The 57,671-nt window shown below is 59.6% G+C and carries 53 protein-coding genes (2 of these 53 cut by a window edge); 22 read left to right on the top strand and 31 right to left on the bottom strand.

Translation table 11 applies throughout. The annotated features are described in order from the left end of the window. Positions 1 to 1,517, bottom strand: partial view of a GGDEF domain-containing protein gene (locus CENROD_RS11800; RefSeq protein ID WP_022776608.1) — the 5' portion only. Its footprint begins 64 nt before the window's first position; the window shows 1,517 of its 1,581 coding nt (coding positions 1-1,517); it begins with the start codon at positions 1,515 to 1,517; its stop codon lies off the left edge, out of view. A gap of 209 nt (positions 1,518 to 1,726) precedes the next feature. Between CENROD_RS11800 and CENROD_RS12745 the strand changes: the two genes are divergently transcribed. The 6 genes from CENROD_RS12745 to murJ all read left to right on the top strand — a co-directional run bounded on the left by CENROD_RS12745 (position 1,727) and on the right by murJ (position 8,370). Beyond that, a complete protein-coding gene (locus CENROD_RS12745) occupies positions 1,727 to 2,719 on the top strand; it encodes an EAL and HDOD domain-containing protein (protein ID WP_022776607.1) in 993 nt (330 codons plus the stop codon). 5 nt (positions 2,720 to 2,724) lie between these two features. Next, positions 2,725 to 4,788, top strand: coding sequence for a putative bifunctional diguanylate cyclase/phosphodiesterase (locus CENROD_RS11790; RefSeq protein WP_022776606.1), 2,064 nt, complete (start codon positions 2,725 to 2,727; stop codon positions 4,786 to 4,788). Between the two features lie 50 nt (positions 4,789 to 4,838). Next, the gene (locus CENROD_RS11785) at positions 4,839 to 5,771 is read left to right on the top strand and encodes a LysR substrate-binding domain-containing protein (protein ID WP_041194794.1); all 933 of its coding nucleotides are present in this window, start codon (positions 4,839 to 4,841) and stop codon (positions 5,769 to 5,771) included. 153 nt (positions 5,772 to 5,924) lie between these two features. Next, on the top strand, positions 5,925 to 6,131 hold the full coding sequence (locus CENROD_RS11780) for a hypothetical protein (protein WP_022776604.1): 207 nt from the start codon (positions 5,925 to 5,927) through the stop codon (positions 6,129 to 6,131). A 154-nt stretch (positions 6,132 to 6,285) separates the two neighbouring features. Beyond that, complete coding sequence (locus tag CENROD_RS11775) at positions 6,286 to 6,717, top strand: hypothetical protein (protein WP_022776603.1); 432 nt, start codon at positions 6,286 to 6,288, stop codon at positions 6,715 to 6,717. Between the two features lie 72 nt (positions 6,718 to 6,789). Beyond that, positions 6,790 to 8,370: a murein biosynthesis integral membrane protein MurJ gene (murJ, locus tag CENROD_RS11770; protein WP_022776602.1), complete on the top strand. Its 1,581-nt coding sequence runs from the start codon at positions 6,790 to 6,792 to the stop codon at positions 8,368 to 8,370. 79 nt (positions 8,371 to 8,449) lie between these two features. Here the strand turns inward: murJ and ppk1 are convergent, their stop codons facing one another. Next, positions 8,450 to 10,528: a polyphosphate kinase 1 gene (gene ppk1 / locus CENROD_RS11765; protein ID WP_022776601.1), complete on the bottom strand. Its 2,079-nt coding sequence runs from the start codon at positions 10,526 to 10,528 to the stop codon at positions 8,450 to 8,452. A gap of 130 nt (positions 10,529 to 10,658) precedes the next feature. On the opposite strand from ppk1, the gene CENROD_RS11760 reads away from it, so the two are divergent. Further along, entirely contained in the window at positions 10,659 to 11,150 is a 492-nt protein-coding gene (locus tag CENROD_RS11760) for a hemerythrin domain-containing protein (RefSeq protein ID WP_022776600.1), read from the top strand. Between the two features lie 258 nt (positions 11,151 to 11,408). Here the strand turns inward: CENROD_RS11760 and dxs are convergent, their stop codons facing one another. The 3 genes from dxs to xseB are packed head-to-tail and all read right to left on the bottom strand — an operon-like array spanning position 11,409 to position 14,640. Further along, positions 11,409 to 13,280 carry a 1-deoxy-D-xylulose-5-phosphate synthase gene (dxs, locus tag CENROD_RS11755; RefSeq protein WP_022776599.1) on the bottom strand — a complete coding sequence of 624 codons (1,872 nt, stop codon included), beginning with the start codon at positions 13,278 to 13,280 and terminating at the stop codon, positions 11,409 to 11,411. Between the two features lie 47 nt (positions 13,281 to 13,327). After that, positions 13,328 to 14,341, bottom strand: a complete 1,014-nt coding sequence (locus tag CENROD_RS11750; RefSeq protein ID WP_041194790.1) for a polyprenyl synthetase family protein — start codon at positions 14,339 to 14,341, stop codon at positions 13,328 to 13,330. Between the two features lie 41 nt (positions 14,342 to 14,382). Further along, complete coding sequence (xseB, locus tag CENROD_RS11745; RefSeq protein ID WP_022776597.1) at positions 14,383 to 14,640, bottom strand: exodeoxyribonuclease VII small subunit; 258 nt, start codon at positions 14,638 to 14,640, stop codon at positions 14,383 to 14,385. A 314-nt stretch (positions 14,641 to 14,954) separates the two neighbouring features. On the opposite strand from xseB, the gene CENROD_RS11740 reads away from it, so the two are divergent. The 4 genes from CENROD_RS11740 (at position 14,955) to gmd (ending at position 19,273) form a co-directional block, all read left to right on the top strand. Beyond that, positions 14,955 to 15,620 carry a protein-L-isoaspartate O-methyltransferase family protein gene (locus CENROD_RS11740; protein ID WP_022776595.1) on the top strand — a complete coding sequence of 222 codons (666 nt, stop codon included), beginning with the start codon at positions 14,955 to 14,957 and terminating at the stop codon, positions 15,618 to 15,620. Positions 15,621 to 15,741: 121 nt separating this feature from the next. Further along, on the top strand, positions 15,742 to 17,055 hold the full coding sequence (locus CENROD_RS11735; protein ID WP_022776594.1) for a TolC family outer membrane protein: 1,314 nt from the start codon (positions 15,742 to 15,744) through the stop codon (positions 17,053 to 17,055). A gap of 10 nt (positions 17,056 to 17,065) precedes the next feature. Next, positions 17,066 to 18,055 (top strand): GDP-L-fucose synthase family protein, encoded by a 990-nt coding sequence (locus CENROD_RS11730; protein ID WP_022776593.1) that lies wholly within the window; start codon positions 17,066 to 17,068, stop codon positions 18,053 to 18,055. A 117-nt stretch (positions 18,056 to 18,172) separates the two neighbouring features. Then, complete coding sequence (gene gmd, locus CENROD_RS11725; protein WP_022776592.1) at positions 18,173 to 19,273, top strand: GDP-mannose 4,6-dehydratase; 1,101 nt, start codon at positions 18,173 to 18,175, stop codon at positions 19,271 to 19,273. Here gmd and aroB read toward each other — a convergent pair whose 3' ends face one another. The 9 genes from aroB to CENROD_RS11690 all read right to left on the bottom strand — a co-directional run bounded on the left by aroB (position 19,274) and on the right by CENROD_RS11690 (position 24,486). Continuing rightward, complete coding sequence (gene aroB, locus CENROD_RS11720) at positions 19,274 to 20,368, bottom strand: 3-dehydroquinate synthase (protein ID WP_022776591.1); 1,095 nt, start codon at positions 20,366 to 20,368, stop codon at positions 19,274 to 19,276. A 58-nt stretch (positions 20,369 to 20,426) separates the two neighbouring features. After that, positions 20,427 to 20,648: a hypothetical protein gene (locus CENROD_RS13750; protein ID WP_022776590.1), complete on the bottom strand. Its 222-nt coding sequence runs from the start codon at positions 20,646 to 20,648 to the stop codon at positions 20,427 to 20,429. Positions 20,649 to 20,652: 4 nt separating this feature from the next. After that, positions 20,653 to 20,955, bottom strand: a complete 303-nt coding sequence (locus CENROD_RS11715; RefSeq protein WP_022776589.1) for a HigA family addiction module antitoxin — start codon at positions 20,953 to 20,955, stop codon at positions 20,653 to 20,655. A 12-nt stretch (positions 20,956 to 20,967) separates the two neighbouring features. Beyond that, on the bottom strand, positions 20,968 to 21,183 hold the full coding sequence (locus CENROD_RS11710) for a type II toxin-antitoxin system RelE/ParE family toxin (protein WP_022776588.1): 216 nt from the start codon (positions 21,181 to 21,183) through the stop codon (positions 20,968 to 20,970). Between the two features lie 66 nt (positions 21,184 to 21,249). After that, the gene (locus CENROD_RS14435) at positions 21,250 to 21,468 is read right to left on the bottom strand and encodes a DNA adenine methylase (RefSeq protein ID WP_151194632.1); all 219 of its coding nucleotides are present in this window, start codon (positions 21,466 to 21,468) and stop codon (positions 21,250 to 21,252) included. A gap of 177 nt (positions 21,469 to 21,645) precedes the next feature. Continuing rightward, entirely contained in the window at positions 21,646 to 21,873 is a 228-nt protein-coding gene (locus CENROD_RS14430) for a DUF1156 domain-containing protein (RefSeq protein ID WP_022776586.1), read from the bottom strand. Positions 21,874 to 21,875: 2 nt separating this feature from the next. Next, positions 21,876 to 22,688 carry a retron system putative HNH endonuclease gene (locus tag CENROD_RS11700; protein WP_022776585.1) on the bottom strand — a complete coding sequence of 271 codons (813 nt, stop codon included), beginning with the start codon at positions 22,686 to 22,688 and terminating at the stop codon, positions 21,876 to 21,878. Then, complete coding sequence (locus CENROD_RS11695) at positions 22,685 to 24,046, bottom strand: AAA family ATPase (RefSeq protein WP_022776584.1); 1,362 nt, start codon at positions 24,044 to 24,046, stop codon at positions 22,685 to 22,687. The genes CENROD_RS11700 and CENROD_RS11695 overlap by 4 nt, the downstream gene beginning before the upstream one ends. Continuing rightward, complete coding sequence (locus tag CENROD_RS11690) at positions 24,043 to 24,486, bottom strand: protein NO VEIN domain-containing protein (protein ID WP_022776583.1); 444 nt, start codon at positions 24,484 to 24,486, stop codon at positions 24,043 to 24,045. The genes CENROD_RS11695 and CENROD_RS11690 overlap by 4 nt, the downstream gene beginning before the upstream one ends. Before the next feature lie 122 nt (positions 24,487 to 24,608). Between CENROD_RS11690 and CENROD_RS11685 the strand changes: the two genes are divergently transcribed. Then, the gene (locus CENROD_RS11685; RefSeq protein ID WP_022776582.1) at positions 24,609 to 25,649 is read left to right on the top strand and encodes a homocysteine S-methyltransferase family protein; all 1,041 of its coding nucleotides are present in this window, start codon (positions 24,609 to 24,611) and stop codon (positions 25,647 to 25,649) included. On the opposite strand, the gene pgeF is transcribed toward CENROD_RS11685, so the two are convergent. Beyond that, a complete protein-coding gene (pgeF, locus tag CENROD_RS11680) occupies positions 25,610 to 26,437 on the bottom strand; it encodes a peptidoglycan editing factor PgeF (protein ID WP_022776581.1) in 828 nt (275 codons plus the stop codon). The two genes, CENROD_RS11685 and pgeF, sit on opposite strands and share 40 nt — an antisense overlap. Positions 26,438 to 26,565: 128 nt before the next feature. Here pgeF and CENROD_RS11675 point away from each other — a divergent pair, with 128 nt between their 5' ends. Both CENROD_RS11675 and CENROD_RS11670 read left to right on the top strand, forming a co-directional pair. Next, positions 26,566 to 27,126: a YceD family protein gene (locus CENROD_RS11675; RefSeq protein ID WP_022776580.1), complete on the top strand. Its 561-nt coding sequence runs from the start codon at positions 26,566 to 26,568 to the stop codon at positions 27,124 to 27,126. Positions 27,127 to 27,260: 134 nt separating this feature from the next. After that, positions 27,261 to 27,569 carry a hypothetical protein gene (locus CENROD_RS11670; protein ID WP_022776579.1) on the top strand — a complete coding sequence of 103 codons (309 nt, stop codon included), beginning with the start codon at positions 27,261 to 27,263 and terminating at the stop codon, positions 27,567 to 27,569. A gap of 277 nt (positions 27,570 to 27,846) precedes the next feature. Here the strand turns inward: CENROD_RS11670 and CENROD_RS11665 are convergent, their stop codons facing one another. From CENROD_RS11665 to guaB, 10 genes are all read right to left on the bottom strand, one after another. Then, entirely contained in the window at positions 27,847 to 28,284 is a 438-nt protein-coding gene (locus CENROD_RS11665) for a hypothetical protein (protein ID WP_022776578.1), read from the bottom strand. A gap of 5 nt (positions 28,285 to 28,289) precedes the next feature. Then, on the bottom strand, positions 28,290 to 29,669 hold the full coding sequence (locus CENROD_RS11660) for a hypothetical protein (RefSeq protein WP_022776577.1): 1,380 nt from the start codon (positions 29,667 to 29,669) through the stop codon (positions 28,290 to 28,292). After that, positions 29,657 to 30,754 (bottom strand): HD domain-containing phosphohydrolase, encoded by a 1,098-nt coding sequence (locus tag CENROD_RS11655; RefSeq protein ID WP_022776576.1) that lies wholly within the window; start codon positions 30,752 to 30,754, stop codon positions 29,657 to 29,659. The genes CENROD_RS11660 and CENROD_RS11655 overlap by 13 nt, the downstream gene beginning before the upstream one ends. Then, a complete protein-coding gene (locus CENROD_RS11650) occupies positions 30,751 to 32,910 on the bottom strand; it encodes a hybrid sensor histidine kinase/response regulator (RefSeq protein ID WP_051360384.1) in 2,160 nt (719 codons plus the stop codon). Before CENROD_RS11650 ends, CENROD_RS11655 begins: the two co-directional genes overlap by 4 nt. Positions 32,911 to 32,988: 78 nt before the next feature. Beyond that, positions 32,989 to 33,420, bottom strand: a complete 432-nt coding sequence (gene tnpA / locus CENROD_RS11645) for an IS200/IS605 family transposase (protein WP_022776326.1) — start codon at positions 33,418 to 33,420, stop codon at positions 32,989 to 32,991. Positions 33,421 to 33,452: 32 nt separating this feature from the next. Then, entirely contained in the window at positions 33,453 to 34,694 is a 1,242-nt protein-coding gene (locus tag CENROD_RS11640) for a histidine kinase dimerization/phospho-acceptor domain-containing protein (RefSeq protein WP_202961159.1), read from the bottom strand. Between the two features lie 65 nt (positions 34,695 to 34,759). Then, a complete protein-coding gene (guaA, locus tag CENROD_RS11635) occupies positions 34,760 to 36,385 on the bottom strand; it encodes a glutamine-hydrolyzing GMP synthase (RefSeq protein ID WP_022776573.1) in 1,626 nt (541 codons plus the stop codon). A 231-nt stretch (positions 36,386 to 36,616) separates the two neighbouring features. Further along, positions 36,617 to 36,916 (bottom strand): helix-turn-helix domain-containing protein, encoded by a 300-nt coding sequence (locus CENROD_RS11630; protein ID WP_022776571.1) that lies wholly within the window; start codon positions 36,914 to 36,916, stop codon positions 36,617 to 36,619. Then, positions 36,913 to 37,281: a type II toxin-antitoxin system RelE/ParE family toxin gene (locus tag CENROD_RS11625; protein WP_022776570.1), complete on the bottom strand. Its 369-nt coding sequence runs from the start codon at positions 37,279 to 37,281 to the stop codon at positions 36,913 to 36,915. The genes CENROD_RS11630 and CENROD_RS11625 overlap by 4 nt, the downstream gene beginning before the upstream one ends. A gap of 219 nt (positions 37,282 to 37,500) precedes the next feature. Continuing rightward, a complete protein-coding gene (gene guaB, locus CENROD_RS11620) occupies positions 37,501 to 38,970 on the bottom strand; it encodes an IMP dehydrogenase (RefSeq protein ID WP_022776568.1) in 1,470 nt (489 codons plus the stop codon). A 199-nt stretch (positions 38,971 to 39,169) separates the two neighbouring features. Between guaB and CENROD_RS12740 the strand changes: the two genes are divergently transcribed. Both CENROD_RS12740 and CENROD_RS11610 read left to right on the top strand, forming a co-directional pair. Next, entirely contained in the window at positions 39,170 to 44,962 is a 5,793-nt protein-coding gene (locus CENROD_RS12740; protein ID WP_022776567.1) for a PAS domain S-box protein, read from the top strand. Positions 44,963 to 44,966: 4 nt separating this feature from the next. Then, the gene (locus CENROD_RS11610) at positions 44,967 to 45,632 is read left to right on the top strand and encodes a DUF4124 domain-containing protein (protein ID WP_022776566.1); all 666 of its coding nucleotides are present in this window, start codon (positions 44,967 to 44,969) and stop codon (positions 45,630 to 45,632) included. 25 nt (positions 45,633 to 45,657) lie between these two features. Here CENROD_RS11610 and CENROD_RS11605 read toward each other — a convergent pair whose 3' ends face one another. Continuing rightward, on the bottom strand, positions 45,658 to 46,098 hold the full coding sequence (locus CENROD_RS11605; protein ID WP_022776565.1) for a type II toxin-antitoxin system RatA family toxin: 441 nt from the start codon (positions 46,096 to 46,098) through the stop codon (positions 45,658 to 45,660). A gap of 58 nt (positions 46,099 to 46,156) precedes the next feature. On the opposite strand from CENROD_RS11605, the gene smpB reads away from it, so the two are divergent. Continuing rightward, on the top strand, positions 46,157 to 46,639 hold the full coding sequence (gene smpB, locus CENROD_RS11600; RefSeq protein ID WP_022776564.1) for an SsrA-binding protein SmpB: 483 nt from the start codon (positions 46,157 to 46,159) through the stop codon (positions 46,637 to 46,639). A gap of 111 nt (positions 46,640 to 46,750) precedes the next feature. Here smpB and CENROD_RS11595 read toward each other — a convergent pair whose 3' ends face one another. From CENROD_RS11595 to CENROD_RS12735, 3 genes are all read right to left on the bottom strand, one after another. Continuing rightward, on the bottom strand, positions 46,751 to 47,440 hold the full coding sequence (locus CENROD_RS11595) for a DUF484 family protein (protein ID WP_022776563.1): 690 nt from the start codon (positions 47,438 to 47,440) through the stop codon (positions 46,751 to 46,753). Positions 47,441 to 47,615: 175 nt separating this feature from the next. Continuing rightward, positions 47,616 to 48,557 carry a diaminopimelate epimerase gene (gene dapF / locus CENROD_RS11590; RefSeq protein ID WP_041194775.1) on the bottom strand — a complete coding sequence of 314 codons (942 nt, stop codon included), beginning with the start codon at positions 48,555 to 48,557 and terminating at the stop codon, positions 47,616 to 47,618. A gap of 160 nt (positions 48,558 to 48,717) precedes the next feature. Next, positions 48,718 to 49,356, bottom strand: coding sequence for a PEP-CTERM sorting domain-containing protein (locus CENROD_RS12735; RefSeq protein WP_022776561.1), 639 nt, complete (start codon positions 49,354 to 49,356; stop codon positions 48,718 to 48,720). Positions 49,357 to 50,077: 721 nt separating this feature from the next. Between CENROD_RS12735 and CENROD_RS12730 the strand changes: the two genes are divergently transcribed. Beyond that, a complete protein-coding gene (locus CENROD_RS12730; RefSeq protein WP_187292306.1) occupies positions 50,078 to 51,178 on the top strand; it encodes a carbonic anhydrase in 1,101 nt (366 codons plus the stop codon). Here the strand turns inward: CENROD_RS12730 and CENROD_RS11575 are convergent, their stop codons facing one another. Next, on the bottom strand, positions 51,179 to 52,534 hold the full coding sequence (locus tag CENROD_RS11575) for a sensor histidine kinase (protein ID WP_022776559.1): 1,356 nt from the start codon (positions 52,532 to 52,534) through the stop codon (positions 51,179 to 51,181). A 3-nt stretch (positions 52,535 to 52,537) separates the two neighbouring features. Next, positions 52,538 to 53,641: a cobalamin B12-binding domain-containing protein gene (locus tag CENROD_RS11570; protein ID WP_022776558.1), complete on the bottom strand. Its 1,104-nt coding sequence runs from the start codon at positions 53,639 to 53,641 to the stop codon at positions 52,538 to 52,540. A gap of 60 nt (positions 53,642 to 53,701) precedes the next feature. On the opposite strand from CENROD_RS11570, the gene CENROD_RS11565 reads away from it, so the two are divergent. From CENROD_RS11565 to CENROD_RS11550, 4 genes are all read left to right on the top strand, one after another. Next, positions 53,702 to 53,893, top strand: a complete 192-nt coding sequence (locus CENROD_RS11565; protein WP_151194630.1) for a hypothetical protein — start codon at positions 53,702 to 53,704, stop codon at positions 53,891 to 53,893. After that, complete coding sequence (locus CENROD_RS11560; RefSeq protein ID WP_022776556.1) at positions 53,886 to 55,055, top strand: NAD(P)/FAD-dependent oxidoreductase; 1,170 nt, start codon at positions 53,886 to 53,888, stop codon at positions 55,053 to 55,055. The genes CENROD_RS11565 and CENROD_RS11560 overlap by 8 nt, the downstream gene beginning before the upstream one ends. An 89-nt stretch (positions 55,056 to 55,144) precedes the next feature. Next, on the top strand, positions 55,145 to 55,669 hold the full coding sequence (locus CENROD_RS11555; protein WP_041193595.1) for a DUF4184 family protein: 525 nt from the start codon (positions 55,145 to 55,147) through the stop codon (positions 55,667 to 55,669). 230 nt (positions 55,670 to 55,899) lie between these two features. Next, positions 55,900 to 57,671: the 5' portion of a type I restriction-modification system subunit M gene (locus CENROD_RS11550; RefSeq protein WP_022776554.1), read on the top strand. 667 nt of this gene lie beyond the right edge of the window; 1,772 of the gene's 2,439 nt are visible here — the first part of the coding sequence; its start codon is at positions 55,900 to 55,902; its stop codon lies beyond the right edge, outside the window.

The raw sequence follows: 57,671 nt of genomic DNA, 5'->3' as shown, positions 1-57,671 counted from the left end.
CGGATGGCTTCCGGCACTTCCTCATCGGCGGCCACCTGTGCCACACCGGCGCTGAAGGTGATGAGTACTTTCTCCGTTCCTGCAAGGAAAAAGCGCTTGGTCAGCTCCCGCTGCAGGCGGGTCATCGCTTCGATGCCCTGTTCCAGGTTCGTGTCCGGCAACAAGATCACAAATTCCTCCCCACCATAGCGCGCCAGGGTGTCTTGCGGGCGCATTACTTCCCGCGCAACGCTGGCCAAGTGCGCCAGCGCCTCGTCCCCGGCTGCATGGCCGAGCGAATCGTTCAGTTTCTTGAAGTTGTCGATGTCGAGCAGGGAAACGCTCAACGGAGCTTCCTTGCGGCGCAGGTTGGCCACTTCCCGGTTGATCGCCTCATCCAGTCCCTGGCGGTTGAGCGCGCCAGTCAGGGGATCGTGGCGGGCCTGGGCGCTGATTCGATCCAGCTCTTGGTGCAGCTTAGCCAGTTCTGCTTCCGTGGCCTCGACCTTGCGGCGCATGCCCTGAAGCTCGTCGCGCGCAGACAGGGTTTCGTGCGCAATATCGCGCGTGGCGCTGACCACCCGCTTGAGCACCGGAGCAATATCCGTCAGGCTTTTGGCCTGCTCAATGAGTTTGGCGTTTTCTTCCATCTGCGAGTGGAAAACACCCGTAGAGGTAGACATAGCGCCCAGACGTTCGACGAAGGCGCCGAGCATGCGGCGCATGTCTTCCTGCACCTGGGTGGCGCGCTCCTTGGCCTGGGCTTGCTTGAAGATCACGTCCTTGAGGCGGCGCTCCAGGTCATCAAGCCTGCGTAGCGTCAGCGGTGGGGCACACACCGTCTTGAGCGCTTCGACTTGGCCCAGCAACCAACTGTCGTCGATGCTGAGCTGGCCAATGTTGTCGATGATCAGGTGCAGCAGTCGCAACAGCATGGATTTGATCTCTGCCTGATCTTCGGCAGCAAAAGACAGACGATTGGTGTAATTCGCCAACGACAGCTTGACCGAAGTCGGGTCGGGGCTGGGTTCACGCAGCGCGGCAATCAACGCCTGCGTCTGCGACAAAAAGCGTTCGTCGTCGCTAGTCAAGGCCGGCAGGGTGTACTCGATCAAGCGAGCGATCAGGGCAAAAAACTCCCCCGTCAGCGCATAAGTACCTGCGCTGGGACTGGCTGCGGTAACGGCAACCTTAGATTCGACCAAGGGCTTGGTCTCCGCCTCCCCCGGCGCACTCCCCGGTGCGGAAGTCGCTGGCGTGAACCCCCCATACGCCATCAGCGCACTCTTGACACCATTCCAATTGAGATTGCCAATGGCAGATTCGAGCAAAGCCTTTTGCTTTTGCTGCCCCGGTGTCTTGGCCGGCAACGACAAGGCGATGTCCCGTAGTCGATCCAGTGGGAACGGGGGTTCGATCGGCAACCCGGCAATCTCGCTGTAGACACGCTGATAGTTCGTCGGCGTGGGGGGCAACTTGCGAACCGTGAGTTGCTTGAGGGTGTCACGGGCAATTTCGAACGGTTTTTTGGCAGTCATCGCAGCGGTAAGGAATTCGATGATCGACGCGCAACCATGGGGCGATCTTGTCGCCATTCTCCCAAAGTTTGGGAATGCAAAACCCTGCCACCTAGGTAAAAAAATCGGGGCTTCCTACCTACTTGTATGAATAGGCCTACCATTTTCTTCCCAAAATCGTTCGAGTAACATCCGCGCAGAAGATCCCTTCACCCTGCGCAGGAGCGCTCATGAGTCCTCCCCATGTTTTGGTGTTCGTGCGCCTGCTTGCCGACCGCTCGCTACGCCCTACAGCAATGTTGCTGGAAGTGCCAGAACCTGGCGACGCTATCGAGACCTCCCTGCTCGAATGGGTGCATCACCCGGCTTTTGCCGGCGTTGCACAGCGTGTGCAGTGGGCCATATTGGCATCCCAGGCTGCCCAGCTTTCCGAATCCACCCAGCAGTTCCTTGCGCAGGCTGGATGCAAAACACTCGATGCATCCTCGGTCTATCGAACGGATGGTCCCGCCAAACCGGAATTGCCGCCGACGGCAACGTGGCTCGATGGGGAATGGTACTTGGCGCCTCCCCCGCAACCTGGAAACACACGCAGCGCCTCCCGCAGCCAGGCGCTACGGCTGGTGCAGTTGGTCGTTGCCGACGCAGACACCCGCGACATCGAAGACGTCTTTCGCCAGGATCCCGCCCTCTCGTACCACCTCCTGCGGCTCGTTAATTCGGTGGGGATGGGGGCAGGTCGGCAGATCACGAGCTTCTCGCAAGCGATTCTGATGCTGGGCAGACAGCAGCTTCGCAGATGGCTCAACCTGATGCTCTTTTCTGCCAGCCATGAGGATCATCGCTCGGCCATGCTCCCCACGCGGGTGACATGGCGTTCCCGGTTGATGGAACTGCTCGCACGCGAAGCTGGCATGGATCGATCCGACCAAGACTTGGCGTTCATGACCGGGATGTTTTCGATGCTCGGCTTCCTGTTCGGTTCCCCGCTCCCGGACGTGCTGGCTACCCTTCCGCTGCATGAAACGCTCGTCGCGGCAGTGCTGCGACAGGAGGGGGAGCTGGGCCAATTGCTCGCGCTCGTGCAGTCCTACGAACGGCAGGACGCTGCGGGAGTGCTCGAAGGGTTGGATCGCTTGTCGATCTCCGGCAGCGACTTCCATCAGCTTTGTCTGGAATCCAGCCAGTGGATGCTCGAACTCCTCCATGGAATGCAGGAGTAAGGCCCATGGGTAGCTCGGCCATCGACACCGTGCGCATTCTCGAACTGCTCCCTGCGCCTGTCTTCACGATGGATGAGCTAGGCTACCTCGGTAGCTGGAATCGTTCCGCAGAACAACTCTACGGGTATACCGCCAACGAGGCCATTGGCCAGCACGTGCTCTTTCTCTATGCCACGGGCACGGAGGACGGGCAGTTCGTCGGCATGGAAGAGTTTTTCCAGATTGACGGTCACGCTGTGTTCCGCGTGTTGCACCGCAACAAATCCGGTGCAACCTTCCCGGCGGAACTCACCCTCGCGATCCTGCGCCATGGCGACCGCGACGGGGTGCAATTCGTTGCCACCGTAACGGTACTGCCGCTGCTACAGACTGCAGAATCGGACTTGCTCAAGCTGCACGCCAGCATCATCGCCAACAGCGACCAAGGCATCCTGATCACCGACGGCAACGAGCGCATCGTCTCGGTCAACGCTGCGTTCAGCCGGATCACCGGCTACACCCAGCAAGAAGCCGTCGGCCAATCCACGGACATCCTGCGCTCCGGCGTGCATGACGCCAACTTTCGCGAGCAGGTGCGCAAAGCCCTGCTGGGTTCAGGCCCCTGGCAGGGGGAAATCATTGGCAAGCGCAAGAACGGGGAACTGTTTCCGCAGTCGGTATCGATCAGCGTGGTGCGCGGGGAATCCGGCACCATCACGCACGCTTTTTCGATCTTTTCAGACATCTCCGTGCTGCGCGCCAGCGAGCAACGCATGCAACAGCTTGTGAACTACGACAGCCTGACCGGGTTGCCCAACCGCACGCTGCTGGCACAACTGCTGGGCCAAGCGTTGGCCACTGCCCGGCGCAACAACGCTTGCTGCGTCGTGCTGGCGCTCGAACTCAGCCGTTTTTCCTCGATCAAGGAAACGCTGGGCAATGACGTGGCCGACGAGCTGCTGCGCCAAGTCGGCCAACGCTGGCGCACCGCGCTGCGGGACGAAGACGTGCTCGCCCGCGTGGGGGACACCGAATTCATCGTCGCGCTATTGAGCATCCAGAAGCGCGAGCACAGCGGCATCGTTTCGCAAAAACTGCTCAACGTCCTCGACCCTCCCTTCGTGATCGACGGCAACCCCATCCATATCAGCGCCCGCATTGGCATCGCCGTCTATCCCGACGATGGGCAAGACACCGCTTCGCTGCTGCATTGCGCCGATGTCGCCGTCAAGCGCCTGCAAGCCGAAGCGATCTCTTCGTATCTGTTCTACAGCCCGGAGATGAACCAACGCGCCAAGGAGCAATGGCAACTCGAAGCCGAGCTGCGCCAGGCGCTCAGCTCCGGCGGGTTGATGCTGTACTACCAGCCCAAAGTCAGCCTGCGCAGCGGGCGCATCGTCGGCGCGGAAGCCTTGCTGCGTTGGCGCCACCCGCAACACGGGATGATCTCTCCCGCCAAATTTATCCCCGTTGCGGAACAAACGGGGCTGATCCTCGACTTGGGCAACTGGGTGCTGGATGAAGCCTGCCGCCAAATTCGAGACTGGATGGATCGTGGCGCGCACATGCCTCCCGTCGCCATCAACCTCTCGGCCCGCCAATTCGACAGACAGCTTCCGGCAAAAATTCAGAGCGTGCTCGACCATCACGGGGTGCCGACCGATCGCCTCAAGCTCGAAATCACCGAAAGCCTGCTGATGCGCGACCCCGATACCGTCATCCCCATCATGAACGAACTGGTGGCCATGGGGCTGGCGCTGGCGATGGATGATTTCGGAACGGGGTATTCGAGCTTGTCCAACCTCAAGCGCTTTCCGATCACCACGCTCAAGATCGACCGATCCTTTGTCGTGGGGGTGCCAAACGACATCAACGACTGCGCCATTGCCCGCGCCATCGTCACGATGGCGTTACAGCTTCGGCAGGAAATCGTCGCGGAAGGCATCGAAACGGCGGAACAGATGGTGTTCCTGCGCAACCTGGGATGCGATCAGCTCCAAGGCTTTTTCTTTAGCCCCGCCGTCGATGCGATACGGTTCGAAGAGATGGTGCGCAACGGCGAGCGGCTACAGGTACACGCCTATTCCTAGGTGCTGCTTGCTGAGTCCTCAGCGCATACCCAACCACCCCTAAGCAGATGGTGACCCTCACCGCGCTGCGCTATCTCGTTGCCGTCGCTGGCACCCGCCACTTTGGCAAAGCGGCCAAGGGGTGCCACGTCAGCCAGCCTGCCCTCTCCACCGCAGTGCGCAAGCTCGAAGAAGAACTGGGCATTCCCCTGTTCGAGCGCGGATCGACGGAAGCCACCGTCACCCCGATCGGGTTGGAAATCGTCCAGCAAGCCCGCGTGATACTCGACCAGGTGGCCCGGCTACGCGACATCGCCCGCCAGGGGCTTGATCCCCTCGACGGCCCGCTAACCTTGGGGGTCATCTACACCATCGGCCCCTACCTGCTCCCCGATTTGGTACGGCAGGCCTTGCGGCGGACTCCAACGATGCCGCTGGTGCTGCAAGAGCGCTTCACTGCCGACTTGCTCGACCTGCTGCGCGAAGGCAGCATCGACTGCGCCATCCTTGCCGAACCCTTTGCCGATGCGGGGTTGGCCGTGGCTGCGCTGTACGACGAACCTTTTGTCGCCGTCGTCCCTGCGGGCCATCCGCTGGCCAGGCAACCACACGTCACCAGCGAGCAACTCCAGCGCGAAAACATGCTGTTGCTGGGGCGCGGACATTGCTTCCGCGACCATGTACTGCAAGCCTGCCCGGAAACCGCCCCGTCCTACCACCCTGGGCTGCGCGGGCGCTTTGAAGGCTCTTCGCTCGACACTTTGCAACACATGGTGGCCGCTGGCATTGGCGTGACCCTGGTTCCCCGGTTGGGCGTGCCCCCCGGCGCCCTGGAACCCGGCTGGAACGACAACCCCCACGTTCGCTATCTGCCCTTTGGCGAAGCCCCGCCCACACGCAGGGTCGTGCTGTGTTGGCGGCACAGTTTTCCCCGCCATGCAGCCATCGCCGCACTGCGCAACGCCATCCATGCCTGTGCGCTACCGGGGGTGGCAAGGCTGTAGCGAAATGCCCGAGGCGCTCCGCAAACAGGTAACCAGGGAATCAACAGGGAATTGCATTCGACATATCCCACTCGTACACTTGCGTTATCCAAAATAACACAGTATTACCGCAAGTTATTCCCAGTTATTCCCAGTTATTCCAAGGAGACCACCATGAACGTTTCTTCTTCCACCACTCCCAGCGTCAACGCTGCAGCGCGCATACAACCCACGCAAGCCTTGCAGGCCAATGAATCCCGGCAAGACATGCGTACGCAACAAGATCGCCAGAACAGCGATACCCAGGCGGCCCGCAGCCAGGCTCCAGTCGTCAACGCCCAAGGGCAAACGACGGGCCGGATCGTGAACTTCACAGCTTGACGGCACAGCCTCACTGCACGGCATGGGAGCAACTGGGGGTTTTTCGCCAATTCGTTCTTGTGGTTCGTGCTTGTGGCTTGTGCCTATTGCATGGCTTATGCAAGCCGTGTAGGCCGATGGTTCTGCCACCGGGCTATTGCGGCGCCTTGTTGTCATGGCTGCCCTCACCTCCACCCAAGGTGCATCGACTTCGCTGCAAGTCAGCATGCTGCGTCAGCGGTTGGAAGCTGCGCGCCGCGAAGCTGCGCAAGCGCAGACGGAAGTCGATGATCTGCGCGAACGGGCCACCTCCGCAGAAAACCGGCTGCAGGAACGCAAAGAAACGGTCGGGTATCTGACCCGCCAACAGAGCGACCCCACCTATACCCCTCAGGGGTCGGCGCCTCGCAGTGCAGAGGGGGAAGCAGATTCCATGATGACTGCTTCAGCCCCCTCTGCCGCTTTTTCCTCCAGTACCCCCAAGGCTTCCACACTGTCTCCCAGTGAAACGGGAAAGCTTCTGGAAGGGGCCAATACCCTCCGGCGCACCAGTCTTTCCGCCCCAGGCAATGCGATGACTGGGCGACTGCTCGACACCACCGCCTGATTCGCATCCCTCGCCGTCGACGTGCGCGGCGCCTGCCACCGGCTGCGGTGGCATATTTTTTTCTGATCCAGGGTGAATCTGTTCCGTTCCGCCTCGCTGGTGTCCTTGTGGACGCTGTTGTCCCGCATCACCGGCTTGGCGCGGGAATTGTTGATTGCCTCGACTTTCGGCGCGTCGGCAATGACCGATGCTTTCAACGTCGCTTTCCGCATTCCCAATCTGTTTCGGCGCCTGTTTGGCGAAGGCGCTTTCAGCCAAGCTTTCGTTCCGGTGCTGGCCCGTTCCTGGGAGCAGGCCGGGGACGACGCAACGCAGGCCCTGACCGACCGTGTCGCTACCGTGCTGGCCTGGGCCTTGCTGGGGCTAAGTGTGGTTGGCGTATTGGCCGCTCCTGCACTGGTATGGCTCATGGCCAGCGGAATGCGCCCGCAGGGTTTCGATATGGCGGTGACGCTGACGCGATGGATGTTTCCCTACATCGCCTTTTTGTCGCTCGTCGCGTTGTGCGCAGGAATCCTCAACACCCGCAAACGCTTTGCCGTACCTGCGGCGACCCCCGTGCTACTGAACCTAAGCATGATCGCCGCCACCCTCTGGCTGGCGCCGTGGCTGGCCTTGCACCGCATCGAGCCGATCCACGCGCTGGCCGCCGGGGTGCTGCTAGGGGGAGTAGTACAACTCGTCATGCAAGCGATGGCGCTGGCACGGCTAGGGTTGTTGCCGCGCATCGCTTGGCGATGGACTGCGCTGCGCGGCGCATGGGCAGATACCTCGACCCAGGAGATTTTGCGGCTCATGGGCCCTTCGCTGCTGGGGGTGGGGGTGGCGCACCTGTCGATGTTGATTAACACACAAATCGCCTCGTACCTGCGTCCGGGCAGCGTGAGCTGGATCAGCTACGCAGACCGGTTGATGGAATTCCCGACAGCCCTGCTGGGGGTGGCGCTGGGTGTCGTGCTGTTGCCCCAGCTTTCCGCAGCGCACGCACGGGGCGATCGCGACGAGTATTCCGCCATGCTCGATTGGGGATTGCGCTGGGTGTTGCTGCTGGCCCTGCCCTGCGCCGTCGCGCTCGTCGTTTTTCCGTTGCCGCTGGCCGCAGTGCTGTACCACTACGGCGCGATGACGAATACCGATATCGAGCAGATCACCCGCGCGCTCGTCGGATGGGGGGTGGGGCTGGTCGGGCTGATTGCCATCAAAGTGCTCGCCCCCGCCTACTACGCTGGGCTGGATACGCGCACCCCGGTGCGTATCGCCATCATGGTGCTCGTGTTCACCCAGCTTTGCAACGCCCTGTTCGTTGGCTGGCTGGCCCACGCTGCGCTGACGCTCTCGATCGGACTGGGGGCGCTCGTCAACGCGGCCTTTTTGTTGGGTGGACTGGTTCGGCGCGGCGCGTACCGCCCCGCTGCGGGGTGGGCTGCGTTTGGGCTACGCATCCTCGTCGCCTGCGGGCTGTTGGCGGCGTTCCTGTACGGGGTTGCGGCGCATGTCGACTGGCTGGCGCTGCGCAGTGCGATGGGAATGCGGCTGGCCCTGCTCGCCGCCGCCATGCTTGCCAGCGGCGTGCTGTACTTTGGGGCGCTCCATCTGCTGGGGATGGATCTGCGGCCCCTGCTGCGCAGGTCGGTGCATGGCAAGGGCCAATGAGCGCTGCGCGGGTTGCGGGAATCGCGACTTCCGTCGCTTCTACAAAGACTGTGGCCGCCACCGGTTCTACCGATCCGCCTCAGGTGGCGCGGTACGTCGCCATGAGCTTGGCCTGGGCACCCTCGGCATCTGGAGCGGATGCCTGCACCGGCACGTAGCGCCCGTCGCCTTGCAGATCCCATGCATCGGCGCGGTCGTCCAAGTAGTATTGCAAGCACTCCTGCCGGATGCGCTCGCGCAAAGCGGGATCGTCGATGGGCCATGCGAGTTCGACCCTGCGCAACATATTGCGGTTCATCCAATCCGCGCTGGAAAGCAGCAGGACTTCTTCCTCCCCGGCAAGGAAAGAAAAGATGCGGGAATGCTCCAGGAATCGCCCGACGATCGAGCGCACACGAATGCGGTCGGTTTTGCCGGGAATCTGCGCGGGCAGCATGCACGCCCCGCGAACGAGAAGATCAATGCCCACCCCGGCCTGCCCAGCGCGCACCAGGGCGTCCATGAGCTTTTCGTCGGTAAGCGCATTGACCTTGACGATGATGCGGGCCGCCCGCCCAGACAGTGCAGCCTGCGCAGTGCGGTCGATCCATTCCAGCAGGTACCGTTGCAGGGAAAACGGCGCAAGGATCAGCTTGTTCAGTTTCGGGATGCGGCTTTGGTTCGAGAGCAAGGCGAACACGTTTTCCACGTCCGCCGTCACGTCGGGGCGGCTCGTGAGATAGCCCAGATCCGTGTACCCGGCAGCAGTGCGGGGGTTGTAATTCCCGGTCGACAGGTGCGCGTAACGGCGAATCCCCCGCGATTCCCGCCGAGACACCAGCAGCATCTTGGCGTGCGTCTTCAGCCCCACGACACCGTACACCACCAGCGCGCCGATCGATTCGAGTTGCTCCGCCCAGTGCAGGTTCGCTTCCTCATCGAAACGCGCCTTGATCTCGACGACGACCGTGACCTCCTTGCCCCGCTGCACCGCCTGCCGTAGCAGTTCCATCAGCGCCGAATCAGTGCCCGTGCGATAGATGGTCTGCTTGATGACGAGCACGTCGGGGTCGGAAACGGCCTCGCGCAAAAAAGCCAGCACTCCATCGAAGCTCTCGAAAGGATGGTGCAACAGCACATCACCAGCGCGCAGTCGCTCGAAGATCGAGGCATGCCCCAACAACCCACGAGGAAACGTCGGCTCGTAATGCGGAAACAGCCACCGTGGCTGCTGAACCAGCGCGATCAGCTCATGCATCCACACCAGGTTGAGCGGGCCTCGAATGGGGTATAGCGCCGAAGCTGGCAGCGCGAACTGACGCAGCAAGCCCTGGAGCAAGAACGGCGAACAGTCGGCAGACACCTCCAACCGCACGGACTGTCCGTAATTGCGGTGTTCCAGCCCCTGGCGCAGCGCGGTGCGCAGGTTCCTCGCGTCGGCCTCGTCAATCGAGAGATCCGAATGTCGCGTGACCCGAAACTGCGCGAACTCCACCACCGTGCGCCCGGTGAACAACTCCGGCAGATGGGCGCGAATCACGCTCGAAATCGTGACGGCAAGGATGCGCTTGCCACCGAGGCTCTTGGGCAGGCGGACGATCCGGGGCAAGTTTTTGGGCACCTTGAGGATGGCAACCTCGTTGACGCGCCCAAAAGCGTCCTTGCCCGCAAGACGGACGATGAAGTTGAGCGAACGGCTCGCCACCTGCGGAAAAGGATGCGCAGGATCCAGCCCGATGGGTAGCAGCAGGGGCCGCACCTCCCGGTCGAAATAGGCCTTGACCCAGCGTTTCTGCGCCGCAGAACGCTTGCGGTGCGGGATGATATGAATGCCTGCCTGCTCCAGCGCCGGAACGATGCGGTCGTGGTAGACGGCGTATTGCTCCTCGACAAGGCGGTGCGCCGCCGCAGACAAGGCGGCCTGCGCAGCGGGTTCGATCGCATCCAACGCAGCCTGGGGTTCGCAGAGCCGTACATACAACGCAGCGCGTACCTCGAAAAACTCATCGAGATTGCCTGCGACGATCGCCAGATACCGCACCCGCTCCAGCAGCGGAACATCGTCACGCTGCGCCCAATGCAACACCCGCGCATGGAAGTCGAGCAAGCTACGGTCGCGATCCACCCACTCCACAGGAACATGGGTGGGACGCTGTGGTGCGGGGACATTGGCAGCCATGGGGAAAGACCTTGAAGTACGTGATAGGGGGGGAATGGGACTACAAGGCTACAGGCTGATAATCCTTCATCGCTTCGCCCGCTTGCCATTCCAGCCAGCCGTTATTCCGTCTGCGCCCCAGGAGATTTTCATGCACTCTGTCGCCCCGCTCCAGCCTTTCGAAGCGCTTGATGCCTGCCATGTGCAGATTGCGCGGCATCTGGCAGCGCTCCATGACCTGCTCGACCACTTCGACGACATCCAGAACGACCCTGTCTGTCGCCAGCAAGTGGCCAACATCGAGGCTTTTTTCTCCGGCGTTAGCCGCGCGCACCACGCTGAAGAAGAGCGCAGCGTCTTCCCTACGCTGCTCACCAGCGAGAGCGCCGAACTGGTACATGCAGTACGGACCCTGCAACAAGACCATGGTTGGATCGAGCAAAACTGGCTGGAACTCGCGCCCATGCTGCGGGGCATTGCCCGTGACGAAGACTGGCCGGATCTGGAGCAGCTTCGGCATTACGTCGAAGTCTTCGTCACGCTGTGCCACGACCACATCACGCTGGAAGAAGCGCTGATTTACCCCGAAGCCAAATCCAGAATCGGGGAAGAACTGGCCCGGCGCAAGGCTCGCGCAGGCTGATCGTGCGGGCTAATCATGCAGGGTGCCTACCGCCGCCCGGCCGCCCGGCATAGGCCAAGGTACGCACGCATCTAGTCCGTAGAACCTATTCCAGTAGGGGCTGCGCCATCGCATTGCACGCGGCGGCGGTGCTCGGAATCCTCATGTACTGTCAGTACATTCCGGTTCCTGCGCTCCGGCGCCACGCACACTGCTTCGGCTCGCCTGCCTACTGAAATTGGTTCATAGTCGGAAAACCATCGCGACTTCTGTCCGCTCTTACACGAGCGCGCCGCGCCAGCGTCTTACGCTGGATTCGATCCCGGCCGCATCCAGCCCCTGTAACGCCAGCAGTTCCGCAGCGTTGCCATGCTCGATGAACTCGTCGCGCAGGCCCAGTTGCAGTACGGGGAGCATGGAACCAGGCTGCCCCATCGCCTGCAAGGCTTCGACCACCGCGCTGCCCGCGCCGCCCTGGATGCACCCTTCCTCGACGGTGACGAGAGCGTCGTGCTGGGCTGCCACCTCACGCAACAACTGCACATCCAGTGGCTTGACCCACCGCATGTTGACGACCGTGGCATCAAGCGCCTGCGCCGCCTGCATCGCGGGGTACAGCAGGGTGCCGAAAGCGAGGATGGCCACTGCCTTGCCTTGGCGCCGAATGTCGCCCCTGCCCATAGGCAAAGGTTCCAACCCTGGCTGGATCACCACCCCCGCCCCCACTCCACGCGGGTAGCGCACAGCCACGGGGCCGGACTGCGCAAAGGCCGTGCTCAAAAGCTGGCGGCACTCGTTCTCGTCTGCGGGGCACGCCAACGCGATGTTGGGAATGCAACGCAGAAAGGCGATGTCGTAGGCTCCGGCGTGCGTGGGGCCGTCCGCGCCAACGATCCCGGCGCGGTCGAGCGCAAATACCACGGGCAGATTCTGCAACGCCACGTCGTGGATGAGCTGGTCGTAGGCCCGCTGCAGAAAGGTCGAATACATCGCCACCACAGGCTTCAGCCCCTCGCAGGCCAAGCCTGCGGCAAAAGTCACCGCGTGCTGTTCGGCGATGCCCACATCGAAAAACCGCTGGGGAAAGCGCTGCTCGAACTCGACCATCCCCGAGCCTTCGCGCATCGCGGGGGTGATGGCCACCAGCCGGGAGTCGGCCTCGGCCATATCGCACAGCCAACGGCCAAACACCTGCGAAAACGTCGGAGGCGCAACAGACGCGGCGCGCTGCACCCCGACTGCGGGGTCGAAGCGCTCGGGGCCGTGGTAGGCCACGGGGTCTGCCTCGGCCAGCTTGTACCCCTGCCCTTTGCGGGTGACCACATGCAGCAACCGTGGGCCTTCGAGCTGTTTGATTTGCTCCAGCACGTCGATGAGCGCATCGACATCGTGCCCATCGATCGGGCCTACGTAGTCGAACCCGAATTTCTCGAAAAGCGTGACGGGCTTGACCATCCCCACGGCAGATTCTTCGAGCCTGCGCGCCAGCTCAAACAGGGGCGGCGCGCTTTTGAGAACTTGCTTTCCGGCCTGCTTGGCCGCCGCGTAGAACTGCCCGCACAGCAAGCGAGCCAGATACCGGTTGAGCGCCCCGACGGGGGGGCTGATTGACATGTCGTTGTCATTGAGTACGACCAACAAATTGCTGTTGGACACCCCCGCGTTGTTCAATGCCTCGAAGGCCATTCCGGCGGTCATCGCCCCGTCGCCGATCACTGCGACAGTGTGGCGTTGTTCCCCACGCAAGCGGCTGGCCAGAGCCATGCCCAGCGCCGCCGAAATCGACGTACTGGAATGCGCGGTGCCAAAGGCGTCGAACGGACTTTCAGCGCGCTGGGGAAACCCGCTCAGCCCCCCGCGCTGCCGAAGCGTGGCCATGCGCGCCTTTCTTCCGGTCAGGATCTTGTGGGTGTAGGTTTGGTGGCCCACATCCCACACCAGCCGGTCATGCGGGGTCTGGAACACATAGTGGAGCGCAATCGTCAGCTCGACGGTGCCGAGGTTGGAACTGAGGTGCCCGCCAGTGCGGGAAACGCTCTCGACCAAAAGATCCCGCAACTCCGCAGCCAAAGCCGGGAGCTGCGAACGCGGCAACTTGCGCAGATCGTCAGGGCTATCGATGCTGGTCAGAAGGGAACCGAAACTGGACATGGATGTTCACCAAAGCCGCCCCGCAGCGGCACCTCGCTGGCCTGTGGCTAACTCGCCCGATCGACCAGACGATGCGCCAACCCCTGCAAAAGACGGGTATCGGCCAATCCGCTGGAACCCAGCGCGGACAAGGCCTGGTCGCGCAAGGAATGCGCATACTGCGTGGCCACATCTACACCGAGGACAGACACGTAGGTCGGCTTCTGCTGCCGCGCATCCTTGCCGACGGTTTTGCCCAGAGTGGCTGTGTCCGAGGAGGTGTCGAGGATGTCATCGACCACCTGGAACGCCAAGCCTATGGCAGCGCCAAAGGACTCTAGCGCTGCAACGACGGCAGACGTCGTTTCCCCGCACGCGGCCCCCATTAGCACGCTGGCTTGCAACAAGGTGCCAGTCTTGCGCTCGTGCATGGCTCGCAAAGCAGGCTCGGCCAAAGGCTGCCCGATGCTGGCCAAATCGACGGCCTGCCCCCCCGCCATGCCCGCGCAGCCCACCGCACGCGCCAACAGCCTGCACAAGCGCGCTTGCCGCGCCACCGGAACGGTAGAACCCGTCGGAGTCAGCAGCTCGAAAGCCAGGGCCTGCAAGGCATCGCCAGCCAGCAAAGCCAGCGCTTGCCCAAATTGCACATGGACCGTAGGCTTGCCCCGGCGCAAAGTGTCATCGTCCATGCAAGGCATGTCGTCATGCACCAGCGAATAGGCATGTACCAATTCAACCGCACAGGCCGCACGCAAGGCAGACTGGGCGGGGTCTTCCTCCCGCTCCCAGCCCACTGCGGGAGCGCCGCGCCGCGCGACTTCATCCTCCCATTCCTCCGCAGGCAAATAGTCCTGCGCCAACCCACCGCGCACGGCATCGAAGGCAGCCAGCACCAACAGGGGGCGAATCCGCTTGCCTCCGTCGAGCACCGCGTAGCGCATCGCATCCACCAAAGCCACCAGCCCAGGATGATCCGCCGGGGCGCACACCCACTCGTACAACGCACGCTCCACCCGGTCACGCTGCTGCGCAATCCAGGCATCAAGGTCGCAAGGAGGCACCAGGGTTCCTGGAGTCACAGTCACGGGCACTGGAATGGGAGTCACTGGAATCACTGGGGTCACAGGGCTTCCGGAGTCCATGGCTTGGCCGTTCCCTGATCCAGCACGCGAAACTGTTCTTCGACTGCTTCCAGCCGCCCCCGGCAGTGGTGTACCAACGCACAAGCACGGCGGTATTCGTTGAGCAAGCGATCCAAAGGCAACTCGCCCGATTCCATCGACGCCACCAACCGCTCCAGCTCCCCTAGCGCGGCCTCATAAGGGGTACCGGGGGGTACGGGCTCGCACGCTGGGGACTGTGGGGGGGGAGCTTGCATGGGGAGGGATGTTCACATGCCGTTTCCAGCACATTGGTGGAATATGGATTCTGGAGTTCCGAAGCGTAGGGGATGTGGCATTCTACGAAGCTGAGGTTTCCGAGCCGTCACATACAAAAAACCTGCTGGGCTTGAGTCTTCCATGCTCTTCGGCAACAGACAAATCGCAGCTTCTGCTGCTCCTACAACCATGAAGACTTGCGCACAACCGTCAGCCGAACCCGAAAACCCAGGGATCGACTACCCTCCTACCTACAATCTCAAGGCTTTATTGGGGATTTTTCTCGCCCAATCCCCCCTTTTGGGAGTACCCGATGCCACTGCCCGATATTGAACGCGCACGCCACAACATGGTTGAACAGCAGGTACGCCCCTGGTCGGTGTCGCACCCGCAAGTGCTGCACTTGTTGGCGCACCTGAAGCGGGAAGACTTCGTTCCGGAGGCCTACCGCTCGCTGTCCTTTGCCGACATCGATATCCCCTTGCCATGCGGACAAACCATGCTGCGCCCCGGCGTACAGGCCCGTCTGCTGCAAGACGCCACGGTGCAGCCCGGCGACAAAGTGCTGGAAATCGGCGTGGGAACGGGCTTCATGACTGCCATGCTGGCGCGGATGGGCAGCAGTGTGCTGGGCCTGGAAATCCACCCCGAGCTGGCCGCCATCGCCGAAGCCAACTTGAGAAAAGCCTGCATTCACAACGTCACGATCCGCCAGACCGATGGCGCTCGGGGTGCCGAGCTGGACGCTCCCTTCGACCTGATCGTGCTGGGTGGTTCCGTTGCCGAAGTTCCCCAGGTTCTGCTGAACCAACTCAAGCCTCATGGCCGCTTGATCGCCATCGTGGGGGAAGAACCCGCCATGCAGGCGCAAACCATCACCCGCTCTGGCAATACGCGCTGGGACGCCATCACGCATTGGGAAACTTCCGTCCCCCGTCTGCTGCGCTTTCCCCAAGCCTCTCCGTTTCGTTTTGCATGATCCAGGGGCGCCGCGCCCAGTCTTCTGCCTGGGCAGATTCGGTGCGTTACCTTGGTCCTCGTCCTCGTCTCGGGTGTTCCGAGTCCTTGTTCTTTTTCGCCCCAACCGTGGGTGCCTTGCCATGAAATGGTTCTCTTCCCTGACCTTGGTGGCTACCGCCGCCTTCTCCGTGCATGCTGCCGACCTCACCACGGCATACAACCTTGCCAAGGCTCATGACCCCGCCTACCGCGCTGCGCGGGCCACGCACGATGCCAACGTGGCGCAAGGAGCACAAGCGCAATCGGCAGTGTTGCCCTCCGTGCAATTGACCTATGGCGCCAACCGGACGAATGTGTCGAGCGATGTCGCTGCCTTCGACCGGGGCGGGTATGGGGCACGCACCGCCACGCTCTCGGCATCCCAGCCGCTATACCGTCCCGCAAACGTCGCCACAGCGCGCCAAGGGGAATTGCAGCAGGAACTGGCGCAGACGCAGTGGCAGGCCGCGACGCAGGATCTACTCGTTCGCGTCAGCCAGGCCTATTTCGACGTGCTTGCCGCGCAGGATAGCCTAGCGCTGGTGCAAGCGCAGAAGAAAGCCGTTGCCGAGCAACTGTCCAGCGCGCAGCGCAATTTCGACGTCGGCACCGCGACGATCACCGACACACGGGAAGCGCAGGCGCGTTTCGACCTCGTCATCGCCCAGGAAATTGCCGCAGAAAACGCATTGCGCATACGCCAGATTGCGCTCGACAAGCTGACGGGTACGGCAGACACCACCGTACAGCCGCTATCCCCACAAGCTACCCTGCCCGCCATCGCGCCAGCCGACATGGGCGTGTGGGTCGACACCGCCCGCTCTACCCACCCGACGGTGCGCCAAGCCCAATGGGGGCTGGAGATCGCCCAACTCGAACACCGCAAGGCAACAGCCGCTGACTTGCCTACCTTGGACTTGACCGGAAGCTATTCCGTGACACGCAACGATGGTTCCACGCAGACCGCGCAGGACTACCGCAACAACGTGACCTATGTGGGACTGCAAGCCCAATGGCCGGTATTCGCCGGGTTTTCGATCCGCAACCGGATACAGGAAACCGTCTCACTCGAAGAAAAAGCGCAGGCAGACTTGCAGTCCGCCTTGATCGGGGTCGAACAGGCCACGCGCACGGCCTACCTCGGCTTGCAAGCTGGCATGAGCCAGGTACGTGCGCTCGAAGCCGCGCAAACATCGGGCCAAAGCGCCCTGGATGCCACGCGCACCGGGTACGAAGTCGGCGTGCGCGTCAATGTCGATGTGCTCAACGCCCAAAGCGTGTTGTTCGACACGCAAACCAAGCTCTCCCAAGCGCGCTATGACGTGCTGCTGGGGCACCTGCGGCTGCGCCAGGCTAATGGTTCGCTGCAAGAAAGCGACCTCGACGCCATCAACGCGCTGCTGGCCAAGCCCTGAGCCTTCCCCCATGACTGCGACACATCACCCCAAAATCTATGTCGCCGGCCACCGGGGCATGGCGGGTAGCGCCATCGTCCGCGCACTGTTGGCGCAGGGCACGCCGCAACAGTCGATCCTGACCCGCACCCACGCCGAACTCGACCTATGCAACCAACAGGCCGTCGGGGACTTCTTTCGTACAGCAAAGCCAGACGTGGTGTACCTGGCCGCTGCCCGGGTGGGGGGGATCTGGGCCAACAGCCACTACCCCGCAGACTTTCTTTACCAGAATTTGATGATTGAGGCCAACGTCCTCGACGCAGCACACCGGAACGGGGTGCAGCAGCTTCTGTTTCTGGGGTCGAGCTGCATCTACCCCCGCATGGCCCCGCAACCAATGGCGGAGGGCGCGCTGCTCACCGGAACGCTGGAACCGACCAATGAACCGTACGCCATCGCCAAGATTGCCGGGATCAAGCTCTGCGAAAGCTACCAACGCCAGTATGGGCGTGACTACCGCAGCGTGATGCCGACGAACCTCTACGGCCCGGGGGACAACTACCACCCCGTCCATAGCCACGTCATCCCGGCCTTGATTCGGCGCTTTCACGAAGCCAAGATCGCAAGCAGCGCACAGGTTGTCATCTGGGGTACCGGCACTCCCCGGCGCGAGTTTCTGTATGTCGACGACATGGCCGCAGCCTGCGTCTTCGTCATGCAGCTCGACCTGGCCACGTACCGGCAACACACCACGCCGATGTGCAGCCACCTGAACGTGGGCTTTGGCAGCGACTTGCCGATTGCAGAGTTGGCGCAGACGATTGCTGAAGTCGTGGGCTACAACGGAAACATCGTCTTTGACCCCACCCAGCCCGACGGAGCGCCGCGCAAATGGATGGACAGCAGCGTGCTGCACAACCTGGGCTGGCGCCCCCGCGTGGGCCTGCGCGAAGGGCTGGCGCTGGCGTATGCAGACTTCGTTCGCAGCCATTGCGGTGAACCTGCGCACACGGTGTAATAAACCTGCTTGCGTGCTGCTGCACCCTGCCCTCACCCCCTGCCCCTCTCCCGGTGGGAGAGGGGAATGTTAGAACCGCCCTTTCCCGCTCGGAAAGGAGAGTCACGGAGAAGCCCCATGCCCCAACCCAAAGTCGCGCTCGTCACGGGCATCACCGGCCAAGACGGCAGCTATCTGGCCGAATTCCTGCTTGAAAAGGGCTACATCGTCCACGGTATCAAGCGCCGCTCCAGCCTGTTCAACACGCAGCGCGTCGATCATGTCTACCAAGACAGCCACCACGGGAACGGTCGCTTCACCCTGCACTACGGCGATCTGAGCGACAGCAGCAACCTGACCCGCATCGTCCAGCTCACCCAGCCCGACGAAATCTACAACCTCGGTGCGCAGAGCCACGTTGCCGTCAGTTTTGAAAGCCCCGAGTACACGGCAGACGTGGATGCGCTAGGCACCCTGCGCCTGCTGGAGGCCATCCGCTTCCTGGGGTTGGGCGCCAAAACCCGCTTTTACCAGGCCAGCACCAGCGAGCTGTACGGTCTGGTGCAGGAGACGCCCCAACGCGAAACCACCCCCTTCTACCCCCGCAGCCCCTACGCCGTAGCCAAGCTCTATGCGTACTGGATCACCGTCAACTACCGCGAGGCGTATGGGATGTACGCCTGCAACGGCATCCTGTTCAACCACGAAAGCCCCCGGCGCGGGGAGACTTTCGTCACCCGCAAAATCACCCGCGCCCTGGCCAATATTTATGAGGGGTTGGAAGACTGCCTGTACCTGGGCAACCTCGACGCCCTGCGCGACTGGGGCCATGCCCGCGATTACGTGCGGATGCAATGGCTGATGCTTCAGCAGGAACAACCCGAGGACTTCGTCATCGCCACCGGGGTGCAATACAGCGTGCGGCAATTTGTCGAGATGGCCGCGCAGGCGCTGGGCATGTCGCTGCGGTGGGAAGGCAACGGCGTAGACGAAGTGGGGTACTGGAACGACCGCCCCGTCGTGCGCGTAGACACCCGCTACTACCGCCCCACCGAGGTAGAAACCCTGCTGGGCGACCCCACCCTCGCCCGCGAAAAACTCGGGTGGACGCCGGACATTCCCATTGAGGTACTGATCCAGGAAATGGTCGACAACGACTTGGCAGAAGCCCGCAAAAACGCCTTGTTGCGGCGTAGCGGCTACACCGTCAACCTCAGTTCGGAACGGCAAGCGCCGTAATCACGAGCCCCCAAGCACCGCACGCACCGCTGCGTCCGGCGCTTGCCGCACCACAGCACAGCCGGGCCGCTCGATGAGCACAAAGCGAATCGCGCCCCCGGCAGCTTTTTTGTCGCGGCGCATCAGTTCCAGGTAGCGCCCAGCGTTGTCTGCCTCGTCGAGCACGGGCAGCGCCGTAGGCAGGCCCGCCCGCTGCACCATCTCCGTCAGCCGAGTGACAAAGCGCTCGTCCACGTACCCCAGCCGATGCGACAAGCGCACGGCCTGCACCATCCCACTGCCCACGGCTTCCCCGTGCAGCCACGCGCCGTAGCCCATCCCCGCTTCGATGGCGTGGGCAAAGGTGTGACCAAAGTTCAGGATTGCGCGCAGGCCCGATTCGCGCTCGTCCTGCCCCACCACTTGCGCCTTCAGCTCGCAACTGCGCCGCACAGCATAGGCCAAGGCTTGCGGGGAGCGGGACACCAGCGCATCCAGGTTCTGCTCGATCCAGTCCAGAAACACCGCATCGGCAATCGGGCCATATTTGATGACCTCGGATAGCCCTGCAGCCAGCTCACGTTGTGGCAAGGTCGCGAGCGTGTCCAAGTCGCAGACGACGCGCACTGGCTGGTAGAACGCGCCGATCATGTTCTTGCCCAGGGGATGATTCACCCCGGTCTTCCCCCCGACGGAGGAATCGACCTGCGCCAACAACGTCGTCGGCACCTGGACGAAAGGCACCCCACGCATGTAGCACGCAGCGGCAAAGCCGGTGATGTCCCCCACCACGCCGCCGCCCAGCGCGAACAGCACGGTGCTGCGATCGCAGGCGTTTCGCAGCATCACATCGAAGATCGCTGCGATGCTGTCCCACGTTTTGTATTGCTCGCCATCGGGCAGGGTGACGGTATGCACCACGGGAAACTGCGGCCCCAGCGCACGCTCCAGCCGCTGACCATAAAGCGGGCCAACAGTGGTGTTGGTGACGATGACCGCCGCACTGGCCGAAGGAAGATGCGCAAAGCTCGACGGATCGTCCAGCAACCCCGAGGAGATCACGATGGGGTAGCTGCGGTCGGCCAGCTCGATGGTGACGGTGTGGGAAGGATGCATGGCGTGGTGGGCGCTCAGGGCAATTTTGATATGTGATGGGAAAGCGGAATGAACGAACTCACACTGCAGGTACGAGCTTGTGTGTGGATGCGTCCGTGGGCGTTGCAAAGGCTTGCTCGGCCAGTTCACGCTTGCTCTGCAGCAGCAATTCGATCTCGTATGGTGTCAGTCGGCGAGGCCTGGGGTTCATGCCAATCAAATCAATCAGATGCTTCGTGGCAGGTGTGAGCGAGCACCATGCGCTGGGGTCGTTCGAGTTAACGGGCGCAAGATTGCTCATGCATTCAGGCTGCTTCCAGCACCCGCACGTCTTTCAGGCTGTCTTTCAACGCCACCTGCGCGATCTTCAAATCGTAAGCCGACTGCAGGTTGAGCCAGTACTGCGGCGTTTGCCCCAGTGCGCGACCCAGGCGCAGCGCAAGTTCTGCTGTGACAGGGCGCTGGCCTCTGAGCAGGTGCGACACGCGCATGGGCGAGACACCAATGGCTTCGGCAAAGGTGGTCTGTGTCAGCCTCAGCGCAACAAGTATTTCGTGCAGAAATTCCCCTGGGTGAATGGCGGGAAGTCCATTGTCCAAATTTTTCATGGTGTTAGCTCCTCAGTGGTAGTCCACGATATCCACGTCGTACGCATTGCCGTCCTCAAACCGGAAGCATATGCGCCACTGGTTGTTGACGCGGATGCTCCATTGGTCTTTGCGGTCGCCGCTCAACAACTCCAGCCGGTTCGATGGGGGCAAGCGCAAATCCTGTACGTCCGCTGCGGCATGCAATTGGCACAAGCGCATCAACGCACGTTGGACATAGGCGCGCATCGTAGCCAGCAGCCATTGCGCCTTTTCCGCTCGTTCCCACGCTGGAGCGTGGGAACGAGGGGGAATTCAAAAATTGTGTGCATACGGTAGCCCAGAGGTAGAGGGTTCCCAAACCACTGGCCCCACCGGCGCACGGCCCGCAAAGCGCGGCGGAATTTCGATCATCGCCTTGTTGATGATCACCGCTACGGGGTTCAGGTCGCTGGCGTAGCTCTCCAGCCCTAGGCGCTGCGCCTCCAAAGGCAGCGCGCCCCCACCGGCAAAGGGATCATGGAAGGCGGGCAGTTTGTCCGGGTTGAATAACGCAGCCGCATGGAGGTGGTTCTTGTTGAGTTCGCAGGTCTAGCGCCACGAGCGGCGGATCTCGGTGCGGGCACGCTTCAGCACCTCTTCGTTGTTCGTGTTCTCCCACTGCACCAAGTCTTCCATGAGTTGGAACAGACGTTCCCGCTCGATGGCAGCTTATTCCTTGTTCACCCCGCGCCCCAGGTGGCGCTTGTAGCCGGGGTCATTGACCATCTGCGCAAAGATCACCGCCCGTGCCGCTGCCAGCGGCCGCCGCGCCCACCAGAGGTGCAGCGTGGACGGGGGGCCGTGGCGAATGGACTTTTCCCGCGCAGCGGCAACGTTGATGGCATCAAGCGGGAGAGCAACTTCGATGAGTTTTTTGGGGGTTTTGATGGGAATCACGATCAGCCCTGATAGCCAAGGTTTGCCAAATACGTTTCGGCGGCTGTACCGAGGCACAAACGGATAGTGGAAAAGAATCCCGGCCAGCGTTGGCGCAGGTAATGGGCGGCCAAGTTGCCCAAGCCCTGGTGCGCAGCAAATCCTGCCATACGTTGCTTTTTCTTGTTGCGCTCGATATCTCTGATGATGGTCAGCCTTGCATTGCAAAGTCGGTCACAGTTGAGATTGAGCATATCTATCGTGTGTTGTACCAGGGTTGGCACGTCAGCATGACGATTACCAGGCCAGATGGGCAGGACAGCACAGTGGTCGGGGTCGGGCAGAAGTCGTCCAGTACTCATTTCCAGACGGAAAAGACTGGGGAATGCTGGGATTGCAGCAGGGTCAAGAATCCATCCTTCGCATTGTTCTTGCAGCCTCCCTACCTGGATCATTCGGTTCTTGTGGGTGTCGCAGCTTAGGTTTTCAGCCAATGGCTCATGGACATAGGGCGCAGACGCAAACCTGTAAGAGCCGCCCGCGCAAACGGCCAATAAGTTATTCCAGTCCAAGGCCCAGTTGTGCGCCTGAGTAATATCAGACTTGGGATGGAAGTGCTCCACCCTGCATTGCAGCGGATCGTTATCACAGATATCGATTTCACAGAATGCACAAATTCCACCTTGGCCTGCGATCAGTTTTTTCCGGCTTTCTTCGTAGGCAGCCGGACCATCGTGCATTGCATCGTCCCGCATTTGTTGCCAAGTGCAGAATGGGTTGGCATGACGATAGTTGGTGAGCTGGATAGGCTCTGGCTGTCTGCGCACCCGTTTCATATTCCCAGCTCCCACTTGCGGTTTTCGATACGTAAATCAGCTTCCAACAATGCTGGCTCGTTGCCTTGGTAACGGGCATTTAGCTTTTCACGCAATTCCAGGGCGTGCGGAGAATTCCATTGGTCTTTGTCGACCAAGGCGAGATATTCCTTCAGCTCCTGAGTCGCTGGATTGGCGGGGGGGCGCACTTCATGTACACCCAGCACCTGCTTGAGCATGCGCTCTGGTTCCGCTCCTTCCGTTCCGGGCGGTGCGGAATAAATCTGGTTGTCTTTCAGTATCCGAATGCATTCGGAAGGGATTGTGGTTAGTACCTGGGGACTGTGGGTGGTAACGATGAATTGCGTATTCCTGAATGTGCGTCGCAGATCGCCTAGTACCCGCTGCTGCCATTTCGGATGTAGGTGCAAATCCACTTCATCTATCAGTACGATGGCAGGTGAATCCAGTGGGTCAGTACTATCTCTGCCTACTCCTGTGTCGTACTCATAAGGTGGATTGGCCTGTGCTAATCGTCTTGCCAAGTCCATAACCAAACCCAACATGACGCGGTAGCCATCACTCAACTGGCCAATTCGGAGTGTGAGCTTGCTTCCGTCATCAAGTGTTCTGTCTATGACGAACCTGAGAGGGCGAATTTCCGTTCGAGGGCGACTGAATCCTGGCAGCATGGATTCGATGGCCTTCCGGACCGCATTCAGCTCGGGCAATGTATAACCAAAGTTCTTATATTCCATCTGTTTACGACGCTCCATATCCTCCATGGCGTTAAACCATTCAAAAACCTCCTTGAACCCTGCGTTAGGATTGAGCGCCGATACCAGGCTTTCAAACCGCGAATATTCCTTGCGAAAATTTCTTCTGCGCTGCACCTCATCAAGGATAGCGCGATTTGTTCCATAATACGCAATAACAGGCATGGAATAACCTTCATTGCCATTATGTTTATCAATGAGGCTGTCCGCAAATTTGTCGATTTGTTTGTAGCCCGCATTGAATCTTTCAAGATCAAGAATTGACGAAATAATTTCCTTGATTGTCTTGTCCGAAGAATCCCGTTTTTTTCCATTCGACCATTGAATATATTCACCGGAAAAGCCGTTTACATGTATCCAGTAATGAACGAATGGTGAACGCTTTTCATTTTCCAACATTCGTAGATCAGTATCCTTGAATGACACACCCTTGATTTTTGGTAATTTGGTCAGCAACCGGCCAAAGGCTATGGCGATTGCATCCAGAATGGAAGTTTTGCCGATGCCGTTTTCTCCAACGATAACCGTCAGGAAAGGGTCAAATTTGATATGAGCTACCGAAAACGAGCGGAAATTTTGTAGATATAGTTCCTTGATTTTCATCTTTCTTCTCCAACCTTTTTGGCCTTGTTCAAGAGTTGAGCGATATCCAGGTTGCTGCTGTACACAGCCCAATCCGGCTCCTGCGCAAAGGGCTGACGAATGTAGAACGGCCCTTCGTACTGTTCACCGTCGACGATCACGATGGCCAGGATGAATTTGCCGGCCTGATTCAGACCGTAGAGGATTTCGTTGCGCGTGACCGTGATCGTGGTCTGGCCTTTGGCGCGGCCCTTGACTTCGATGTGGCGGGACGTTGGCAGACGACCGTCGAGAGCCTTGGGGATGCTGGTCACGTCCCAGCCGCACTTCTGTGCCGACACGTCGAGCACCTCATTCCCCAGTACACGTTCGGCATCCATCACTGCGCGCATTGTGATCTGCTCGACGCAGATGCGTGCAACGGCATCAGCCGTCCAGCCCGGCTGGCCTTTGCGCTGCATCAACTGCATATTCCGGTGAACGTGACCGCCGGGCACAAACCCCGTCCACTACCATCCAGCAGCCTCCATGATGCCCCCAGCCCCACCAACCCCATCACCCCCCACCTCCTACCATGCCCCGGATGCCAAACCACCTTTTTCCCCCCTATACCCGCGCAACACCATTGCCCGAGTTGCTCCAGCAGCGCATCCTGGTTTTGGATGGCGCGATGGGCACCATGATCCAGCGGCAGAAGCTCGACGAAACCCAATTTCGGGGGGAATTGCTGCGTGATTGGGCTGGCGCCGTGCAAGGCAACAATGAGTTGCTAAACCTGACCCAGCCCCATGTCATCGCCGCGATCCACGCCCAGTACTTGGAGAGCGGTGCCGACCTGATCGAAACCAATACCTTCGGCGCGACGTCGATTGCCCAGGGCGACTACGGGCTGGCCCACCTGGCGATAGAGATGAACCTTGCCGCTGCGCGCCTGGCGTGCGAGCAGCGCGACCGGTTCTCTACGCCGCAACGGCCCCGCTTCGTACTCGGCGCCATCGGGCCTACGCCCAAGACTGCGAGCATCAGTCCTGATGTCAACGACCCCGCCACACGCAACATCACCTTTGAAGAACTGCGCCAGGCCTACCTGGAACAGGCGCGTGCCCTGGTGCAAGGTGGGGTCGATGCGCTGCTGATCGAAACCATCTTCGATACGCTCAATGCCAAGGCAGCGATCTTTGCGATCGAGGAATGCTGGGAGGAATGCGGGGAGCGCCTGCCCGTGCTGCTGAGTGGCACCGTGACCGATGCCTCCGGCCGCATCCTGAGCGGGCAGACCGTCTCCGCCTTTTGGTACAGCGTGCGCCACGCACGCCCCCTGTGCGTGGGGCTGAATTGCGCGCTGGGCGCCGCGCTGATGCGCCCTTCGCTGCAAGAGCTGCACCGCGCCGCGCCAGATGTGTTTTTGAGCTGCTACCCCAACGCCGGTCTACCCAACCCGATGAGCGACACCGGCTTCGACGAAAAGCCCGAAGACACAGGCCGTCTGCTAGGCCAGCTTGCCCAGGAAGGGCTGCTCAACGTAGCTGGCGGCTGCTGCGGGACGACCCCCGAGCACATCCGCGCCATCGCCGAAGCCGTTGCCTACCTGCCCCCACGCACGCTGCGGGCAGCCTCTGCGTAGCCAACGTCGCAAATCCACACTGCCACGGCGATGCGCCCGCAGACAGCATCCCGCCGGTACGAATAAAACCGCGCGGGGTTGGCGTAGGTACACCACGGCTTTGACGAATCGTTGCCATCGATGCGCGTCACCCCCAGCGCGCCCAACCGTTGGCGCACGAGTGCAGGCAAGTCCACTTGCCAAGTCTCGGGGGAAAGCTGGCGCATGTGCGCAGCAGCGTCGGCGTGGTAGGCCAAGACGTCGTCGCACACTTCCTTGCCGACCTCGAAGGCCTCCGGCCCGATGCAGGGGCCGATCCACGCGACAACATCCTGCGCAGTACACCCGCCGCGTTCCATTGCTGCGCGAAGGCTGGCATCGACCATGCCCACGCCGTCCTTGCCGACGAAACCGCGCCATCCCACGTGCGCAGCCGCCACCCAACGCCCCTGCCGATCCGCCAACAACAAAGGCAGGCAGTCGGCCACCATCACCGTGCATGCCATGCCAGGCAGCGCGGTCCAACTCGCATCCGCCGTGCATCCGTCGGGGGTTTGCGCATCCAGCGTTAGCACCTCCAACCCATGCACTTGCGACAAGTACACCGGCTTGGCCGCGATCATCCCTTGCAGCGCAGCGCGGTTTGCCATGACGGCAGCGTGGTCGTCCCCCACGTGGTCGGCGAGGTTGCACGTATCAAAAGGTGCCTGCGATACGCCCCCGGCGCGCGTCGTGCACACAGCACGCACCTGTGCCGGAGCCTGCCACGCGGGAACAATCCAGTCCGAGGGAAAAGAAATCATCGCCATGCCTATACCTCCCATGTCTTCATCCAGTCTGCCAACAAGGGTTCCTGCCAGGGAACCCGAAACCCGTAGTCTGGCACGATCCACTTCTGTTCCCGTACTATGCGCCACAGCTTTTCTACACTGTCGATATGAGCAAGCACCCCCCCCGCATCGACCTGCGCCGCGCCGCCGAAGCCCTTGCTCCGATGGAAGGCGTGGACACCCTCGCCGCATTCCCACGACTGCTGGAAGCCACCGAATCGCAAGGCGCAGACCGTGCGATGCACTGGCAAGCGCACCTATCCTGTGTACGCCAGCGCCCCACGTCCCCAGCGGTGCTGTGGCTGCACTTGCAGGTGGCAGTCTGCCTTCCCCTGCCATGTCAGCGTTGCCTGACCCCCGTGGACACCCTCATCGAGATCGACCGCCACTTCCGCTTCGTCCATGACGAAGCGACTGCCGAGCGCGAAGACCCCGATTGCGAAGAAGACATCCTGGTGCTCAGCGTTCCCTTCGACCTGAGCGAACTGGTCGAAGACGAAGTGCTGCTCGCCCTCCCCCTCTCGCCGCGCCACGAAGACTGCACGCTACGAACGATGCCAGATATGCCGAATACAAAGGCTGCGCCAGGCGATGACGAAGAACCGCACGACAACCCGCACGAAGAACCGCCGAACCCGTTTGGGGTGCTGGCAAGATGGAAGCAGTAGGGGGGAAACGCCCCATCGGTGCGTCCCCCAGCGGCAATCTCCTTGCGATGGGGGCACGTTGCAACGACGCCCTCCACCGGCTGCCCACTGGTAAACCACCTTCATCCCCAAAGGGATATACCGTTTTCTGACCCATGCGCAGGCGAATCAAGGCTGCGCTCATGGTCCTACCAGACCAGGCGGCCAAGGACTTGGATCCTGCGTGGTTCACCGAAGGCGACAACATTCGCGTTGCCGATGCCTTTCCCGTCGATGTGATGCTCAATGCCTGCGGAGAAACGTATGAGTCTTTGCAGCCCTTCGCCGTGACGGTCGACATGGAGGGAACCCCGGTTCGTACGGTCGATCTGGAAGGGCTGCTGCGAACCAAGCGAACCATGCGCGACAAAGATGTTTCCGACAGGCAAGTGCTGGAACGTGCTTTGCAAGCGCTCAAGTCCTAAGCCTACATGCCTCAATGGTACGCACCCTAGCAGGCTGATACGAAGGAGTAAAAAATAACTAACTTTATTCCTTAGTAACTCGGAAATCGATCTCCAGGGGGGATTCGAATCTTTCGAAGGTCATATCAGTCACACAATTCTGCAACGCTCGTTTCTGTTTTTATCAGAATATAAATATCCATACCAATACCAATCCGCGTATTCGTATATCTGTCACCTTCCCACTTGCATTTCTTGAGAAGTTCGGATGTACGGATACATCCGAAGTCACACAACCTCACAGCCTGAGAACGATATGTAGCCCCGGCTTGACGTCACTGCTTTCTACGTAGCCAATAGCGCCCGGTGTACGCTGCACATACTCAATCATTTCGCTAACGGTTTGGAATTCACGAGGCGGGATTCCCTTGCCTACATGGCGGCGAACCATCCAATAGGCACGGTACTTTCTATCGTCTTGTTGCAGATATTTACCCAGAAAACGATTGCGCAAATCACTGCCCACCGCAGCATTGACCACCGTCACCGGCGTATCCCCCACGCTGACGGCACGACCTGTATACAAGCGTGAAAGCAATTGCGCATCCATCGATGGCACAGAGGCATGAGCAATGACAACCACGTCAGCGTCGGCAGCTTCTGCAGACAGGACGGAATTTTGCATGGCTAGTATGCTTCCGACAAACAAAATAAGAATTGATCTCATGATGGTCATCGCTCCTAGAACACAAAACTGTAGTTGAAGGAGAGCGCATCGATATGCGTACGGCCCACTGGATTGGCATGGGCTGGACTATCCACCAGCGTGGAACCTAGGCCAATATGCGTACGCACCCACTCAATCTTGATTTTGCTATCGGAATCGAAAGCGTAAGAAGTACCCAGCGCATAGGAATACTGGTCATAGATCGTAATCAAATCTGCCATGGCACGTTGGGCAGCAACGAGCGCTGCAGCGTTAGGCACTGCTGCAGGCAATGTAGCATGAGATAAATTCTCGTACCATCGCCTTTGTTTGGAATCAGACAATACACGACTGAGACTCAGATACGGAGTGAAATTGCCAATATCTTTCGACAACATCACGTATCCTGACATCGCACTGACGCTCAATTCCGATTCCAATTGTTTTGCTTGTCCCAGCTCTGCGGCCACACGCCAACCTTGCCCAAAACTCTTTTCCACCCCCGCAGTCAACACGTCCAACGTTACTGCTTGCACCATCGACACCCCTGGCCCAGGCAATGCATCGCTCACCTGCCAATACCCCAAGCCTGGGGCTATTTGCACCCACGGGAAGCTCGCAACCCATTTTGAGGGATTCACGGCATAAGCTTTGGCGCGTGTCAAGCCTGCCCGCCACACCGTACTGCGGTCACGCAATGTCAACGCATAACCACGCGATGTGATTCGCGTATCGCTGAAGAAGGCTCCTGGCTCCCAGATTGGCGGCAATTCGTTGCGTACCCATGCACGCAAGGTCGTATCACCAGTGCCCCCAAAAACCTCAGCAGTCAGCTCACGATCACCGATGGGCCAGAAACGGGAAACATACAAACCATCAAATTCCTTGATTGGAAATATGCCATACAGTTCATGAGGAAGACGCGCCATATCGTACGAAGTGCCAAGCTCTATCGATTCTGAGAACATCAGCAATGGCGCCCTGAATCGACCCGCACGCAGCAGCCAATCATCATCGGGCCGCCACGCCACAAAGGCAAGACTCGGCTTCAGATCCCAAGCTGATTCATGTTGGAGTGAAGGCCGCAATTGGACTTGTAAAGCAGCCGACCATTGCTTGCTGATTTGCGCATCCACCTGCCCCCCTAACAGGCTATCAGTCTGGAATGTGCCACCCGAATCGATAAAACGCAGGTATGCGTAATCGCGGTTGGACTGGGAATAGCCCAGCGTACCAAAACCCGTCCACGACAAATCCACGGCCGCAACCGTTGCACTCCCGCAAAGCGCCAGAATCCATGCGCTATGACGAAAAAAAATTCGCAATCGATGCATCCAATTCATCAGGCAAAAATAGGGGGAAAATTTGAACAAGTTTAATAATTTGAAAAGGAATATCATTTTCAATCTTTCCATCGAACAAAAATTTCAGCCAAAAAATTCTGTTGAGCCACCAACGCCTGCACGATGGCCGGATCGAAATGCCGACCACTTCCCTCCTGAATGAGGATCAGCGCTTTCTCATGCGTAAAACTCTCTTTGTAGGGACGACGACTCATCAACGCATCGTACACATCCGCCACGGCCATGAGGCGAGCAGACCATGGAATATCCGTACCTTCAAGACCATCGGGATAGCCGCTTCCATCCCACTTTTCATGGTGGTGTCTGGCAATGTCCATGGCATGGCCCAATGCCTTTCCGCTTTCACTACCCATGCGTTCTGCAGCGCGACGGAGCATCTCCCAGCCTTGCATGGAATGGGTTTTCATCACCGCAAATTCTTCCTGCGTCAGTGGGCCAGGTTTCAAAAGGATACTATCTGGAATAGAAATCTTTCCGATATCATGCAAAGGCGCTGATCTAGCTATTTGGTCAATGTCATCGTCATCCAGCAAGACCGCCGAACCAGGTTGCTGCGCCAACCAGGATGCCAACAGTCGAACATACTCCTGCGTTCGTTTGACGTGATGCCCAGTGTCTTCATCGCGAAATTCCGCAAAGGAGATCATCAGATGGAAAGTGGCGTCACGGAGGCGATCTACCTCTTGCAGTCGTGATTCCAGTGCCTCTTGCAACCATGCATTGCGATCACGCATGGCATCATGCCAAGCCTTGATCTGTAAATGCGTAGCGACGCGGGCCTTCAGGGTGGTTGGATGAAAAGGTTTGGGAATGAAATCCACCCCGCCAGCCTCAAAACAGAGCGCCTCGTCTTCGGGTTGGGTCATGGCAGTCAAAAAAAGCACAGGGACATGGCGTGTCCGCTCATCGGCTTTCAGGCAACGACAAGTTTCATACCCATCCATTCCAGGCATCATGACATCGAGCACGATCAAATCAGGTACTTTCTTGAAGGCAATCTCCAGCGCCTTGCTTCCTGAATTGGCCAATTGCACCCGGTAGCTTTTATTGAGCACACTGGCCAATAGATTCAGATTGGCCGGCGTGTCATCCACCGCCAAAATGGTACTCTTGATAGATGGGATTGACTCGCTCACAAATTGCTCCTTTGCATGAAGTCGGAATGACTCGTTCCCTCGAATGCGGTGAGTGCAGCATCAAAATCACAATTTTTCATCGCAATAGAAACTTTACGGAATATCCGTGGCGATAAAACCTTTGTCCAGGAATCAGCATACTGCGCCCACAATTCCAAGGCTTGACTGTCACTATTCTTGATTAAATCAAACAACTGAGCGACTACATCGTTAGTCGTATCACTATTCGAGTCATCAGAAAAAATGGCATCATGTTCTGAAAGGATCGACGACTCTCCCGCAGTGGGAGCAGCACATATTTGCCACCGTTCCAATGCTTTTGCCGTTTCTTGGAGCAAGACGTGAAGACGCGGCCAGCTTTCGCATGCACGAATTGGATCCTCGTCCTTCGCGGCTTTTTCCAGGTTTGTCGCCTCAACCTGCACGGCATTGGCGCCTATGGAACCAGCAAGACCACGTAGGGTGTGCGCCGTACGCACTAGTTCATGCCATGCACCAAAATTCGGCACGGGATGCAGCCCGTCACCATAATCATGCACGAAACCACTGAATAGTTTGCGCAATACCGTTTCATTGTTATCACAAAACAGTAAGGCCCGAGACAAATCCAATCCTGGTATTTGTGGTACACCACTCATTGCATTAGCGGTACTTCCTGGAAGGGAGCTGGAATGATCTGGGTGTTGGGGCAGCGCCCCAGTCTCTGGCAAATACCGTTCCAGCAACGCAAATAGAGCCGATGGATCAAGGGGTTTGGCCACGTGTCCCTGCATTCCAGCCGTCAAACAACGATCACGATCACTGGTCATCGCGTCGGCAGTCATTGCAAAGACTGGTAACTCGTGAAACTCCGCAAGTTGGCGAATTCGCGCAATCGCTTCATAGCCGTCCATCACCGGCATTTGTAAATCCATCAACACTACGTGGTAAGCCGTGGGGCCTACCATCCGTAGACGTTCCACCGCCTCAAGACCATGGACTGCCAGATCGACCAAGGCACCACGACCCACCAGCAATTCCGTTGCCAACTCCCGATTCAAAGGATTGTCCTCCACCAGCAGCACGCGCAAGCCATCCAACCGTGTCCGGGTTGGGACAGACTCTGGCGCCCCTGCGCCAGCCTTTTGGAATAGCCTGCGCAATGGCTCAGGTAACAAGGGCTTCTCTATGCATTCCTGGCATGTTGTAGCGTGGACAGCGCTTTCCATGTGCCCGATACCACTGGAAGACATGACCACGATCCGCAAAGCAGGATGCTCTGTGCGAGCGCGCCGCAGCACATCCGATCCATCGATATCAGGCAATATCCAATCTAAAAATACTATGTCGAAAGCCTTGCCTTGCCGCCGGGCTTCCGTTAGTCGCTCCAAAGCCTCTACGCCATTGTTTGCGCCCACCAAAGCGCCCTGACTACCAACGCCTATATGTTGCAACAAAGACAACACCATGGCCTGACTGTCTGGATGGTCTTCTGCAACCAATACTCGTAACCCAGCTACTTCCGGTGGCAAGCTGGGAACTGGTTCTACATCAGGCACCCCCAAGCAGACACGTAGTTCAAACACACTTCCTTGATCAGGTTGGCTACGCACACTCAAGGTACCTCCCATCAATTCCACCAAACGCTTGCAAATCGCCAAACCCAATCCTGTTCCACCAAAACGTCTTGTAGTCGACTCATCGGCTTGCGAAAACTCACGAAATAAGCCTTCCATCTGTTGCGCTGTCATGCCAATACCGGTGTCATGTACTGCAATCGACAATCCCACTCTGTTCTTCTCTACATCTTTCGGCAGTTTATTAAAAAATTCACTAGGTGATTCACTAGATAATGCACCAGGCAATTCATCAGACAACTTATACGTGTCCACAGTTACCCGAACCTGGCCTACCGAAGTAAATTTCACCGCATTGCTCAGCAGATTAGTAAGTACCTGTGTCAACCGTAGTTCATCGCCAAGAAAGGTCGAACGGGTCATCAATAAAGATGGATCAAGAAAATTACATAGCAACTCTAATTCTTTTTCCTGGGCACGTTGTCGTACCATTCCCAAGGCTTGCGCCAACACATCTTCCAAAGAAAAAGGCTTCGTCTCCAATTTCATGCCGCCAGCCTCGATTTTGGAATAATCCAGCACGTCGTTGATCAAACTCACTCAACAACCACCAGCTAAAGCTGGTGGGTTGATATTACGGACTGAAAGTCCGGATACGCGTCGGCTGAACGACGCGTTTTAGCCCGGCTCCATCTTGAAATCATCGTTCTGCCTCGGTTCAAAATGGTGTTCTAAGTAGCTCTTAATCATTTCTTCTGTCATCTGCCCTACAGTTGCACAAAAGTATCCTCTCGCCCAAAAGTGACGTCCCCAGTATCTCTTTTTTATGTGTGGAAACTCTTCCAACAGCTTGCTTGCTGTCCGCCCTTTCAGCCTCCGGACAATCTCACTTGGTGCCATTACCGGCGGGCAACTTACCAAGATATGCACGTGATCCTTACTTACCACACCCTTCACAATCCTGATTTCAAATGCCTCACATGTTTCTCGCACTAGCTCTCTGACCCGCTCCCCAATTTCTCCCGTCAGAACCTTGTAACGGTATTTCGTAACCCATACAAAGTGATACTCTATCTGGAATACTGTATGACTTCCGTATCTATAATCCATGCCGTCCCCTTTTTTGAGGCTTATTCGCGTAGCTAAAGCTGACCGGCTAAAGCCGGTGGTTTTAACCTTGTGATTGATAATAAAATATGAGAGGCGCTGAGTACTTTGTCAAGATAATTCCGCTGCTGTGCGGTGGGCTGGGTTTCCAAGGCAAGATATGTCATGCCGATGATGGCATTCATCGGGGTGCGGATTTCATGGCTCATATTGGCCAAAAACATGGATTTGCTTTGGGTCGCTGCCTGCGCTTGGTCACGCGCTCTTTGCAATTCCACCTGAATGGCATCGCGCTGGCGTATATCCCGCTCGATGGCCTCCGCCATGTGGTTCAACATTTTCCGCAAAGTACGCAGCTCTTGCACTTCACCGGGGCTATCCGCCACCCTCGCACTATAGTCACCGTTGGCAAATTTGCGCGTTGGCTCATCCAACGCTGCAATGGGTAGTACTACTCTTTGCTGCACCACTTTCATCGCCGCGATCATGACGAACAGCAATACTGCATTCACGGCCAGTGTGAGCAGAACGGCACGTTCCTGGCGCTGCCGCGCCATCCGAATATCCCCTTGCGCTCGTTCGCGCACCATGCCTGCCAAGTTACCAACAGCGCCCACCAGATCTGCTCGAAGGGCAAGATAGTCGGGTGAATGCACACGCTGCACGGCATAAGTCAAGTCTGGCGTTCCATCCGAGACGATTTCCCCACTCTGGACATCATAAAGGCCCTGGGTAGCCGCAAAGGCAATACGTTCAATCACCTGCATATTCCTAATAATATCCAGCATATTTCTTGCCGCAGCCAACTCGTTCGGAGTAAACTGCATAAGATCGAGCCGTTGCAACAAATTGTGACGTTCGTTACCTTCTGGCAAAACTATCTTATTCCTGCCAGCTACGCGGTCGCGCCAATAGCGCACCGATTCACCCTCTGGAGGGGAAGATTTTTCCCCATTGCGCACGGCCAGCATGTCATAATAAATTTCCAGATATTCAATTTCCCCTGTGGTGGTATAGCTTTGCACCAATTGCGATGCAATATCGATTTCTTGCACCAAGCGATCCACTTCCCGCTGGGCGAGATCACTGCGCAACACTGCCTGCTCTGTGGAATGGATGGTCTGCTGCACCGTAAACAGTAACAGGACGTTGATCAACAACGCAGCCACCACCAAAGCGAAGAATATACTAGCGAGCAATCTCAAACGCATTTGATGCTCATTCCTATTTTTATTCTTACCAATAATAGAATCCAGCTCATATTCCCAAACTTGCAAGCACCACCCTCGCTCATATCAAAATACTATCCCGATACCGCCCGAACACAGCATAAGAATCCAGGCTATTCCCACTCGATCGTTGCCGGTGGTTTGCTCGATATGTCGTAGGTCACGCGGTTGATGCCGCGTACCTCATTGATGATGCGGCTGGAAACAGTCTTGAGTAGCGCGTAGGGCAATTCCGCCCAGTCTGCGGTCATGAAGTCGCTGGTCTGCACGGCACGCAGCGCGACGACGTATTCGTAGGTTCGTCCGTCGCCCATCACGCCTACGCTTTTGACGGGCAGGAATACGGTGAAGGCTTGGCTGGTCAAGTCATACCAGCTCTTGCCGGTGTCGGGGTCGATGGTGCGCCGCAATTCTTCGATGAAGATCGCATCGGCCCTGCGCAGCAGATCTGCGTAATCGCGGCGGACTTCCCCCAGAATGCGAACGGCCAGCCCCGGCCCCGGGAAAGGGTGGCGGTAGACCATCGCGGGCGGCAGTCCGAGCGCCAGACCCAGTTCCCGCACCTCGTCCTTGAACAGGTCACGCAAGGGTTCGAGCAGGCGCAGCCCCAGTTGTTCAGGCAGGCCGCCGACGTTGTGGTGGCTTTTGATGACCGCCGCCTTTTTGCCGCTGCCGGACTCGATCACGTCCGGGTAGATCGTCCCCTGCGCAAGCCAGGCGTCGCCGCGTTCTCCGGTTCTGGAACCAGGCTGCGGGCACGCCAACAGCCGTTCAGCCTGCGCACGGAAGACGGCGATGAACTCCGCGCCGATGATTTTTCGCTTGGCTTCGGGGTCGCTCACCCCTGCGAGCTTGGCCAAAAATTGCTCGCTGGCATCGACCCGCAACACCGTCGCGTGCAATTGGTGGGCGAACACCTCCATCACCTCTTCGGACTCTCCCTGCCGGAGCAGGCCATGGTCTACGAAGATGCACGTCAATTGCTGCCCGATGGCACGGTGCAGCAGCGCAGCGGCGACCGAAGAATCGACACCACCTGAAAGGCCGAGGATGACCTGGTCGCTGCCCACCCGCTCACGCATGGCGGCAACGAGACTATCGACGCGGTTCCCAACGATCCAGTCCGCCTGCGCACCGCAAATATCGAGCACGAAGCGCCGGAGCATCTCGACCCCCAACCGCGTATGCGTGACTTCTGGATGGAATTGCACTGCATACCAACGCCGGTCTTCATCAGCCATCGCAGCGATGGGGCAACGTTCCGTGCTGGCCACGGCGCGAAACCCTGGGGGCAATGCCTCGACCCTGTCGCCATGGCTCATCCAGACGTGGAGCATGGCGCTGCCACTGGCGGTTTTGTAGTCGGCGAGACCGTCGAACAAGGGGGAAGGCGCAAGCACCCGCACGTCCGCAGGGCCAAACTCCGGCTGGTGCCCGCACTCCACGCGCCCGCCAAGCTGGTGGGCCATGCACTGCATTCCATAGCAAATCCCCAGTACCGGCACCCCCAACGTGAACACCGCATCCGGGATGGACAGCGTGTCCTCCGCAGCAACGCTGGCATGGCTGCCAGAAAGCACGATACCCCGCAACTGCCCGTCGCTGGCGTAGGCTCGCAACCATGCGTCGTCAACGTCTGCAGGGTGTACCTCGCAATAGACGTGCGCTTCGCGAATACGCCGGGCGATCAGCAGCGTAACCTGGGAACCAAAGTCGAGGATGAGGATTTTTTGTTGCATGGTGGCAGGGAGGGAATGACCCAGGGAACCGTTACGGAAAAAATAAAACCAGATTTATAGGAATTACTAATAGGACTTACGCAAAATTTTCCCAGCCAAGCGTACCCACGCTGACAGTACATTGCAGTATTGGCGAGTGGGTACAACAACACCATAGCGGTTGTACGCAAGTCCTAACGCTGATACGTACACGTACGAAGTGCTGGCCTACAAATGGCAAAACGGATCATGTCAAACCAGCACATCCAAACCCTTGCGCTCTATCACAGATAGCAGGCGCAAGGCTACACCACTCGGCTTTTTGTCCCCGTTTTCCCACTTCTGTACAGTAGAAACGCTGGCGTTGAGGTACGCCGCAAAAACAGCCTGACTGACATGCAGTTGCTCACGCAAGCCACGTATGGTCTCTGCCGTGTAGGTCGGCAGTGGAAGGGCTTGTGCCTCGAAATCGCGCAGTGTCTGCTTGCTGACGACACCAATCTGTTCCAGATCGCGCATCGTCTCTAAGGCTTCGTCCGTCATCCTGCTCATCGTGATACCTCCGTCAAAATTTGCTTACCCAGCGCAGCAACAATCTGCATATCGTTCATATCGAGCAATTCGTGCGCCAAGCGCCGGTACAACGCCAATTCCTTTGCCGAAATGTTGTCTCGATCATTCTTTTCGAACCCGTAAAGAAAGAAGAGCACGTCCACAAACCGTGTAGCAATGATGGTGCGCGTACTTCCGCTTTTGCCGCGCCCAGGCAGGGCAACTCGTTGCTTGTAGAGATGGCCACCAAGATCGACGTCGATCAATCCCCTTTCCATTTGCGCTATGACATCGCGGAGCATGGCATCGGTCACGCCAGATTTGGCAGCCCAACGCTGAAAGGTTCGTGTCTTGAACACTCTCATGACCGGTTATAGCACCAAGTGCAATGATTTTGCGTCAGTCATCATCAGAGTGGGACGTGTGCAGAGGCAGAGGAACGCAAGCCTGCGTTACTGTGAAAGTTGCGAAGCGGCTTCCCGATTCCCCCGGATACCGCTCGCTGCATTCAGGCTACGCGCCATGCATTGCAAGACCCACCCTGACCCGATGGAACCAGGTCACGAAACCCCGATCAGCCGCAATCACTCGGCCTGGTAATTCGGGGCTTCCTTGGTGATTTGCACGTCGTGGACGTGGCTTTCGCGGATGCCTGCCGTCGTGATCTGCACGAATTCGCTGCGCTGTTGCAGTTCCTCGATGGTGGCGCAGCCGCAATACCCCAGGCTGGCACGCAGCCCGCCGAGCATCTGGAAGATGATCGACACGACGGAACCTTTATAGGGAACGCGGCCTTCGATGCCTTCGGGAACAAGCTTGTCCGCGTTGGGGTTGGCGTTGGACGATTCCTGGAAATAGCGATCTGCGCTGCCCTGCTGCATCGCCCCGATCGACCCCATCCCGCGGTACGACTTGTAGCTGCGCCCCTGGTACAGAATGACTTCCCCGGGCGCTTCCTCAGTACCCGCGAACATGCTTCCCATCATGACCGTGCCTGCACCAGCCGCAAGCGCCTTGGCAATGTCCCCGCTGAAGCGGATTCCGCCGTCGGAAATCAGGGGGACGCCCGTTCCACGCAATGCCGTGGCGACGTTGTCGATCGCAGTGATCTGCGGCACCCCCACCCCGGCGACGATGCGCGTCGTGCAAATCGACCCCGGCCCGATGCCGACCTTGACACCGTCCGCACCCGCTTCGACCAGCGCACGCGCAGCGTCGCCCGTCGCGATGTTGCCGCCGATGACGTCGACTTGCGGGTAATTCCGCTTGATCCAGCGTACCCGGTCGAGCACACCTTGGCTATGACCGTGCGCGGTATCGACTACCAGCACATCGGCCCCGGCGCGAACCAGGAGATCCACGCGCTCCTCGGTGCCCTCCCCCACGCCGACCGCAGCGCCGACGCGAAGCTTGCCCTGGTCATCGCGGGCAGCGTTGGGAAAGCCCGTCTGCTTGGTAATGTCCTTGACGGTGATCAGCCCGCGCAGCGCAAAGTCGTCGTCGATCACGAGCAGTCGCTCAATCTTGTGCTGGTGCAACAACACTTTGGCCTGCTCGACCGTCGTCCCTTCAGGCACCGTAACGAGGCGCTCACGTGGGGTCATGATCGAACGCACTGGAAGATCAAGCCGGGTCTCGAAGCGCAGATCGCGCCCCGTAACCAGCCCAGCCACCTTGCCCGCTTCGATGACCGGAAACCCCGATACCCCAAGCTGACTGGACAGTTCCAGCACTTGGCGCACAGTGTGATCCGGCGAAATGACGACAGGGTCGCGCAATACCCCGGATTCGTAGCGCTTGACCTTGGCGACCTCCGCCGCCTGCTGGGCGGGGGTCATGTTCTTGTGGACGATGCCGATCCCCCCTTCCTGCGCGACGGCTATGGCCAAGCGAGACTGCGTGACGGTGTCCATCGCCGCAGAAACCAGGGGAATATTGAGGGGAATCCGGCGCGAAAGCTGGGTGCGCAAGGAGGTGTCCTTGGGCAATACCGCCGAGTAGGCAGGCACCAGCAGCACATCGTCGAAAGTAAGTGCTTGACTGATCAGGCGCATGGGATACGCTCCAAAAAATTCATTGTAAAGGTGGGGTTATCGGTAGGGCTGCCGGGCTACCGGTGGAATTTCTCGGGGCTTTGGGATGTACGCCCCCCACGCCCCTCTATGCCGCCCACGCCCCCCCACGCCGCCATTTGGGGGATTTGGTGTACTTTGACATGGCAGCAATGACGCAATGCGTCCAAAAAAATCAATCATGGCCTACACAAAACCCAACGCCGCCTCTGACGACGCGACAGCGCCGCAGCCTATTCCCGTTGATAGACGGCCTTCGTCCTTTGCCGACCGATTTCATACGGAAACAACTGCATGGTTGGTATTGGCTGTTTCCTTGCTGATTACCTTGTTTAGTTGGTGGTTTGCATCCGACTATGTGGAGAAGCGCGCCCAAGATCGATACCAATATGAAGTACGTCAAGCGCAGGATGCCATCCTCCGGCGCATGACCGAATATGAGCAAGTACTGCGAGGGGGGTTGGGGCTATTTCTGAGCAGCGACAACATCGATCGCAATAAATGGCGCAAGTACGTCAACCATCTCCAAATCGATGCCTACTGGCCAGGCATTCAAGGAATCGGATATTCCGTCATGGTTCCTGCGGACAAACAAGAAGCATTGGTTCGATCGATACGCAAAGAGGGATTCCCGGATTTCCACATCCACCCCCAAGGAGTGCGGGAGAGATACAGCAGCATCATTTACCTGGAACCCTTCGACTGGCGTAACAAACGCGCTTTTGGGTATGACATGTTTTCCGAACCCACGCGACATGCCGCCATGTGCCAGGCTCGCGATAGCGGAAAGCCCGCCGTATCCGGCAAAGTCACGTTGATACAGGAAACATCCAAGGATGTTCAAGCCGGTTTTCTGATGTATCTGCCGCATTACCGCAACGGCGCCGATGTGAATACCCCGGAGCAACGTCGTGCGGCGCTCATCGGGTTCGTCTACAGCCCGTTCCGCGCCAAGGATCTCATGGAAGGCATCCTGGGCAAACAACCCCCGCTCATCGATTTCAGAATCTACGATGGCCCCGTGCCAGCCGAGGACAGCCTGCTCTATGCCTCGCCTTCCAGCCGTGCCGCAAAACTGCCTGGCCCCCACTACACATCAGAAGAGCGCATCGCGCTACCTGGCCGAACCTGGACCGTTCGATTCCATAGCAGCACGGAGCTGGAACGCGAGTTGCAAAACCTCCAGCCGACGCTCATCGGCTTGGGTGGTCTGATCATCGACCTCCTGCTTTTCGAAGTGATCTGGTCACTTTCGGCGCACCGCAAGCACATCCTCCGCACAGCCCAACAGCTTCAGGCATCCGAGCGCGACTTGAGCTTGCAGGCCGAACGCTCCAAGGCATTGCTCGCCTTGCCCGTTCTCGCCGACGAACTGAACCAAACCGAATTCATGCAGGCAAGCTTGGACTTCGCCGAGAAACTGACGGGCAGTTGCATCGGTTTCATGCACTTCGTGTACGACGACCAAGACAACATCGAATTGAGCACCTGGTCGCAGCGAACGCGCAACAGCTATTGCCAAGCGGCCTATGACAAGCACTACCCGGTCAGCCAAGCCGGCATCTGGGCCGATGCCATCAGAACCGGCAAACCCTTGGTCATCAATGATTACGCCTCGGCCGAAGGCAAACGCGGACTACCGACAGGTCATGCCGCGTTGCTGCGCCTGCTGAGCGTCCCCGTGATCGAAAACGGGAAGGTCGTCATGTTGGCCGGTGTGGGCAATCGACCCGACCCCTACACCGAGCAAGACGTGCAGACCGTGCAATTGATCATCAATGCGGTATGGCGCATCGTTCATCAGCGCCGTGTCCAGGCCAGTTTTCGCTCGCTATCCAGAGCGGTGGAACAAAGCCCGGAAAACATCATCATCACGGATACGGAAGCCCGCATTGAGTACGTCAACAAGGCCTTCGAGGAAGTGACGGGATACAGCCTTGCCGAAGTGCGTGGCCAGAATCCGCGCATCCTCCAGTCGGGCAAGACGCCTGCAACCACCTACGAAGCACTGTGGGCGGCTTTGACGGATGGCTGCTCCTGGCAAGGCGAAATGTGCAACCGGAGCAAGGATGGACGCGAGATCGTCTTGCACGTCGTCATCTCCCCGCTGAAAGACGAACAAGGTTTGATCACACGCTACGTCGCCGTCGAACAGGATATTACGCAGCGAAAAATTGCGGAACAAGCGCTGCGAGACAGCCAGAACCGCTTGCAACTGGCCACCAAGGCGGCCGATATCGGTATCTGTGTTTGGGATTTCGCCAACGACACGCTCACCTGGGACGAGCGCTTGGCAGAGCTGTACCAAATTCCCGACGAGGTACAGCAAAGCGGCCGCTACTACGCATTCTGGCGCTCGCGCTGCCATCCAGACGACATCGAACGCGCAGAACGGGAACTGGGCGCGGCGGTGCGTGGTGATACGCCTTATGACAGCGGATTCCGCATCGTGCTGCCAGACGGAACGATGCGGCACATCCAAGCGGCAGCCACGGTGGACAGGGATGAGTCTGGCCAACCCTTGCGCATGGTGTGCATCCATCGCGACCTGACGGAACAGAAGCAGACAGAATTGTCGCTACGGAGCCAGGAAACCAGATTCCGCGCCTTGTTCGAATCGTCGCGCGATGCCATCTCCATTCACGATGGACTGCTCTTCATCGATTGCAATGCCGCCGCTATGCAATTGTTGGGCGCGACAGATCGCAGCCAAGTGGTGGGCCACTGTCTTCCAGAATTTTCTGCACCAGACCCCAACGACTCCAGGCCGCCGACGGAGCGTGCATTCGCAAAAGTGCAGGCGGCGATGGCGGGGGTTCCGCAGTTTTTTGAATGGCCGACCCGCAGGCTCGATGCAACGGAAATCCTGCTCGACATGCAGTTGGTGCCATTCGAGATCGAGGGACAAACCTTTCTCCAAGCCATTGCCCGCGATATCACAGAGCGAAAACGGATGGAGCAGGCCCTCAGCGATAGCGAGGCCCAATTCCGGCAATTGTTTGAAACGAATCACTCGGTGATGTTGATCATCGAGCCAGATTCCGGCCAGATCGTCGCAGCCAACCATGCAGCCGCTTTGTACTATGGTTACTCGAAAGAGCAACTCACCCAGATGTCGATCAACGACATCAACACGCTACCGGCCGATAAGCTTGCCAAAGAACGAGAGCGTGCTGTTCGCGAGCAATCCAAATACTTCCACTTTCAACACCGTCTTGCTTCTGGCGCAATTCGCGATGTCGAAATCTATGTCACCCCGGTGCCCGTTCATGGAAAGCGCATGCTGTATGCCATCGTTCATGACGTCACCGACCGCATCGAAGCCGAAAATTCCCTCAAGATTGCGCACAAGGAAATCGCCTCGCGCAACAGCTTGTTACAGCAATTGCTGGATACCGTCAGCGTAGGCATCTTTCTTGTCGATTCCCAGGGCGTAATCACCATGGCGAATAATCGCATGGGGGAACTGTTCCACCTTCCTGCGAAGGAAATGGTTGGCATGGAATATATTGATTTGATCCATCCTTCCGAGCGGGAAATGGGCCGCCAAAGCATGTTGGCCTTGCTGAACAGTGAGATTCCGATGATCGACCTCGAACGACTGTATTGGCGTTCTGATCAATCGCAGTTCTGGGGCAACCTGACGGGACGCCGTTGGGGAAGCCAAAGCGGAGAAGAACTGGGTTTGGTCGGGTCGATCGCAGACATTACCCGTCGCAAGGAAGCAGAAGCAACGCTGTTGCAAGCCAAGGAAGCCGCCGAAGCCGCCAACCGCTCGAAATCCAGCTTCCTGGCCAACATGAGCCACGAGATCCGCACGCCGATGAACGCGGTGATGGGTCTGACACAACTGCTGCTGGACACCGAGCTGAACCTGCGCCAGCGCGACTATGTATCGAAGCTGAGCAACTCCGCACGCTCGCTTTTGGACATCCTCAACGACATCCTGGACTACTCGAAGATCGAGGCCGGCAAGCTCGACCTGGAGGAGGTCGATTTCGAGGTCACGGAGATTCTGGAGGACACCACCGGCCTTTTCCATCTGGCAGCGGACGACAAGAGCCTCGAACTGGTCTTCGATGTCGCCCCGGATATCCCCCCGGTATTGGTAGGTGACCCCCTGCGCTTCAAGCAAATCCTCAACAATCTGCTCGGCAACGCCATCAAGTTCACCCAAAAGGGCCACGTCCGTCTATCGATGAAGCAGCTTGCGCAACAGGGCGACGACGTGACCTTGCATGTTGCAGTCTGCGACACAGGCATCGGCATGACATCCGAGCAAGTCGGCAAGCTGTTCCAGCCTTTCGAGCAGGCCGACACCTCCACCACGCGCAAGTATGGTGGCACAGGACTGGGCTTGACCATCGCCAAAACCCTGATCGAACTCATGGACGGCGCCATCACTGTCCACAGCGAACTAGGACGCGGAACCACTTTTGCCTTCACCGTGCGGCTCAAGGCTTCGGCCACGCCCACACGGCAACGCACAGCCACCAGCCTGCGCGGTATGCGCACCCTGATCGTGGATGATCAGGATGTCGCATGCAACGCATTGAAAAACATCCTTACAGCCTGGTCGTTCGACGCCGATGTCGCCCATGCGGGTGACGAGGGCCTGCAAAAAGCCCTGGCTGCCTTGCGCAACGGGTGTCCCTACGAATTACTCCTCGTGGACTGGACGCTGCCAGGCCTCGATAGCGTCGAACTGGCCCGCCAGTTGCGGGCAGCAGAAGCCCAAACCATCCCCAATACATGGCACGCTATCGTGGTCATGGTCACGGCATGCAGCCGCCAAGAGGCGCAGAAAGCCACCCACGAGGTTCGGTTCGACGCGATCCTGGACAAGCCGGTGATCCCTTCACAGCTCTTCGATTGCATAGCAGGGCTGCAAAACGGCAGGCTGGTTCCAGACACGCTACAGCAATGGAACGATTTGCGACATGCCCGCAACCAGATGCAGGCGATTCACTCTGCCAACGTCCTGCTCGTGGAAGACAACCCAACCAATCGGATGGTCGCGACCGAGATGCTCGAAAAACTCGGGTTGCACGTCGCCACGGCCAACAATGGCTTCGAGGCCGTGGACAAAGCGTCAGCCCGCAGTTACGACGCCATCCTGATGGATTTGCAAATGCCGGAAATGGATGGCATTGAGGCGACGCGACGCATCCGCGACCTATCGCAGTGCAAGAACGTCCCCATCATCGCCATGACTGCGGCAGCCATGCTGGCCGACCGCCAAGCCAGTCAAGCCGCCGGCATGAACGACTTCCTATCGAAACCTATCGATATCGCCGAGCTGACTGCCATGCTGTTGCGCTGGATTCCGCCCACCGCACGCCAAAGGGAGACTGTGCCACCGACCTCACCCTCCCCTGCGCAGGGGGTTCCCTTCGACGCGCCTGGTCTCCTGCTTTCGGAGGCAATCCTACGCATGGGGGGCGACTGGAGTATGTTGCGCCGTGTGGTCGAAGGATTCGCGCAGGATTTTGCCGACAGCGCCAGGGCCCTGGATGCGTATCTCGCCCAAGGCTGTTGGCCCGATGCCCGTCGCCTGGTGCATACGATCAAGGGCATGGCCAAATCGATTGGCGCGAATGCCCTCCACGACCAAGCCCAACTCATGGAAACCGAGCTGGGGGCACAACAATGCACGTCGTGCCCTCGCTTCCAAGAGGAGCTTGCCATAACGCTCGCGGCCATTGCGGGCCTTCCGCCCATCGAATCTGCAGCCACCGGCGAAGTGGATGCCTCCCGGATCGAAGCCATTCTGGGCGATCTGCACAAGAGCCTGGCTCGCTCCGCATTCATTCAGCCGAAGCTGATGGAGGAATTGGCATGCGGTCTGACTGGCAGGCCAGCGCTGGCTCTGTACAGTACGCTAAAAAAACAGATCAATGCCTTCGATTACCAGACCGCCCGTGACACCCTGACCGAACTGGCCGCCGTTTGCCAGATTCGTCTAGAGGAATGACCCCGTGACGACCCCAGCCAACTCCGACAGCCCGACGACCCTCACCGGTGACGACTGCCCCAATACAACGAATGGCCTTTGGGGGATCACCATCGTTCCTATGCGAAAGCACGGTGTACCCATGAAGAAAAACACGAGCCATACCGCCATGAAGCATATCCTGATGCATCCACGTCTTCTCGCCATCGGGCTGTGCCTGGTGGCTCTGCCTGCGCTGTCCCAATGGGTGTGGACGAACCAGGATGGGCGCAAGGTATTTAGCGACCGACCGCCACCCATCGACGTGCCGGAGCAAAACATCTTGCGTCGCCCAGGCAATGCACCGGCTCCAACGTCTGACGAGGGCCTGGATGCCCCGGCAGAAGGCCACGCAAGCGCCCCAGTACCCAAGCCTGCCGCCAGCAAGGCATCGGGGGTGGACCCCACCCTGGCCGCACGCAAGGCCAAGGTCGAACAGGCTCAGGCCTTGCAGCAGCGGGCAGAAGAAGAGCGTTTGGCGCAGGCCCGTGCCCGAAACTGCGCGCGAGCGCGAGAAGCCCGCGTGATGCTGACAACCGGAACGCGCCTGACCCGCAGGAACGCGCAAGGCGAGAAGGTGTTCCTGGACGACGCAGCCCGCACGCAGGAGCTATCGCATATCGACAGCGTCATTGCTTCGGAATGCAAGTAAGAGGTCCAACAGCAAGGACTGGTTCTTATTCGCCATACACCTCACGAGCGCGGCGAACGAAAGCATCGACCATGGTGGCCGCCACCTTGTCGAACATCGGGCCAATCAATAGCCCAAAGGTTCTTTCGAAGCCGTAGGTCAATACCAGCTCGACTTTGCATGCCCGGCGCTGGCCATCCCCCACCGGGTGAAAGTTCCAGTGCCCTTCCAGCCTCGAAAACGGGCCGCGCACCAAATGCATGGCCACTTGGCGATCTTCCACGTGTCTGTTGCGGGTCACGAAGCTCTGGCGCAACCCGGCAAAGGAAATGCCGATCTCTGCCGTCATCCCCTCTGGTTCCTGCGTGACGACGCGGGCATGGTCGCACCAAGGGAGGAATCGCGGGTAGCTGTCCACATCCGTCACCAGCCGATACATCTCAGCCGGGCTGTACCAGATCAGAACGGACTTGTGGACGGTCTTCATACAATGGTTTTGCTCCAAGAAATTGTAGTGACCTGCTTTTTTTGCGCAGCCTCTCTCTATGGCCAAGCACTCTGCCCCCCCTTCCCGCATCGTCGACAACAAAAAAGCCCCGTTCCAGTACTTTTTCGAGGAACGTTTCGAGGCCGGTATCGTCCTGCAAGGGTGGGAAGTCAAATCCCTGCGCGCAGGCAAAGTGCAGTTGACGGATGGCTATGTGGTGCTGCGCCAAGGGGAACTGTTCACGATCGGCTTACAGATCAACCCCCTGGGAACGGCATCGACCCACGTACAACCAGAGAAGGCACGTACCCGCAAGCTGCTGATGCACAAGGCCGAGATTCGTCGGCTGATCGGCAAGGTCGAGCAAAAAGGCTACACCCTCGTTCCCACGCGCCTGTACTGGAAGGACGGCAAGGTGAAATGCGAGGTAGCCCTGGCCAAAGGCAAGGCCGAACACGACAAACGCAACACCATTGCGGATCGCGAAGGGAAACGGGAAGTCGAACGCGCCATGAAGCATCGCTTGCGCGGCAGTTCCTGACATTGCCGTAACAGGGTTGCGACCGCCGCACCGCGCTCGGCTACCTTCAACCCAGCTAGTCCATGAGACGCACCTTCGGTGCTGTTTGCGTGCAGGCGGCGCTTTCCCGACTCAGCGCAGACGAGATAGCGCAGCGCCAACCAAGGCAGCCACCCCGGCGAGCAGGCTGGTGTCCATCGCGCCGTGAAAGCGGTGGGTGTCTGCGCTCCCCAGCACCAGCAGGCCAAAAGACGGGCTGGATGCGGCTTTTTTCCAGTCCGGGGCATTTTTCCAGTCTGGCCCCTCTTCGTTGTCTCCTGCACGCAAGGGCAGGACGGCTATGGAGGCAGCGGCATGGGGGTCATGCAGCCACTGGGTGACTTCCAACCCTGTATTCGGGCCGCAGTAGGGTTCGGTCAGAGAAGCTGCCAGCAGCCGTGCGTTGTCACCCACATCCTGGGCAAAGGCGCAGACGGCGAATTCCGGGCGCAGATCCCACAGCTTGACGCAAGCCTGTGCCACATCCAGGCGTTTCTTGCTCTCTTCGACGATCCACTGCGGCAAGGAGTGTTCGTCGCGATGGCCAAACATCGCGCACGCCCAGTGCAGCAAATCCTGCCACGCCACTACGCGATCATCCGACGCATGCTGCAAGTCGAATACGCGGCGTTCGAGCAAGCGGATTCGCAGCCCCTGCCGCCGCAGCGCCCCAGCCGTGGCCACGCCGGGGGCATCCGCTTCCCCCGGCATCAATGCCTGGGGGTGGCGCAAAAAGAATTCTGGGCTGGATTGCAGATATGCAGCAATCTCCGCTTCCGTCATGGCCGGGGTACACGCAGGCGTAGCGTTCGCAGTTGCAGTGGCTTTCGTATTCGTATTCGTATTCGTATTCGGCACGGTATTCGGTCGAGAGGGCAGTCAGGAATGCAGAGGGCGGTGCGGGTCAGCTAACGGCTAACGGCTAACGGCACGGAGTATGACGGGGAGTGCGGCGCGCTTAGGGGGCAGTCAGCAAATCGTCGGAGATGTCGATTTCCCCCCGAAAAACGAACACCGCTGGCCCGGTCAACCACACGGGGGTGTCTGCCCCATCCCACCGCACGGTCAGCGCACCGCCTCGCATGGCTACGTCCACTTCGGCATCGAGCCACCCGGCGCGAACCCCCGCGACCACTGCAGCGCAGGCCCCGGTGCCGCACGCCAGCGTCTCCCCCGCCCCACGTTCATACACACGCAAGCGAACATGGCTCCGGTCGATCACCTGCAAAAAGCCAGCGTTGACCCGCCGGGGAAAACGGGGATGGTTTTCGATCAACGGGCCCCACAAGGCCACTGGAGCCGTTTCCACATCGTCGACCCGGAGCACGGCGTGGGGGTTCCCCATCGAGAGCACGCACACCCATGCCGGTTCCGATACCGATTCCCACGCTGATTTCCATGCCGGTTCCGATGCCCGTTCCCGCGCCGATTTTTGGGCAGCGCCCCAAGCCAACGGCCATTGTTCCCACGTTCCGCAGGGCCGGGCGCGCACTCCATCCACATCAAAGGGCACCTGCCCCAACGCAAACATCGGCGGCCCCATATCGACCCGCACACGGCCATCGGCCACCAGCGTGGGTTCGATCACCCCGGCCCGAGTCCAGACTCGGAGGACGTTTTTGTCCGTCAACCCCGCATCGCGCACATAGCGGGCAAAGCAGCGTGCCCCGTTCCCGCATTGCTCGACCTCTCCCCCGTCGGCATTGTGGATGTGGTACGCAAAATCGACCCCGGGTTCGGGCGCTGGCCGCACCGTCAGGATTTGGTCTGCCCCTACGCCAAACCGCCGGTCTGCCAGAAAGCGGTACGCAGCAGCCGTCAACCCCAGGCGGGATCGGGTTTCGTCGAGCACGATGAAATCGTTGCCCGCTCCGTGCATCTTGGCAAAGGAAAGTCGCATAGTCGCCAAAATGGCCCCCATCAAACAGCCATCAAGCTGGGAGGGAACCACCAATAGAAAAGGGGGCCTTAGCCCCCCTAACTTGCTTGGCCCGGCACACCGGGCTCCATGGCCACCCAAAAAGGTGCAACCTCAGGTTAGTACGCAGCAGCCCTACCGCTTACGCACGGGCAGCGCGCCTGCGCACCGCCACCCCCAGCACCCCCAGACCGGCGAGCAACATCGCCAGCGATTCGGGTTCGGGGACGGGAGTTACGGACGTTGCAGCGAAATACCCAGCGTGGGAAAGATCACTGTGCGAACCCTTGTGATCCACTACTCCAGTATTGTCATATCGCAAGGATGCGATACCGCCGCTGACCGCACTGCCGTCAAAGGCGTACAGGCTGAAAGAATTGCCTTGCTTGAGGCCCAGCACAAACAACCCCGTTTGCGGCGCGTCAAACTGGATCAGCCCGGTATCAACCGCTCCCACGTTTTCCAGGAATGGGTTCCCTGCATCAGCAAACGCTTCGCTGCTGTAGTACGCACCGAGTTGCAGCCCCAAGCCTGCTGACGCGGCAGCGCGGATGGCATCAAACTGGTTGTCGATATTCCCTGCGAACGCACCCAAGCACCCTGTGAAACCACCATTGCCCGTGGTCACGTCAGAATCGCTGCAGTACACACTGCTCAGAGGGTTCAAGACATTAGTATCGGTATCAGCAGGTTTGACTGCATAAGCTGCCGATGCCAGCAAGGTCATCGCCAAAGCACCGCCGAGCATCGTACGAAAAGTGGAGGTCAAGACGTTTTGCATGATAAATCTCTCAGGATAGGAAAAAAGTCAGAAAAAAATTCGGAAATACTGCGTACAGGAGGAAGCGAACCCAGGACACATCCGTCAAATACGCCTCACATGGCACCCGCTATACATGGCACCATAGTATGTACAAAGGTGACAAATGTTACAGGTTGTTGCAAGGTGTACCACCCAAAACGTGCGCTACATCACAGTAGCATCGTACCACCCGGGGTAGCCCGCCCCGCACGGCTTGGTTTTCTCCCACCCAAGCCAGCGCGGTCATCACGACATCCATCGCTCCTACAACGGGCAAAGAATCCTTGCGCCGATCGCAGAGAAAGGGAAATTGCTGTGGTTTGCCATGGCAGACAAGATAGGTACGTACCTGAGCAAAGCGGGAAAGGGGATGGGGGCGAAGGAAACGGCCACGACTTTCCTGATGCGCAACGTCTACGCAAAGCCCTGGCTGTTTTTTTGGCTTTTGGCGCCAGGCTACCCGTGCCAGAATGGATTGACAGGGCTTGTGATCCCTTGGCTCCCCGCCCTATCCCGCCACGCCCGTGCGTGCAGGCCCATTCGTACCCCGCCATTCGTACGCTGCCATTCGTACCCTGCCTATGGCAGCGAGTGCTGCATCCCTTCTCCCTGCGGACTATCACGTCCCCCACTTCTTATGCGTTGCTGCCTCACTCCCCCTTCTGGCCCCGATGCCCTGACCTTGGTTCGCACTCGCCCCATGACACGCAAGTGGGGCTTGTTCCCAGCCGCACTCATGCTGGCCTGTTCCGCCGCCCTTGCAGCAGACCACGCGCCCGGCGCGCATGTCCCCGTCCCCGCCGCGCACGGCAAGGTGGCTGCTGCGCCCAAGCCTGCTGCGCATGGATCGGCTACCGGGAGTGGGCTGACCGATGACATTGAGCGTGCGCTCAAGGAACAACACATCGAGAAAAAACGGCTCACACTGGTCATCACGGAACCCCCTCCTCCCCCGCCAAGGCCCGCGCCTGCCATGGCGCACCCCGCAGCCGCCAAGGCAAAGCACGCCCCGCGCCCAGCAGTGGCCAATACCGGACACAACGGCCACCCAGTACCCTCCACCAATGCTCCGTATGGGCACGCAGCCCCGGTGGAACACGGCGCACATGGCCACGGCGATGTACATTGGTCGTATTCCGGCGACACGGGGCCCCATGCCTGGGGTCGACTCAAGCCCGAATTTGCCACCTGCGCAACGGGCAAACGCCAAGCCCCGATCAACATTGAAACTTCTTCCACCCTGCTAGGACCGGCGGAACCGTTGCAATTCGACTACCACCCATCTGGCGGCACAGTTACCAACAATGGGCACTCTATCCAGGTCGATGTGTATGGGGAAAACATCCTGGTTGTGCGTGGAGTGGCCTATCGCCTGATTCAGTTCCATTTCCACGCACCTTCGGAAGAGCAGATCAATTTCCGCAGCTTCCCGATGGTTGCGCACCTGGTACACAAGAGTGCTGACGACCGCCTGGCTGTCATCGCCGTACTACTCGATCAGGGCACAGCCAATCCCCTGATTGACAAGGTCTGGACTTACATGCCGCTGGACATGGGCGATACGGTACGGATGCCGCAGGATATCGTCGATGTCAACGAGCTGCTTCCCAAGGATCGGCGCTACTACCAGTTTCTGGGGTCACTCACTACCCCCCCTTGCACCGAAGGCGTGCTGTGGATGGTGCTCAAACAGGCCACGACCCTGAGCCGCGAACAGATTCGGATGTTCCAGCAGCTCTACCCCCAAAACGCCCGGCCCGTGCAGCCCCTGAACGGACGGGTGGTGCGGGACGCGCAATGATCATCGCTTGGCGCTGGAGCCTTCGCCGCTGCATCCCTCGCCGCTACGGCGCACCGGCAGAATCACCCGAAACACCGAGCCTTTGCCTGGCTCGCTGTCCACTTCGATGCGCCCCCCGTGGGCAGTGACGACCCCCAGCGACGCAGACAACCCCAGCCCCGTTCCCTTGCCGATGGGCCGCGTCGTGTAAAACGGGTCGAAGATATGTTTGCGCTGCTCGGCGTCCATGCCCTTGCCGGTGTCGGCAACTTCCACGCATACTTCCTCGCCCGCCTCTCCCATCGTTCTGGTGCGGAGGAAGATGGTTCCCCTACCGTCGATGGCAGCGCAGGCGTTGGCAAGCAATTGCAGAAAAACCTGGTTGAGCTGGGAAGGAACGCACTGCACCCGGGGAATGTCCCCAAACTCTTTGGCCAACACACAACGCCCCCCGACCTGGTTCCAGACGACTTCCAGCATGCTGTCGATCCCAGTGTGGAGGTCGGCTTCGATCCATTCCGTGGCGATGTCGATGCCCGCAAAATCCCGCAGGGAGCGAACGATGCGTGCGATGCGATCCAGCCCGGCGATGGATTCTGCGATGAGTGGGGGGATGTCCTCGCGCAGAAAGTCCAGATCGACGCAGGCGCAGCATTCCCGCACAGAGTCCATCGCAGCCACTGCATCCGTTCCCTTCGCCACAGCCGCTTCGCAGCCATCGACCACGGAAAACAGCTCTTGCACGTAGTCTTGCAGCGCAGCGCAGTGGGACTTGAGAAACCCCACCGGGTTGTTGATCTCGTGCGCCACCCCTGCGGCCAGCAGCCCGATCGATGCGAGCTTTTCCGACTGCACGAGCTGATCTTGCGCCATGGAGAGCTTGTCGTTGGCGTGCTGTAGCGCCTGTACGGACTGTTCTAGCGCTTGCTTGTTCTGCTTGAGCTGGAAGTTGCTGCGCGCCAATTCCATCTGGGTACGCGCATAGTCTTGGTTGAGCTGCAAGACGGTGTCGGTCACGCGCTCCAGTTCCTCGATATCGAATTCGGCAAGCAAAAACAATCCTTGCTGTGCGCCTTGCTGCAACGCTTGCGGACAGCGAGTCACCACCGACCGCAGCGTTCTTGTCGTTCCATCGATGTCCCCGAAGGTCAACAGCCCCCGGTACACCTCAGCGCCCGGTTCCCCACCCAGGCTGCGCAAGGTGGAAAAGTCCGGTTGCACGAAGAACCGCGCAACATCCGAACCGTGCGCAGGCGGCTCCACGGTCGGGAGCAATCGGTATAGCCCTGCGTTGGCTTCGATGAGGGCGCCGTCCTGGCTCACGACCAGCGCAACGACACCCAGCAGCTCTTGCAACGCGGTGGGTATGCCTCCCACTTGCTAGGTACCCTGCCCTATCACGATCCGCTGCGCTTGCACCATCTGCTGCGCTTGCTCGACGGCAGCCTGCGCATCGATACCCTGGGCATCGGCTCCCATGGCGTCGGCCAAGGCGCCAAAGCGGTTGATCGCCAACCCGCCGATCATCACCGGAGGGCGTTCCTTGCCCATTGTTTCCTGCAATTTGCAGATTACTTGCCGTGCCACGCGCAGATGCTGGGGGAAAGACACCGACAACCCCACGAGATGCGGCCGGTATTCCGGCACATGCGCCACCAAGGCCGCAGTGGGAACATTGGCGCCCAGATACTGCACCTGCCACCCTGCCAGCGAAAAGGCGTCCGACACCATCGACAACCCCACGGCATGGTGGTTGCCTTCGACACAGGCCAACAGCACCCGCCTGTCCGTCAGCGAAGGAGGGGCCGAGCGAACAAGCCCAAAAGTCATCACCATCTGCACGATGGCCGTAGCCATGTGCTCTTGCGCGACCGAAATCTCGTTGCGCTGCCATTTGTCTCCAATGGCGTAGAGGGCGGGCTGGATCACATGCATCTCGACATCGACGAGGCTGCACCCCTCGTCCATCATCGTGTTCAACACCGCCATGGCTGCGCCCTGGTCCCCCTTGAGCAAGGCGCGCTCGAAGTCCTGGGCCTGCGACCATGCGGGCTGGGTACATTGCGGAGCCACCATGCTGCGGCCCGCAGCCAAAAACCCTTTTTTGACTTGCGCCAACGCCCCTGCGACCACCGCGCCAGCCGGGGGTTCCATGTGCTGGGCAAAAAACTCCCCCAACCAGTCGAGCGACTGCGCAAGGTGCTCGCTGGGTACCGAGCGCGAGGACAGCACGCTATCGAGCCAAACCAGATAATCGACCATCGGTTGAATCAGCCCGAACTCCAGCACCGGACGCAAGAATTCCAGGTGAAAGTGCAGATCATCCCGGCACGATGCCCGCCCGCTCGCACCAAACCGTTCATAGGCGGCGGCGTGGGTCTCGTAGAAGCGCTGGATCACCGCCAAGACAGCCTCATCCTGCATCGCAAGAAAGCGCTGCAAGCCTTGTGCATCCAAGGTGAGCAATGCTGCGTCGGGCGCCATGGCGAACCTCCTGACGAAATGGGGAATCAACGGGGAATAACTGCCATGATCAGGAAAGTCATGGCAGTTTCCCTCACCCCCCAGCCCCTCTCCCGTTGGGCGAGGGGGGGCTTCGAGAAGCCGCTTCGCGACTTGCACCGTAACAAGAGGGAAAACGGCATGATAGAGGAAGCCTTTCTGCCCCATTCCGTGCCACAGGTAGCCAACACCGTTTCCGCGATCTGCGCGATACACGACCCGTACCATGACTGAACGGGTGGACTGTGTCGTTGTCGGGGCGGGTGTCGTCGGCCTTGCCGTAGCCCGTGCGCTGGCGATCTCTGGCAGGGAAGTGCTAGTGCTCGAAGCCTGCGCGGCCATCGGCACCCAAACGAGCGCACGCAATAGCGAAGTCCTCCACGCCGGCATCCATTACCCAACGGGTTCGCGCAAGGCGCAATGGTGCGTTGCCGGTAGCGTGGCGCTGTATGACTACTGCGCGGCGCGGGGGGTGGCCCATCGTCGCTGCGGCAAACTCGTCGTCGCGCAAAACGAAGAGCAGTCCCATGCTCTGCAAGCACAGCAACGCCAGGCACACGCCAACGGCGCACACCGCGTGCAGTTGCTCGATCGGGAATCCGCCCTGGCGCTGGAACCCGGCTTGCGCTGCTCTAGCGCGTTGTGGTCTCCCGATACCGGCATCGTCGATAGCCATGGCCTGATGCTTGCGTTGTGCGGCGACCTCGAACACGCTGGCGGCAGCATCGTGCTGCGCACCCCTGTCCAGCATGGGCGTTGCGCTGCGGGGGGAGTGGAGCTACTAACCGGCGACGGGGTGCGGCTGCACTGCCAAACCGTCGTGAACGCCGCAGGGGTACACGCTCCGGCCTTGGCACGGCATATTGACGGCCCACACCAGCGGCATATCCCTACTGCGCGGTACGCCAAGGGCAACTACTTCACGTTGGCGGGCAAGGCCCCGTTCTCCCATTTGATCTACCCGGTTCCCGAACGCCACGGGCTGGGGGTGCATCTGACCCTCGACCTGGCCGGACAGGCGCGCTTTGGGCCTGATGTCGAATGGGTCGATTCCCCCGATGCCCTGGATGTCGATCCCCATCGCGCAGAGGGCTTCTACGCTGCGATACGCCAATACTGGCCAGCGCTGCCCGATGGCGCGCTGCTCCCCGGCTACGCTGGCATCCGCCCCAAGATCGAAGGCCCTGCCGGATTGCTGACGGATTTCCTCATCCAAGGCCCCCAAGAGCACGGTGCAGCGGGGCTGGTGCATCTCTACGGCATCGAATCCCCGGGGTTGACGAGCTGCCTGGCGATTGCCGAGCATGTCGAGCGCATGGCGGTTTCCCTCACCCCCAGCCCCTCTCCCGCTGGGCGAGGGGAGCTTCGAGAAGCCACTTCGCGACTTGCAGAGTAACCGTCAGCCCTACCCATCCAAGCCCATGCTGGGTACGATGCATTGCTCCGTTTTTCTTTCCTCGTCTTTCCTGTCGGCCCTGCATCATCATGCCATTCACTCCTCTCCACATGGGGCCGGGCTTGGCCCTCAAAGCCTTGTTGGGCGGGCGTTGCAGCCTGGGCGCCTTTGCGGTGGCGCAGGTTGCCATGGATATCGAACCCCTGGTGGGGATGCTCCGGGGCGCGGAAATATTGCACGGCACCACACATACCGTCTGGGCTGCGTTGCTGATCGCCGCGCTGGTGGCGCCCGCCACGCCATGGCTGGCAGGGCCTTTCGTCCGACGATGGAACCGGGAACTGCTGCACTACCACCTGCCCTGGCTGATCGAGCCCGAGACGTTCTCCTCCGGTGCGGTGGTGTGTGGCGCATTGCTGGGCACCTTGACCCACCTTGCGTTGGATAGCGTGATGCACGCCGACATGCATCCCCTGGCCCCTTGGACGGCTTCCAACCCTTGGATGGGGGCGATGTCCATTCCGACGCTGCACACCTTGTGCCTGTTATCGGGCGTGGTGGGCATGGTGGTGTACGTGCTCCGGGCGCGGTTCCTCCATCGAACGCACCAATAACTGCCACGACTTTGCACTGATGCCCTGCATCAGGAAAGTCATGGCGGTTCCCTCCCCCCCAGCCCCTACCGTATGCACACATTTTTTTCGCCCCTACCGCCGCCATTGCGCATATCCCTGGCATCGCTCTGGATTCCCGCCTTCGCGGGCATGACGGACTGTGGAACCATCCCCATCGTTGTAGGGGCACCCCTTGCGGGTACACATTCAAGGCTCTAAGGAACGCATCAATGCAGAAGAAACAACAACAAGACCAAAGCCAGATCAAGTGGATTTCCGACTTCATCTGGAACATTGCCGACGACCGCCTGCGCGATGTCTATGTGCGCGGCAAGTACCGCGACGTGATCCTGCCCTTCATCGTGCTGCGGCGGCTTGATGCCGTGCTCGAAGCCACCAAGGGCGCGGTGCTGGAGCGCAAGAAATTTCTCAACACCCACAAGGTAGCCGAGCAGGACAGCGCGCTGCGCATGGCGGCAGGCCAGGCCTTCTACAACGTCTCGGAATTCACCCTGGCCAAGCTGAAGGCCAGCGCGGCAGGGCAGCGCCTGCGCGATGACTTCATTGCGTATCTGGACGGCTTCTCGCCCAACGTGCAAGAAATCCTCACCAAGTTCAACTTCCGCAACCAGATCCAGAAGCTGGTGGATTCCCACGTCCTCGGCTACCTGATCGAGGACTTCCTCGACCCCGAGGTCAATCTCGCACCGCTGCCGGTGAAGGATGCTGATGGCCGTATCAAGCTGCCCGCGCTCGACAACCACGGTATGGGCACGGTGTTCGAGGAGCTGATCCGCCGCTTCAACGAAGAAAACAACGAAGAGGCAGGCGAGCACTTCACCCCGCGCGACGTGGTGCAGCTCATGGCCAAGCTGCTGTTTTTGCCGGTGGCCGAGTGCATCGAGTCCAGCGCCTATTGGCTCTACGACGGCTCCTGCGGCACCGGCGGCATGTTGACCGTGGCAGAAGAAGCGTTGCACGAGCTGGCCGAACAGCACGGCAAGGAAGTGTCGATCCACCTGTTCGGGCAGGAGATCAGCGACGAAACCTATGCCATCTGCAAGGCCGACCTGCTCTTGAAGGGCGAAGGCGCAGAGGCCGAGAACATCGTCGGCGGCGCGGACAAATCCACCCTGTCCGCCGACCAGTTCCGCAGCCGCAAATTCGATTTCATGATCTCCAACCCGCCCTACGGCAAGAGTTGGAAGACCGATCTGGACCGCATGGGCGGCAAGAAAGAATTCAACGACCCGCGCTTCATCGTCAGCCACGCGGGCAATGCCGAGTTCAAGCTCCTCACCCGTTCCAGCGATGGGCAGCTCATGTTCCAGGTGAATAAGCTTCAAAAGATGAAGCACGGAACAAAGCTGGGAAGCCGCATCGCGCTGGTACACAACGGCTCGGCGCTTTTCACCGGCGACGCGGGCCAGGGTGAGAGCAACATCCGCCGCTGGGTGCTGGAGAACGACTGGCTCGAAGCCATCATCGCCCTGCCGCTCAACATCTTCTACAACACCGGCATCGCCACCTACATCTGGGTGCTGGCCAACAAGAAGGCCGAAGCGCGCCGTGGCAAAGTGCAGTTGATCGACGCATCGCAGTGGTTCCAGCCGCTGCGCCGCAACCTCGGCAAGAAGAACTGCGAACTGAGCGAGGCCGACATTGCCCGCATCCTCGACCTTTACCTCCCCTCTCCCGCCGGGAGAGGGGCCGGGGGTGAGGGTTCGGTCTCGCCGGAATCCGCCCAAGAATGCGAACAGAGCAAATGGTTCGACACCCAGGACTTCGGCTACTGGAAGATCACCGTCGAGCGCCCGCTGCGCCTGAAAAGCCAGCTCTCCGACGAGCGCATCGAGCCGCTGCGTTTTGCCTCCGGCGACGAGGTGCTGCGCGCCGAGATCTACGCCACCCACGGCGAGGCGCTCTACAGCGAGTTCGCCAAGCGCAAACCGGCCATCGAGGCGTGGCTGAAAGGCGAGGACGAAGACGACGACAGCGAAGA

This window comes from Candidatus Symbiobacter mobilis CR (assembly GCF_000477435.1).
Classification (GTDB): domain Bacteria; phylum Pseudomonadota; class Gammaproteobacteria; order Burkholderiales; family Burkholderiaceae_C; genus Rhodoferax; species Rhodoferax mobilis.
The sequence above is the reverse complement of the archived record's forward strand: the minus strand, read 5'-3'. Positions and strand labels throughout refer to the sequence as shown.

Coding starts and splice junctions, on each gene's coding strand:
- guaA (WP_022776573.1), bottom strand. CDS start 36,385: ATGCAACAAAAAATCCTCATCCTCGACTTTGGTTCCCAGGTTACGCTG.
- CENROD_RS13750 (WP_022776590.1), bottom strand. CDS start 20,648: ATGAGCAATCTTGCGCCCGTTAACTCGAACGACCCCAGCGCATGGTGC.
- CENROD_RS11560 (WP_022776556.1), top strand. CDS start 53,886: ATGACTGAACGGGTGGACTGTGTCGTTGTCGGGGCGGGTGTCGTCGGC.
- CENROD_RS11565 (WP_151194630.1), top strand. CDS start 53,702: ATGGCAGTTTCCCTCACCCCCCAGCCCCTCTCCCGTTGGGCGAGGGGG.
- CENROD_RS11685 (WP_022776582.1), top strand. CDS start 24,609: ATGCCAAACCACCTTTTTCCCCCCTATACCCGCGCAACACCATTGCCC.
- dapF (WP_041194775.1), bottom strand. CDS start 48,557: ATGCGACTTTCCTTTGCCAAGATGCACGGAGCGGGCAACGATTTCATC.
- CENROD_RS11695 (WP_022776584.1), bottom strand. CDS start 24,046: ATGAAAATCAAGGAACTATATCTACAAAATTTCCGCTCGTTTTCGGTA.
- CENROD_RS11710 (WP_022776588.1), bottom strand. CDS start 21,183: ATGCGCGCCTATGTCCAACGTGCGTTGATGCGCTTGTGCCAATTGCAT.
- xseB (WP_022776597.1), bottom strand. CDS start 14,640: ATGCAAGCTCCCCCCCCACAGTCCCCAGCGTGCGAGCCCGTACCCCCC.
- CENROD_RS11780 (WP_022776604.1), top strand. CDS start 5,925: ATGAACGTTTCTTCTTCCACCACTCCCAGCGTCAACGCTGCAGCGCGC.
- CENROD_RS11760 (WP_022776600.1), top strand. CDS start 10,659: ATGCACTCTGTCGCCCCGCTCCAGCCTTTCGAAGCGCTTGATGCCTGC.
- CENROD_RS11790 (WP_022776606.1), top strand. CDS start 2,725: ATGGGTAGCTCGGCCATCGACACCGTGCGCATTCTCGAACTGCTCCCT.
- CENROD_RS11595 (WP_022776563.1), bottom strand. CDS start 47,440: ATGACGGAAGCGGAGATTGCTGCATATCTGCAATCCAGCCCAGAATTC.
- CENROD_RS11735 (WP_022776594.1), top strand. CDS start 15,742: ATGAAATGGTTCTCTTCCCTGACCTTGGTGGCTACCGCCGCCTTCTCC.
- CENROD_RS11730 (WP_022776593.1), top strand. CDS start 17,066: ATGACTGCGACACATCACCCCAAAATCTATGTCGCCGGCCACCGGGGC.
- CENROD_RS11605 (WP_022776565.1), bottom strand. CDS start 46,098: ATGAAGACCGTCCACAAGTCCGTTCTGATCTGGTACAGCCCGGCTGAG.
- CENROD_RS11555 (WP_041193595.1), top strand. CDS start 55,145: ATGCCATTCACTCCTCTCCACATGGGGCCGGGCTTGGCCCTCAAAGCC.
- ppk1 (WP_022776601.1), bottom strand. CDS start 10,528: ATGGCTGCCAATGTCCCCGCACCACAGCGTCCCACCCATGTTCCTGTG.
- CENROD_RS11715 (WP_022776589.1), bottom strand. CDS start 20,955: ATGAAAAATTTGGACAATGGACTTCCCGCCATTCACCCAGGGGAATTT.
- pgeF (WP_022776581.1), bottom strand. CDS start 26,437: ATGGCGATGATTTCTTTTCCCTCGGACTGGATTGTTCCCGCGTGGCAG.
- dxs (WP_022776599.1), bottom strand. CDS start 13,280: ATGTCCAGTTTCGGTTCCCTTCTGACCAGCATCGATAGCCCTGACGAT.
- CENROD_RS11670 (WP_022776579.1), top strand. CDS start 27,261: ATGCGCAGGCGAATCAAGGCTGCGCTCATGGTCCTACCAGACCAGGCG.
- gmd (WP_022776592.1), top strand. CDS start 18,173: ATGCCCCAACCCAAAGTCGCGCTCGTCACGGGCATCACCGGCCAAGAC.
- CENROD_RS11740 (WP_022776595.1), top strand. CDS start 14,955: ATGCCACTGCCCGATATTGAACGCGCACGCCACAACATGGTTGAACAG.
- aroB (WP_022776591.1), bottom strand. CDS start 20,368: ATGCATCCTTCCCACACCGTCACCATCGAGCTGGCCGACCGCAGCTAC.
- guaB (WP_022776568.1), bottom strand. CDS start 38,970: ATGCGCCTGATCAGTCAAGCACTTACTTTCGACGATGTGCTGCTGGTG.
- CENROD_RS11660 (WP_022776577.1), bottom strand. CDS start 29,669: ATGGAAAGATTGAAAATGATATTCCTTTTCAAATTATTAAACTTGTTC.
- CENROD_RS11570 (WP_022776558.1), bottom strand. CDS start 53,641: ATGGCGCCCGACGCAGCATTGCTCACCTTGGATGCACAAGGCTTGCAG.
- CENROD_RS11665 (WP_022776578.1), bottom strand. CDS start 28,284: ATGACCATCATGAGATCAATTCTTATTTTGTTTGTCGGAAGCATACTA.
- CENROD_RS11700 (WP_022776585.1), bottom strand. CDS start 22,688: ATGAAACGGGTGCGCAGACAGCCAGAGCCTATCCAGCTCACCAACTAT.
- CENROD_RS12740 (WP_022776567.1), top strand. CDS start 39,170: ATGGCCTACACAAAACCCAACGCCGCCTCTGACGACGCGACAGCGCCG.
- CENROD_RS11630 (WP_022776571.1), bottom strand. CDS start 36,916: ATGAGCAGGATGACGGACGAAGCCTTAGAGACGATGCGCGATCTGGAA.
- CENROD_RS11675 (WP_022776580.1), top strand. CDS start 26,566: ATGAGCAAGCACCCCCCCCGCATCGACCTGCGCCGCGCCGCCGAAGCC.
- CENROD_RS12730 (WP_187292306.1), top strand. CDS start 50,078: ATGACACGCAAGTGGGGCTTGTTCCCAGCCGCACTCATGCTGGCCTGT.
- CENROD_RS12735 (WP_022776561.1), bottom strand. CDS start 49,356: ATGCAAAACGTCTTGACCTCCACTTTTCGTACGATGCTCGGCGGTGCT.
- tnpA (WP_022776326.1), bottom strand. CDS start 33,420: ATGGATTATAGATACGGAAGTCATACAGTATTCCAGATAGAGTATCAC.
- CENROD_RS11775 (WP_022776603.1), top strand. CDS start 6,286: ATGGCTGCCCTCACCTCCACCCAAGGTGCATCGACTTCGCTGCAAGTC.
- CENROD_RS11625 (WP_022776570.1), bottom strand. CDS start 37,281: ATGAGAGTGTTCAAGACACGAACCTTTCAGCGTTGGGCTGCCAAATCT.
- CENROD_RS12745 (WP_022776607.1), top strand. CDS start 1,727: ATGAGTCCTCCCCATGTTTTGGTGTTCGTGCGCCTGCTTGCCGACCGC.
- CENROD_RS11690 (WP_022776583.1), bottom strand. CDS start 24,486: ATGCAGCGCAAAGGCCAGCCGGGCTGGACGGCTGATGCCGTTGCACGC.
- smpB (WP_022776564.1), top strand. CDS start 46,157: ATGGCCAAGCACTCTGCCCCCCCTTCCCGCATCGTCGACAACAAAAAA.